Below are 44,708 nucleotides of genomic sequence, written 5' to 3'. Positions count from 1 at the left end.
CCCCCGGGGGGGGGGGGGCGGCCCCGCCCGGGGTGTCGGGGGCCTTCCTTTGGGCCCGCCCGGCCCGGCTTCGCCGGGGCCTGGTCGGTCCGCTTCGCTCCCCTCTCGGGGCCGCTCCGCTTCGCTCCGACGGCCCCCGGTGGCTGAGCCCTGCTCATAGGTGTGAGCTGGGCTCTTGGCTGAGGTGGAGTAGGGCTGGCTAGGAGGACGGGGTGGCCCGGGGTGGTTGGGTTGACTGCCCGTCGGGGCCGGGCCGGAACGGCGGCCCCGACGATCCCTGGACCGGCCGGTCGTCCCACGCACTGCTCCGCCGGGTCTGCCCGGGCCACCCATCCCAACATGTATCAACTGTCGACCGTCAGGTGATCCCGCCGCAAAGCCCCTCCCCATCCGGCCGGAAAATCGGCAGACCGATCCGGGAAACCCAGGATGGGGCGGTATCAGAAGCCTGGCGCAAGCATATCCCGCCGCAGCCTCCGTGCTCACCCGGCGCCGGGCAGAAATTCCACTTGAATCCAGCTAAAGGGACTGGATTCGCAGAATATAAACGCGTTCGTCACGCGGGACAATCATGTACCAGAAAATACCGTCTTCGATGTCGGCGGACTTCATTCCCTCGCCGGGCCCCTGGTACGTGGTGCCGTCCAGGTAGAGCGCTGCGGCGGCGCGGACGATCTCGTCGGCCTTCTTCTCGACCTGGGCTACGAAGGCGAGGGGTGCCCCTTCGGCGACGGTGTCTTCGTCGGGGTTGTACTCCCAGTCCCAGGTCACCCGCGCACCGCCTCGGCAGCGGCGCCCACGATGGCGCCGGCGAGCGCGGCCTGCCGCCGACGCTCTTCCCGGCTCTCGGCGTGATGGGCCAGGTACTCGGCGCGGTGCAGCTCGGCAAGCGTCTCTGGGTGGCGCGCGATCTCGACGTCCACAGCCCACTTCACCGTGAAGCGCAGCAGGGGTTTGAGGCTCTGGTGCTCGACCGCTTCGGTCATGGCGCGGGCCTGGTCGGCGGTCATCTCGGTCAGCCGGTGCGGAAGGAGGGCCGCGACGGCCTCGTACAGGGCCAGGGGCGTCTGGGCGGGCCTGGGGATCAGCTCGGGGCCGTGGATCGGCTGAGCGCTCATCGGTGCCTCCTTCTCGGTACCTAGGACACCGTACGGCAGCGCCCTGTCACCGCTGTCGCTGTCGCTGTGTCTGACCAGGCTCGTCCCCACCTCCAATCCGGCAGACGGTGTAGCACGGCACCGGCGGGCATCCGGCGCAGCCATACGAAGGGAGTGGTGTGCGAGTGCGGTACCTGGGCCCGTCGTCGGCCTGCAGGATCACGCTCGTCGGCTGTTCTGTGTAGGTTGCGCGCATGGTCATGTACGGGGAGCCGGGAGCGGTCTCGTGGGTGGAGTCTGGGGGAGGGCCGCTCGTCGTGGTCCCGGAAGCCGTGCTGGGGGCGTGGTCGGGATCGGCCGGGGACGACTATGACAGGGCCTGTGCTGTTGAGGGCTTCATCGGCCTGATCGAGGTTGGGTCGGCCCAAGCCCTGGTGTTGGGGGACGAGCCGGCCTCGACGGCGTATCTGTCGGTGCAGAACGTGTTCGTGCGCTGGTCCGCGGCGGAGTCCGAGGAGGCCATGCTCGGCAGCGTGGACACAGCGATGCGTGCCGCGTTGTGGGAGAGCGAGCTGCTCTGGCAAGTGCCAGGGCCGGTCGTGCTCTTCGACTCGGTCTGGACGGGTGCCGAGTGCCACCATCAAGATCACGTACGGGTGGCTTTGGAGGCTGGGCCATATGTCGTGCGCGCTGCCTATGTCGAACCCGACCCCGAGACCTGGCTCACCCTGGTCCAGCTGCGCCCCCTTCAGGCATGATGCGGCAGCCCATTCAGCCAGGAGACGATCAGGCAGCGCTCGAGAAGACTGCACCCATGAGTGAGGAGAGGGGCGGTCTCGTGGACGCCGTGATGCCGGGCCTGACGGCCGTTCGGAGTGCCTCCGGTGTCTCGCTGCGGGGGCATCAGGAGGAGGCGCTGGAGGCCATCGTGCGAGGCCTGACGCCCCGTCCTGGCAGGCCGGTGCCGCCGGGTGGTCTGCGGGTCACGGTGCAGATGGCCACCGGCTCCGGGAAGTCGTTCGTCGGGGCGGCGGCGGGCCAGAAGCTGGCGCCGCACGGCACTGTCCTGGTGGTGGTGCCGACGCTGGACCTGCTGGTGCAGATGATCGGCTCGTGGCGTGCCGCCGGCCGGTCCGGGGAGATGTACGCCATCTGCTCGTTGGTCGACTCCGAGCTGCCGGCCGGGGTGAGGGCGACGACCAGTGCGTTGATGATCGGCATGTGGCTGGACCAGGCGGCCGCCCGGCGGCGGCCGGTGACGCTGTTCGCCACGTACGCCTCGGTCGGGGCCGTGGCGGATGCCTATGCCTACTGGGCCGAGCAGCGGGGTGAGGTGCTGGCGCCGCTGGCCCTGATGTGCTGCGACGAGGCCCACCGGTCCTCGGGCAGCGTCGAGAAGAGCTGGACAATCGTCCACGAGCAGGCCGAGATCCCCGCCGAGCGCCGGCTCTACATGACCGCCACCCCGCGAATCTGGGCACCGCCGAGCGCGGCCATGAGGCGGCGTGAGGACGCCCGCCAGCCGCTCCCGGAGGAGCTCGCGGTGTCCATGGACGACCAGCGGATCTACGGGCCGCAGGTGTTCACTCTGGGCCTCGCGGAGGCCATCGACCGCAAGCTCCTCGCGCCGTTCGAGGTCGTGGTCCTGGAACTGCGCGAGCCGCGTGCCGACCGCACCGGGGCCGAGCGGCAGGGCGTGCCGTTCGGCCCCGGTGTCGGCGAGGCCGAGGACGGGAGCGGGGACGAGGTGCCGGCCGCGCACCTCGCCGCGATCCAGGCCGGCCTGATCAAGACCGTCGTCGAGCGGGACCTGCAGCGGTGCATCACCTTCCACAACCGCACCCTGGAGGCCCGCTACTTCTCCGAGACGCTGAACCAGACCGTCGAGAAACTGCACCTCGACAACCCGCAGAAATACCCGGACGAAATGTGGGCGCAGTGGCTTTCCGGTGAGCACGACGTGGATTTCCGCAAGGACGTCATTCGCGACTTCGGGCGGGGCGAGGAGGACGATGGCCTCAGGCACCGGATCGTGTCCCAGTGCCGTATTCTCGGCGAGGGCGTGGACATTCCGAATGCAGACTCGGTGGTACTAAACGGCCGGGTCAGCATGGTGGATATCGTCCAGGCCATCGGCCGGGCCCTGCGAATCCAGCCCGGCGAGGGCAAGACGGCAAGCCTTATCGTGCCAATTTTCCTGGCGCACGGAGAGGAACCCGGGGACATTCTGGAGTCGGACAGCTACGGACCCTTGGTCCGTATTTTGTCTGCTCTGAGGTCTCACGACGAGCGCGTGGTGGAGGCCCTGGCGGTGCCTCAGCAGTCCGGCCGGCGCACGAAGGGGCGCAGCGCTGAGGCTGTCATTTTGCCTGGTGAGGGTGGGTCAGGTGAGGGTTGGTCGGGTGCGTTCACGTTGCCGGTGCGGTTCCGGACGCCGGTGGACGAGAATGTGCTGGCGCTGTTCATCGCGTCCCGGGTGTTGAAGGGTGAGAATCAGTACTGGCGGGAGGGTATTAACCACGCCAGGCGCTGGTTCCAGGAGACGGGTGGCCTTGACGTTCCTTATTCAGAATTGGTGGGGAAGGAGGGGAATTTCCCGCTTGGCAAGTGGGTGTCGGACAGGAGGTCGGAGCATGCTGCGGGTGAATTGGCGCGTCATCGGGTGGAGATGCTGGATGCGCTGGGGATGATCTGGTCGGTGTCGGATGCGCGGTTCGAGGCCGGCCTGGCCTGGGCGCGGGTCTGGGCGAAGGAGCACGGTGGCAGCTTGGCGGCGCCGGCGCGGGCGTCTGTCGGCGGGTACGCGATCGGCACCTGGTTGTCAGAACTGCGGGCAGCGGCACAGGTGCCCGCGGGCGAGCCGGGGGCGTTGGCGCCGGAGCGGCGCCGCGCGTTGGAGGAGATCGACCCGTGGTGGTGCCCCACCTGGCCGATCGTCTGGCAGCGCGCCTACGCGGTGGCGCGGATGTGGTGGCTGGAGTCCGACGGCCGCGTGGACTGGGCGCAGCTGCCGGAGGAGACGGTGTTCGAGGGCGAGCAGCTCGGCCGCTGGGTCGTGGCGCAGCGGGCCGGCTTTCCCGGGCTGGAGCAGGATCAGCAGGACCTGCTGGCGGCGATCGACATTGAGGCCGATGCCGAGCTGGTGGCGGCGAAGGCCGCGGCGGAGGCGAAGCCGAAGGTGTCCCGCGCGGACCGCTTCGCCCAGGGTCTGGCGGCGCTGGCCGCGTTCGTCGAGCGGGAGGGCCACGCGAAGGTGCCCCGCCCGCACCGCGAGCCGCTCGAGGTCGTGGTGGCCGGCCCCGGCGGCGAGGAAAGCGTCGAGGTCGTGCACATCGGGCTCGGCGCGTTCATGAACAACACGAAGGCCAGGCGGGCGAAGCTGAGCGCGGGGCAGCTCGCGCAGCTCGCTGAGCACGGCGTGGAGTGGGCATGAGCAGCCCCGGGATGGGCCCGGTGGGAGTGCACTGCGGGGACGTCGACTGCCACGGCGGGCACCTCCTCCCGGAGCCCTGGGACGCCACCCAGCGGCGAGCCGTACGTCGCGACCCCTGCATCGACAAGGGCATGCCCCGGGTCGACCGGCGGCTGGTGTTCCGGCGGTCCGATCCCGACGAGCGTGCCGGGGACGCGTACAGCGACGACTACCTCGGCCCGCCGCTCGACTGGTAGGCCCGGCGTCCCAGCCCGGCCAGCCGGTCGGCGATAGGCTGGCGCAGCCCTGAGAAAGCACCGGAAGCCGCCGCCCAACGCACGGGTGGCGGCTTCTCGGGTGTGGGGCATGGCCCGTGCCCGCGCGGGCCCGGCGTTCGTCAGTCGATAGTGCGGGGCCGCCGGTCCTTCACCACCGGCGGCCCCTGGCGACCCACAATCCTGCTCCACCTCGACGCTACGCGTCGACCACACGCGTGGCGACCCGGCCCCACTGGCCGGGAGCGCGGGGCGGCCGACCGCCCCGGGCGGTGCTGCCATGACCATCCGGCCCGTGGGGGGTGTACGGGCCGGACGGTGTGGAGCAGGTGCGCCGCGCACCCTGGTCGGGGCGCACGCCAGGCCTAACGACACGGGCCCCGCGGGGGCACGCGCGTCATGCCTGGATGGTGAATGCGGGTTCGTAGCCAGGGTTGAGATCCTCGTACACCACGGTCTGGCGCAGCCGGTTCCATCGGTGGCCGAGGAGCAGTGCGAGGCCTCGTGGAGCGGCGAGGAAGAGGTGGAGGCGCCGCACGGGGCGGGCTTGGCGGCGCAGGTGGTCGCGGATTCCGACGGCGAGGGCGTTGGCGGCCGAGCCGTCGGGGACGGACTTGTCCTTGGCGTCGCCGCCGGGCGGGTTGTAGACGAGGAGCTTGGAGACGGGCAGGTTCTGGTCGCGCAGGTAGTCCAGTACGTCCTCGGTCGGGTCGGTGGCGATGGCGATGGCCACCGCAAGCTCGTCGCCCTGGTTGACCTGGTGCTCCGCTACGTCGGGGACCAGGGCGGTGTCGTACGGGTCAGTGGTGGACCACAGCTGGGGGCCCTGGATGATGGCGAGGTCGGTGCCGGTGACCATGCGGAAGGTGGTGCCGACCAGGAAGGCCGGGGCAAGGCGGAAGCTGCCGGTGACCGAGATGGCGGTACTGCCGACGGGGAGCCGTCCGGGCGCGGCCTCGATGTCGGCCTGGAGCTGCGCCCAGGTGTTTGGGGTGATCGGGTGGCGCTTGTCGAAGTCGGAGTCGCCGTCGAAGCGGTCGACCCAGTCGAGGGTGTGGTCGGCGTCGGGGGCCAGCGGGTCGGGCTTGAGCGTGGCGATCGACAGCACGGCCCTAGCGGGGCCGGCCTTCAGACCGAGGTCGGCGACGGCGGATTCGACCATCTCCAGGGTGAGCTCACGTCGGCCCTCGCGGACCATCTTGGCGACCCAGTTGGCCCCCTCTTCGACGGCCCGCTGGTCGTGGCGAAGTCCGGTGACGGCCATCAGCAGTCCGAGGTGCTCCTGGTAGCGGACCATGTCCTGGGCCAGGTCGAAGCGCAGCGTCGACAGCAGCTCGAGGAGCTCGGCCTCGGTCAGGCCGACGGCATCGGCCCAGCGGGCCCGGGCCAGGCCGAGCTTCGAGCGGGGTCCGCCGGTGGCTGCCTTGGGCATCAGGAGTCCGGTGCGGGCGTCGCGTACGGGCACCAGCTCGTCGGACGGGTCCGGGGCGCGGTTGGTGGCGAGGACCAGGTCGGCGCTGTCGCCGTCGGCGGTCAGCTGCCGCCACGCGAGGGCGATCTTCTTGAGGACCGACTTGCCGCCGTCCTTGCTGGGCTTGGTGAGGTACTCCTCGTTGACCGGGGTAGAGCTGTCTACGGTGTACTTGAGCTGCTTGTAGGTGCTCGGCGGAGTGCCGCGCAGCAGGACGACGTCGTCGACGTTGCCAACGCCCTCGTATTCCACGCCGACCGCCTGGACCGGGTTGGGCACGCGGGCGGCGTTCTCCCGCAGGAGAGTCACGCAGGCCTCCCACACGGCGAGGTACTGGTAGTAGTCGCCGGTGGTCCTCACGCTGGTGGCGCTGGGGGCAGGCAGCGGCTCCATCGGTCAGCTCTCCTCGGTGAACACGGGAGTGGGCCGCAGCACCTCGGCGAGGGCGAGGAGGTCCTCGTCGTTCACCGGGCGGTCGGGGAAAGCGTTGAGGACGGCGGTCGGGACCAGCCGCTGGGTGAGGTCGGAGAAGGTGAAGCCGGGCCTGTCCGCTGTCGGGCCGGTGAGGGCCACGATCTTGCCGATGGTGCCGGCGCCGATGCCGAGCCCGTCGAGCGCCTGGGTGAGGACCGCGTGCCGCTGCTGGTCGTCGGGCCGGGCGAAGGTGAAGGTGGCGGCGGCGCGGCGCATCAGCGCGGGGTCGAGGGCGCCGAGCCGGTTGGTGCACAGCACGACGATGACCGGGACGTGGGCTCCGGCGAGGCTGTCGATGCCGGCGAGGAAGGCGTCGACGCCGGCCCGGTCCTCGTGGTGCATCTGCTGGGCCTCGCGGGACTGGACCAGGGCGTCGGCCTCGTCGACGACGAGGATCTGAACGGACCGCACGCCGCGGGGGCCGGTCGCGCGGGCGCCGACGGCCTGGATGTGGGCGAAGGCGCCGCCGATCAGCGAGGTCATCTCGCCGACCATGCCGCTGCCGCGGGTGGCCAGCTTGAGCCGGTACAGGTTGACGGGCAGGTCGAGGTAGTCGGCGAGGTCGCAGCCGAAGGACTCGGCGAGGGCGGACTTGCCGGAGCCGACGTCGCCGGCGAAGACGAACAGCGGCGCGCGGTCGGCGAACAGGGTGAGCGCGGCGACGTCACCGCCGTGGTGGGTGGCGGCCCACTGCTGAAGTCGGCGCGGGTCGGCGAGGAGGGCGGCCTCCTTGCGCAGACGCACCTTCGTGTCCTCCAGGCCTACCAGGCGGCGGTAGCGGTCGTACCGGGTGAGCTCGGGCAGTTCGATGACGGGGTGGAACAGGTCGTCCTGGGTGGTCACGTGGTGTCCCTTCTGCAGGTGGCGCTGGACTAAGACGCGACGTAGACGCCGCGGGCGACGCCGGCGCCGTTGCGGGCGTAGCCGTGCCCGGCCGTGCTGATGCCCGCGAGGGCGCTCGGTTCTTCGCCGGTCGTCCGCGAGAACGGCAGGGCGCCCTTGACCTTGTCCTTCTCGCTGCTGGTCAGCAGCAGGAACTTGTTGCTGTAGGTCAGGAAGCTGTGGAAGCCGTAGCTGGCGAGGTCGGCGGAGTCCGGGAGGTTTCCTGCGCGGGCGTCGGTGAGCTGGCCGCCGAGGGTGGCCGTGTATCGCAGGCGCAGCTTCCAGCTGTTGGTGGCGGAGTCGCGGAAGCCGTAGTCGACGGTGCCGAGGTACCCGTCGCGCAGGAGCAGGGCGACCTCCTCGACGTAGTTCTCGATGGTGTCGAGGGAGGGCTTGCCGAAGTAGTTGTGCAGGATGCGCAGGTCCGCGCCGATCTTCCCGCCGACGTAGCGGGCGTCGGTGATCGTGAAGGAGGCGGATCTGGTGTACGAGCCGGTCATGGTCACGCTCCCGGGAAAGCGGGGCCGAACAGCTCGCGCCAGCAGTCGAGGGCCGCGCCCTTCGAGTGCGCGTAGGCGGCCTCGCCGAGGATGTCGAGCGCGCTCTTCGCGTGGCTCACCAGTCGCTGACGGTCAGCCTCCTCGTAGATGCCGACGATGTTGTTCTCTGGGTTGACCGGATCCCAGATCTGGATGGGGCGCGTGGAGGCGGCCACCTCGGTGGCCTTGTAGTAGTCGGTGAACACGATCGGGGTCTTCAGCCCGGTGCGGGTGATGTAGGCGAGCACCTGCTCGATCGCGCGCGGGTAGTCGTTGACCTGGAGCTTCTCGCCGTTCCAGCCGTTGTCCCACAGGTGGGCGACCAGGAGCTCAATCAGGAAGCTCTTGCAGCGCAGGTCCGGGTCGGCGTTCTTGCTCTCGCGGATCCACGCCTTCAGCAGGCGGATCAGCTCGCGGTAGCCGTCGCCAGCCGTGTCCCTGCGCTTCTTCATGAACTGCAGGTGCTGGGTGACGGAGGTGAGCACCTGGGTACCGTCGCGGGTGACCAGGTAGCCCTTGTCGTCCGGCTCGCCGGTGTAGAGCACCGGCACCACGTCGATCTTCAGGCCGCTGCCCCGCATGGTGATGCCCACCGCGTGGTTCGAGATCACGAAGTCGTCCGCGACCTTCGTCTTGCCGTAGACCTCGATGCAGCGCTCCCGCAGCCAGGTCAGCATGGTCGAGACGTCGATGTCGGTGCTGGTGGTGCGCAGGTAGGCGGCGACGTCCGCGTCGGAGCCCTCGCTCTTGCGGCGGCGGATGGCCGTGTGCTTGGCGGTACTGCCGGACGCCCGGAGCTTCACCAGGTCGAAGTCCGGATGGTCCTTGATGTAGCCCTCCAGCCGCTCCCGCAGGTGGTTGACCTGCCGGCGGCGCTCCTTCGCATCCTCCTTCGGCACGTTTACCTTGTTCTGCGCGAAGGCCTTGAGGACGTCGTGGTCGACGTACCGCTCGGCTGCCATGCTCATCCACCCTTCGCCACCCAAACGGCCCAATCGGGTCGTAAGACATGAATACCAGCCACCACTGACAAACCTGGCGCGAGTTGACGGCAGCACAGTCGTTCGACTAGGCCGACGACACGGCCCACCTCCAGCTGTATGAGACGAGGTCCCTTGCGGATGTCCGGACAGGGTCCGGGCTACTGCAAGAGGCCTCGATCGGTGTGCGCCAGGGGCGCCACTGGAGGGGCCCACAGGTGCGGTGTTGAGACCATCGCGGGCAGTGTCAGCGCGTTCAGGCGGCGTCCTGAAATTTGGTCGGGCCGAAGATGCTGTCGAAGGGATGAGCATGCTGCGTGCTGATGAGGTAGTAGGAGCCAGTGGGATGGTCATTCCCACGGCTGCTGTAGTGGGCGATCTCCGCAGGAGTCAGCACCCGAAGATCACCGAAGACGTAGTACAGCGGGACAGGGGCATGAAGGCCGGTGAACTGGAGGCCGGCGTGGACGCTCTTGCACGAAATGGCGTAGCGGTCAGAGGTTGTGCTGGGAAGCCGCGCCTTGGCATCGATGCAGGCGATTCGGCTGCCGTGGGCGGCGATCATGTCGGGGAGTTGACGCAGGGGCGAGTTAGTACGGCGGAGCGCGTCCTGGATGGCAGTGGGGTAGGTGCCCTGGCCGAAGGGGTGCGCAGTCCACCCTCGGCGCTGGAGTTCTTGGATGACGTAGTACTCGTGTTGATCACCAATGGCTTTACGCGTGTTCCAGTCCGTCATGCGGCTCTCCCTTCCACTTCGGCAGGTGCTCGTAGTACGGAGTCTCCTACTTGCGTACCACCAAGGTAGCGTCTAGCTTGGCCTCATGTCGTCATACGTAGACCCACGCTTTCGTCCTACGCTGTGGCCGGGGACCGTTGTCCCGACGCCGGCACTGCAGCCGTTCAAGAAGGTCGAGATCAGCGGAGACTGGCTCGTCTGGGACCTGGCACCCACGCACGGACAGCCCGAGGTCGAGTTGCCGGAGGACTTCTACCTGCGGGAACTGATGACGGTGTCTGCGGACGACTTGGAGGAAGTCGGGGCGCTCTACTGCTCCTACGGGATGCTGTTCGACCTGAGTGGCGACGAACTGGATGTGAGCGACCTCCGCGAGGAAGATCAGGAGGACTACAGGGAGCTGCTTCGACAGGCTCCCCCCGGCGGGTTCCCAGGCGGGGTACACCACGACGTCGTACGCATGCACCTGGAAACCGCCCAAGACGCCGTCCGAACGTGGGTCGCCTGCCAGCACGAGAACGGCCTGGAGGAACTCGTTGCCCCTGAGGTCACAGACGAGCTGCTGGCTGCGTTGCAAGCACTGAACAGCCACAAGCAAGAACTCTGGCCATCCTCTCTGGACCATCTCAGGAAGCTGCTTATCGAGGAGCAGATCCTCAGGTTGCGGTCCGCTCTCCAGCAGGCACTGGGCCGCTTCAGCGTGGGCCTGGGCGGGTTGGCCGACCGCCACCCCACCGTCTACTCCGTGGCGTTCCTGCAGCTCTACAACCACCTCGCCGAGGGCGCCTTCGTACGCCAGTGCGCCAACGAGAACTGCGGGCGCAACTTCGTGCGCCAGCGCGGCCGGGCCGAATACGGGCAGCACCGCACCAGTGGGGTCAAGTACTGCTCCCGAGAATGTGCCCGAGCACAAGCCCAACGCGATCTTCGCCGTAGACGCCGCCAGGCCAGTCAGTCCTCCTCCGATTAGAGTCCTGGGAGAGCGGTGGCCCAACCACGAGGACAGCCGCCGCGCCGTCCTCACCGCCACCGAAGACCCCGACGCAACCATCCGCGGCACCGCCCTCGGCGTGCTGGCCGTGAGGTTCACAGACATGGCATGCCCCCTGGTGTGCGCACACTCCCATCCTGACCAGCCGGTGGAGACACGGACACACGTGGCCAAACTGCTCGCGCTGTTGTGGCAGGACGAGCCTGAGAGCATCGGCATCCTGACCGGGATGACGGAGCACGACGAGGACGAGGTACAGAACGTCTCGAAGCAGGCCCTGGTCCTGATGATGCAACGGTTCAGGTCGGCCGCATCCAATCAGGGGTAGCCCCAGCCCCGTGCTATCCACTCGCTCCCACCGCCCTTTTCTTTCCGCGTGGAACACGCCTCCCGACGGCGCGCCTGGCACGAGAATTGGAGCCCAACAGATCGCCGAACGCGGCGCCGTCCTCGGCCCAGCGGCGCAGCCGGTCGCGGTCGATCCAGTGGATGCCGTGCATGTCGCCCCAGGTGGCGGCGTCGCGGGGTGAGGCCGCCGTTGGTGACGACAACGGCGACATCGGCGTGGTGGACGGGGCCGGCGGTGCCTTTGACCTGGTACATGACCTGGGCGCCGACCTTGCCGGCGACCTTGGTGTGCTTGCACTGCACGACGATCCGACCGTGCACGGGATGGTGGGCGATGACGTCGGCGGCCTGGTCGCACTGGCGGCCAACCTGCCGGGCCGAGGCGCAGCCGTCGCGCAGTAGCAGGTCGCGGGCGGCGAACTCGAACTGGCGGTCCGTCATGGCGTCGATCGCCGCCAAGGTCAGTCGCAGGCGGGAGGCCCGCTCCGCCTCCGCCCGGTGCCGCGCGGCTGACCGGTGCAGCCGGTGGGCTCCGGCTGCGGCGGCCAGCACCGCGGCGGCTACCAGCAGCGGCCACGCCACCGCGAGTACGCGGCCCACCGCACGCAAGGCTTCGGAGAGCAGGATGAGGGCGACCGCGGCGACGACGCCGGCGGCGATCCGGTCCGCCGTGGTGCGCGGTGCGAACTGGCGCCAGCCCCGTCGCCGCCGCGGCATCAGTGGCCGGCCTGCGCGGGTGCCGTTGCGGGCGCCGTCGGCCCGGGCTCCGGTACCGTCCCGCCGCCGGTCTGCTGTATCAGCAGCAGGACCGCCCCGGCCGCCAGCACCACCCACAGCCCCGGCTTCGCCGCCTTCGGCACCGGGTTGTTCCGCCAGTGGCCCCGCACGTAGTGCCGCCCCGCCATGACCCCTCCTCGTCGGCCGCCTGCGCGGAGTGGGACCTGTCGCGGGTGCTGTCCTTCCACCACATGGTCGCCGAGGCCCGGGCGCTGAGCACCGGCCTGCCGGACGTGGCGCGGGTGCTGTGGGAGCAGGACCCGGCGCTGATCGGCACGACGTGGCTGGAGGCCGAGCACACGCCGGCCGAGCGGCGGGCTGTGCTGGGCACGTTCGCCTCGCTGGTCGGTGGCGACGGTTGGAGGCTGCTGGGTACGTCCTCGCCTCGGTCGAGGTCTTGAGCGAGGGCGTGGACACCTTCGACTGCGACGCGGTGTTCTTCGCCGACGTGCGCGGCTCGATGGTCGACCTGGTCCAGGCCGTCGGCCGGGCGCTGCGGATGAAGCCCGGCAGCGGCAAGGTCGCCACCATCGTGGTGCCCGTCTTGCTGGGAGCTGGCGAGAACGGCGACCAGCTGCTCACCTCCCGGGCCTACGACGGGCTGAGCAAACTGCTCATGGCGCTCCGATCCCACGACGCGGCCGCCGTCGAGCGCCTGGCCATGCCGCAGTCCGAGACCCGGCCCCCGAGGGGGCCCCGGCAGCTGGGGAGCCGGAGGAGTTCCGCTCCGCCAGCGGCCAGGAGCAGCTGCTGCAGTTCTCCACCCAGCGGGATCCGGCGGTGATCGCGGCGTTCGTGCGCACCCGGGTGCTGGAGCCTGAGCGGGCAGAGTTCCGGCGTGGTCTGGAGGAGCTGCTCGCCTACCGGGAGAAGTTCGGGGACGTGAAGGTGCCGTACGCCTACCGGGCGCCGTCCGGGCACCGCCTGGGGGTGTGGGTGGCCGACCAGCGCCGCTACAAGGCCGCCGACGTCCTCGACCCGGAGCGCGTCAAGGAGCTGGACGAGCTGGGCATGGTCTGGTCGGCGTTCGACACCGCCTTCACCGACAACCTGACCGCGGTCGCCGGGTACGCCGCCGACCACGGCCACGCCTGCCCGCCCAACGAGGCGGTGTGGGGCGGGCGGCCGGTCGGGACCATCATGAAGAACCTGCGCACCGCCCAGCGGCGCACCGAGGCCCTCCAGCGCCGGGCTGAGGCTGGCGAGACCGGCTTGGACTGGACGGGGGCGCTGACCGCCGACCGCAAGGCCGCGCTGGACGCCATCGACCCGGTGTGGTGCCCGGCCTGGTCGGTGGAGTGGCAGCGGTGCTTCGCCCTGGCCTGGCGGCACATCAAGGACGGCGGCACGCTGGCTGGGGCCGAGCCGGGCAGCGTCGTCGTCCAGGGCGAGGACCTCGCCGGGTGGGGCCGTGCCCAGCAGATCGGCTGGGACAAGCTCAGCCCCGCCCAGCAATGGGCACTCGAACACGTCCTCGGACTCGAACCGCAGCCCCCCGAACAGAAACCGGCCGGGAAGGTAAGCCACGCGGAGAAAGAGGCCCGGAACCTCGCCGCCGCCGCCCAGTACCGGGCACGCGAAGGACACCTGAACGTCCCCCGCAAACACAAAGAACCCCTGGAACTCGCCGACGGCACCATCGTGCAGATCAGCCTCGGACTCTTCATCGCCAACAGCCGCAGCAGGCGCGGCGAAATCCCCACCGACCGCGCCGCACGGCTCACCGAGCTGGGCATGCGCTGGGAGTAGCAGGGGTGCCGGACACCGGCCAGGGCGGCCAGCCACCGAGCCTGTCGCCCCGCCGGGCCCCTCTCCCCCGCCCTCCCCCTCCTGGCCGGTGGCGCCGCGAAGCGGGGCCGCCGGGCCCCCGCGCAGCGGACAACCACCACGCCGTCGGCGCGCAGCATCAGGTTGCCGGGATCTCGTCTCCGCTCCCTGCTCTGCGCGCCTGTTCCTCTCCGGCTCTTCCTCTGCTCTTCGTTCGGTACGGCTCCAGCGCATGGGCTTGTTCCGGCACCGCGGCTGCCGGGAGAAGTAGTCGGCTTCAGTCGGTCTATGGACAAACGGGCTCTGAGCTGCGGAAAGGCCCTCTCCAGCGGTATGGGTTGACGCAATCGGGAGTAGCAACCCCGAGAAGCAACCGCGAGTAGCAATGCCCAGTGGCAACCGGCAGAAGCAACCTGCAGAAGCAAGCGGCGTGGAGGCCGGCCGGCAGGGTCATCCGCATGTGACTTTGCGCGATAGATGGCCACTTTGCAGGTTAAATGGCCAGGGTTTTCCGACTGCTTGGACAGGCTTCTCACGCTTGTGGCCAAGGTCTCGCCTTCGGAATGAGCAGCGTGACGTCGGGTGGCGGCGGGAGTTAGTCAGGACGAATCCGCCCGCTGTCCTTCCCGCCAGGAGCATCCGCCGTGTTGCGTCGTCTCGCTGTCATCACCGCCATCGCCGCCCTGTTCACCGGCTCCACCGGCGTCCCCGCGGTCGCCGACACGGAGGACCGGCTGACCGTCACAGTCGCTGGGTACCTGGGAGCAGACGGGACGTACCTGCTCGAATGCCATCCGGCTCGCGGCTCGCACCCCCGGCCGCTGCAGGCATGCGATCGGCTCGACGCAGCGACCACCTGGGGGCAGGACCCGTTCGCGCCGGCGCCGACGGGCGAGATGTGCTCGATGATCTCCGGCGGCCCAGCCACCGCGCACATCACCGGATTCTGGGCCGGGCGGCCGGTCAACGCCACCTACGACCGCAGCAATGGCTGTGAGATCTCCCGCTGGGACAACCTCGTGCCGGTGCTCCCCTCGGTCAGGTGAGCATCCCCTAGCGGCGCCGTGACGCTCCCTCCCTCGACGCCCAGCCGTCGACCGGAGGGATTCCACCCCGGTCAGCATGACCGCCCCCTTGGCCAAGTAGCGCGAAAACGTTGGCCATCTACGGCGCTCAGTCACACCGCAGGTGTCGCGGGGGCGCGCTGCTTGTTGACGCTTCGGGGAGCACTCGTGCTGCGCCAGTGCGGAGCTTGTCACCGGTGTGAGGAACAGTCACAAGGCGAGCGCGGTAGGGGAGATCTCTCTCCTCGTCTCGGTTGCGGCATGGGGGAGAGATCTCCCCCATGAGCGGTCGGTCGGCACCTCTCCTGGGAGTCGCTCTTCTTGGGGGGAGATCTGTCCCCTCAAGTTCCATTGCAAGATAAATATTTTTTATGTAGATTAGTCATGCAAGGGAGATGACACCCCGAAGGAGCCTTGATGCCCCCCACCGCGATCACCACCAGCGCGAACCGCGAGCTGTCGGTCGAGATCATCGACGACGCCCAGGGTCGCTCCACCTACGAGGTCTCGCTCCTCACCCGCGACAGCACGTTGACGAAGATGGGGTCGTTCGTGATCCACCCCGACCCCAGGACCGAGCCCAAGGTCGGCCGCGTCTACGTCCAGTTCGGCAAGGGCGACATGGCGCAGCGCGAGCTGCGGGTGGACGTGCCGACGATCGGTCCCGACGGACCGTTCCTCGTGGGCGAGGCCATCTTCGACCCGTCCGGTATGACCCCGGGTGACGGCCTGTGGCTTCGCTCGACGGTGTCCGCCCACCCGACGCACGCACCGCTCGTGCTTCCGTCGAAGAGCACGGCTTCGCGTGCCGGGGACATCGTGGAGGCCTTGGTGAAGCACTGGCTCCAGCGCGAGGACTACACGGCCCTTGCGAGTATGTTCGGTGCGTTCCGTGCGCCGGACCGTCTGGCGGCAGTGCAGGCGAAGATCGGGGTTCTGGAGGCGGAGATCAAGGCCCGGCAGCTGGCGCTGGAGGACTTGATGGCGAGCCAGATGATCTACGAGACCGAGCTGGCGATGGCGAGCGAGCAGGAGTAGGCCTTCACCGCGATGAGGAAGGTGACTTCCGGGGCCGCCTGGCTCGTCAGTCTCCGGCCCTGTGGAATCTTTTCGGCCCGGACGGTCACACCGGCCGTCACCGAACCATCTATGGCTGTACGTGATCGACGCCGCACGTACATCCACCCGATTCGTCCCGGGCCACCGGGGATCCGAGCGGGGTGCAGGCATGAGCGTGCCCGCACCCCGCTCTGCGACTTCGCACGCCGTGAGGCAGGCCGGACTCGTCGCTCTGCCCGGCGGTGTCCCGCTGGGAGACACCCCGGCCGACCCGCTGCAGCTGGGGCGCGCCATGCGCCGCCGGCTGTCGGCGGCTGTGCATGCCCTGGTCGACGCCGGCGCCGGACTCTCGGACGCGGCACAGTTGCTGCGGATCGTCGTCGCAGCCAAGGCCCATCACCGCGCCGGCTGCATCGCGCGGGTCCGCGTGCCCGAACTGGCTCGGTGGATGGGGGTGGGGAACTCCACCGTCGACAAGGCGCTGGCCGAGCTGCGGCGTGCGGGCGCGCTGAACACCGTGGAGCGGCGCGCGGCCTCCGGCGCGGTGACCGGGCTGGACTGCGCTGTGCCGGGTATGCGCGCGGCCGCTGCCGCAGGTGCAGACCCCTTGGCCCTGACCCGTGCGGAGCTGGCCACGCTGCTGCGCTTGGTGGAGAGGCTGTTCGGCCCGGGCTGGGAGCACCAGGACGGTACGCGGACCGCGCCGGGGCTGCTCGCATCCCGGATCGGCCGCGGCGCGGCGACCGACCGGCTCGCGCTTGTGCTGCTGGTGCTGGAGGCGCGCGCGGACGGTCGGGTCCGGCTGTGCGGCGGGGCGGTTAACACGCATGTCGGCCGTCCCGCGGCGACTGTCGCGCGCCTGATCGGCGGAGGCATCCACGCGGGCGCGCGGGTTCTGGCGCGCCTTCAGCGTGCGGGGTTGCTGGAGCTGGTCCGCAAAGCCATGGTGTCCGGGTTGGCCGCGCGCGGCGAGATCCGGATACCGGCGGTAGCTGCGGCTCACCGCGCCACGAGCAGCACGGGAGCGCGCCGGCCTGCGATTGCAGACCCCGTGCTTGCGGCAGTCAGGGACCAGGCTCCTGCCGCCGTCGGGAAGTCCCAGGTCGCGGCGGCCCCCGAAGTTCGCGTCCTGGAAGCGGCAGAGCCGGACGGTACGGCGGACCTGCACGCCCCTCACACCCCGGTGGCTACCGCAGGAGTAGAAGGTGAAGGTTCAGGGGTGGTCTCCGGCGAAGCCGCGTTGGGGCCGGCCACCGTTGCCGGTGGTGCGCGCGGGCGCGCGAGGGCGGGCTCCGTAGTCGCGCGCCTGACCCCCCGGAGCGCGGCCGAGGTAGGCGCGCTGCGCGCGGAGGGACAAACTCCTTCCAGCTCACCCGACACCGAGGAGGAGCGGCGCGCGGCCGGCGCGCGGCATGGTGCCTGGCGGCAGGAGTCCGCGCGGAGCCGGGTACGCGCGGCGCTGGCGCCGGTGGCGTTCGTCCTGGACGCGATGACGCCGGGCCAGCGCGCGGTCGCGGTGCGGGCCGCCGAGGTCGTGCTGCGCACCGTGCCGCCGGACTCTCTCGCGGCGCAGCTCGCTGCGCGGGTCGGCCCGATGAGCATGGCCGGTCCGATGGACGACCGCGGAGTGATCCGCAGCCCCCTGGCCTGGCTGCTGTCGCAGCTTCCGTCGGTCACGCTGTGTGGCCGCTGCGGGATCCGCCGGACCGCGGGGGCCCCGTCGGCGCGTAGCGCCGTGTGCGACCAGTGCGTGCACGCGGCCTGTGTCCCGGACCGCGGGGCGCGGATCTGCCCGGTCTGCGGACGCCTGGGGCGTGGGTTCGATGACGGCGGGCAGTGCGGCCGGTGCGAGCACCGCCAGGTGCTGGAGCGGGCGGGCGACCTGGCGGCTGAGGCAGCCGAAGCTGTCCAGGTGAACCGGCCGGGCGCCGGCGCGGTGGCCCGCCGAGCCGTCCTGGATGCTGCCCGGACGGCAGCCGCCGAGGCTGAGCGCCGGGGCGCTGACGCGCTGCTGCAGGAGCTCGCAGCTCGCCTGGCCGCGCAGAACACAGCCGCGGAGTGGGCCGCCGGCTGCGGCGATCGGGGCCACGCGGGCCGGGACGCGCCGCGCGTGGAGGGACCGGAAGGCTGGCGCTGTGCCGGCGCGCGGTGTGCGCGCCGCAGTACCGCGCGCCGTCCGGACTCGGGGCTGTGCTCTTCCTGCGGCCGCGCGCGCGAGCACCGTGAGGCCCGCGCCGCGCGCGCCGCGCGCGTGGCCGCGGTCGTCGGCTGAGCCTTCGGTACCGCGCGTTCAGACCGGGAAGACGGGCCGCGCGGGGAGCTATGGACAGCCCACGCGGCCGCATGCAGTGCCCGTCTGAGTGCTCGGGCCTTGGTTCGGGCCCGGGCGCAGGGCGAGCGTCGACCGAACGAGCTGGCCGCGGCCGGGTGTGGACAGGCCTTGCGCCCGGTACCTGACCTATGGACAACCCCTGCCGCCTGGTCGCGTTTCCCCTGGACAAAGGCGATTGTCCAGGGGAAACGCTGCCGCCTTCCCGATGGACGGGCAGAGCGTCAGCGCCGCCCCCGGATCGGGTTCTCCAGACCGTTGCCTCGTTCTGGGGCAGGCGTCCGGTGACCGGTTCGGGCCGGCGCTCCGCCGATCTGCCGCTCTGCTTTCGTGGTCCGGCCCCAGCCCTGAGCCCGGCTTCGGGGCCCCTGTTGGACGCCGGGCGCTGTCCATTCAGGTGCCCGGCGGCCAGCGCCGCGCGGCACCGCAGGGCTTTCGCGCGCGGGGTCCGCGCGGACGCCTCTTCCCTTTCGAGCCGGGTGCGGCGCGCGCCGCTGCGGCTGTCCATGGCCCCGCGCCACGCGCTGTCGATACCCGGGCGCGCGGCCCGCGGCGATGGACAAGGACGCGGCCGCGCGGCGCGCGGGCACGGCCGGGCGAGTGGATCTCGCGCGCGAATCCCCTGGACAAGGCACCGTCCGCGCGGCTGTCCAGACGGCTGGCAAGGGGGGTCTCGACACCTTGGCGTCATCACCCCGATCGACGCGAAGGGACGGACCCGGACATGGCACACCGCCTGACCTCCGCCGGCACTGAGTCCGGCCCCTACGACTCCACTGACATGCGGATGCACCACGCTTGGCTGCAGATGTGCGAGGACCCCCGGGCCGAGGCGGTCGTCGCCGGCTGGGCCGCCGAGATGGAGCTCTTCTCCGACTGCACCGGCACCGGCGACGTCCTGCAGCTGCTGAACGAGCTCTACCGGGTCGGCAACTGGACGGGCCACGACGCGCTCCTCACCGCGCTGCTCGAGCGCGTGCCCCGCGGCGGCTACGACGGCGAGGTCGCCTGGCTCGTCACCGTCCGTGCTCTGCTGCCGAAGGCGGCGCGGATGGCGCGCAGCCAGACGCGGCCGAGCATCGACTTCGAGGAGGCGTTCTCCGTCGTCGTCGGCGCCCTCTTCGAGGTGGTGCGCACATACCCGCTGGAGCGGTGCCCGCGGAACATCTACGCCGGCCTCGCCCTGCGCACCCTCACCCTGACCCGCCAGACCCTCGGCCACCTCCTCGACGGCGCGCCCCTTCCCCCGGACGAGGTCGCCGAGATCGTCGACAGCCGACCGGCCGGCCACGAGCTGGAGCCCGAGGAGCGCTTCGAGCGCCTCAGCCTGCTCATGGACGCCACCGAGCTGCAGCTGCTCAGCGAGGACGACCACGAGCACATCCGCAGCCACACCGCGCGGGCCGAACTGCTGCACCTGGTCGTCTGGGCGGTGCGCACCGGCGTCCTGCGGCCTGACGAGGCGCAGCTGCTCGCCGGCTACTACGTCGACGCCGACAGCCGTGACGGCCGGACCCCGCGCTCCATGGGCTCCGACGGCGACCGCGTGCGTAAGGCCCGCTCCCGCGCCGTGAGCCGGCTGCGCGCCGCGGACCACGACGCCTACTGGCTGGCCGCGTGACGCCCCGCCACGCCCACCGTCCTTCGCCTGCCCAGACCGGCTCCGCGAACCCGTCCACCGAGAGGCATCACGTGATCCCCCATCAGACCGAACAGGCGCAGGCCGAGGCCGTCGACACGGACGCGCGTACCGTCGTCGAGGCCAAGCGCCTGGTTCGCCGGCTTGCCACCGTGCTGGTCACCAGCCCCTTCGACGAGCGTGCACACACCGAGCTCCTGGACTTCCTCACCACCGGGGCCGCGGAAGCCCGCGCCGCGTGGGGACGCCTCAACGCGCTCTCCGACCAGGAGCTCACCGCCAAGGCCCGCGGCGCGGTCCTCGGCGCGGCCGCCCGGGGCCGGAAGTGAAGCGCGGCCGCGGCCGCGCGCGCCGCAAGGACATCAAGCGCGCCGCCGCCCTGCGGGACCTCGAGCTCCTCGACCAGGTCGACGAGGAGCCGGACGACGAGCCGGCCGGGTGGCAGACCAGCACGGCCACGATGGCCGGCGCGGCGCGCCTGGCCCGGATCGGCGTGTGGGCGGCGCTGCTCGCCGGCCCGCTGCTCGGCGGGGCCGCGCTGCTCGGCGGCTCCACCCCGGACGCCGCCGCACGGCCCGCCCCCAGCGCCTCCAGCACGGCGGCGTCGGGCACCGGACCGGCCGGCTTCGCGCAGCTGTACGTCCAGGCCTACCTCGCCGCGGGCAACGGCACCGAGAACAGCGTGGCGCCGTACTACTCCGGCACCCTCTCGCTGAACAACCCGCCCGGGGCCCGCACCGCCGCCACCACGGTGGTCATGGCGAGCACCCAGGTCTCGCCCGGCTACTGGTCGGTGACGGTCGCGGCCGACATTGTCGCCCACCCGCGGGGCGGATCCGCGACCGACACCGGGCTGCACTACTTCCAGGTCGGCATCGAGGCGACCGGCCCGGAGGCGGCCGGCGGTGCGCAGCAGGGCGCCGGCCCGGTCGGCTACACCGCGACCTCGCTGCCCGCGGAGATCGCCGCCCCCAGCTCGCTGCGGCCCGGCGTCCTGGTCTACGGGGCGTCCACTCTCGGCAGCACCGACCCGGCGCAGGCCACCGTCAGCGGCTTCCTGGCCGCCTACCTGACCGGCACGGGCCAGCTCGGCCCGTACACCGCGCCGGGTGTGGTCATGAACCCGGTCAGCCCGGCGCCGTACTCCTCGCTCACCATCGCCGGGATCAGCGACGACAACCCGGGCGGCGCCGGCGGCAGCACCGCGGTGCCCGCCGACGGCTCGCTGCGCCGCGTCCTGGCCCAGGTCAAGGCCACCTCCAACGCCGGGACCTTCTCGCTGAACTACGCGCTCACCCTGCGCGCCCGCGCCGGCCGCTGGGAGGTCTACCGCCTCGATCCGGCCCCGCACCTGGCCCCCGGCAGTGCCGGCTCGATGCCGAGCCCGGCCGTCGGCACCACCCAGACCCCCGTCGCCGTGCCCGCGGCGACGGCCTCCACCGCAACCCCGTAAGAGGAGTTCTGCACGATGCCCGCATCCACGCACCCGGTCACCGGCCAGGTCTACCTCGCCGGCGACATCATCACCTGGGGCAACACCAAGATCGCCCAGCTGAACACGCTCGCGCTGACCGCCGCCGTCCTGATGGCGATCATCGCCGTGCTGATGGCCTGGTGGAAGACCCGTTCCTTCGTCGCCACCCTGGTCGCCCTCGTGCTGGCCGGCCTGGTCATCTGGGCCATCAACAACATGACCACCATCCAGAACAAGGTCGGCACCGAGGTCACCGCATCCCGCGCCCCCGCGGCAGTGGCGCCAGTGGTGCCTGGTCCTGAGCGCCACGGGCGGGCCGCGGCGTGAGCAGCACCGGCGACGACGTCCTGATCGGCCGCTCCTACACCCGGGCGCGGCGCAGCCCGCTCGTGATCGGGAAGCTGCCCGGCGCGGGCCGGCTGCCGGGCGGGCCGTACACGATCACGCAGATCGTGACGATGGTTCTGGTCTTCGTCGTGCTGATCATCACCAAGGCCGTCTGGGCGCACTTCGGTCCCGGCAACGTGCTGGTCATGATCGCCGTTCCGTGGGGCCTGGCGTTCGCGCTGCGGTACGCCCGGATGGACGGCCGGGACCCGGCCCGGGCGCTGCTGGGGGTCTTCACCTACGCGTCGACCCCACGGGCCGGGCGGCTGGCCGGCCGGCCGGTGCGGCTGCGGCGCCCGACGCTGCTCGACACCCGGATCACGGTCACCCCGCAGGTTCCGGCAGCGGCTGGCCAGCCGCTGCCGGCCCCGCGCCCCGCGGCGCGGCCCGCAGCTGCGCCGCGCGCCCAGCAGGGCGCCCGGCCGCGGCGGATCGCCCCGGCCGGGCCCCGCCCCGCTCCTGCGGATCCCAGGCCGGTGACCGCCGCCCGCCCGAGCGCCACCGGTTCCCGTTCGGGGGCCCGGACCCCGGCCGCGCGTACCGCGCTGCAGGCCCTTCTCGCCGAGCTCGGCGAGGACTGACCCCTTCCTTCTTCATCACTCGCTCCTCGGAGGACGACATGCGTCTGCCCGTTCGCCACATCAGCGGCAACCTCATCTGGACCACGAGCGCGTCGGTGTGGGGCGTGTGGCGCGTCGAGTCCGACAACTACGCGCACGCCTCCCGCCAGACCAAGCGCGAGCGCCTCGACCAGCTCGAGGCGCTCTTCAAGGCCCTGCGCGGCGAGGTGCTGCTGCTGAGCCTGTGCCCGCAGGTTGACGCCGCGTCCGTGGTGGACCGGATGACCTCCGGCGTGGACCTGGACAAGTCCCCCGAGCTGGTCGAGCTCAGCTGGAAGGTGCTCCGCCAACTGGAGGAGCTCAAGCTGACCGGCCGGGTCGACTTCCTCGCCATGCCGTTGTCCCACGCAGACTTCAAGGAGAGCCTGCGCGCCGTCACCGCCTCGGCCACCTCGGAGGTGATGAGCTCGCTGGGGCTGCTCCCGCCGGCCGTCTCGGCCAACGAGGTCTCCCGCCGCATGACCCAGGCACGGCGCCTGGCGGCGACCTGGCCCTCCGGGGTCCGGCTGCGGCCGGCCAGCGAGGCCGAGATCCTGTGGATCTACGCACACAGCGCGCGGCGCGGGCTGGAGGAGCCGCTGCTGCCGGAAGACGGCGCGCCGCGCGGCATCCGCGGCCGCGGCCGCACGGTGGCCGCACACACCCAGGTCCTCCTGGACGAGGGCGGCCGCGGGCAGCTGTCCTCGAAGGCGCCCACCAACCCCCTCACGCACAAGTACCTGCGGGCCGAGACCAAGTACGGCAGCAGCTACCAGGCGTTCTGCGTCATGTCGGAGATGCCGGACTCCTTCGTCTTCCCCGGCTCCGAGTACCTGTCCGCGCTGGACGAGTTCTCCTTCCCCGTCGACTGGTGCGTGCGGCTGAACATCGAATCCGGCGCCAAGGCGGAGCCGCGCTCTAGGCGCCGCGCGAATGAGCTGGCCCACCAGTACACCGAGTACGACGGCGACGTCGCCGGCGTGCCCGCGCACCTGGACAAGGACACCGCGTCCCTGGACGAGTACCGCTCCCGTCTCACCTCCTCCTCCACCGAGGTCGAGATCCGGGCGTCGGTGGCCATGTGCGTCTGGGGCGACTCGCCCGCCGACCTGAACGAGCAGATGGCCGCCCTGCGCAACCACTTCGGCGGCTCCGACTACACCCTGGAGCGCCCGGCCGGCGACCAGGTCAACCTGTTCCACGCGATGCTGCCCGGCGCCCGCGTGCCGCGGGTGATGAACGACTACGCGCAGATCCTGCTCGCGAAGGACTTCGCGATGGGCATGCCGTTCTCCGGGCAGGGCCTGGGCGACGACGCCGGCTCCCTGTTCGGCCTGCAGCTGTCCGGCGGCGGCGTGCGCCCCGTCCTGCTGGACTTCTCCCACGGGCCCAGGGTCAACGTCGCCGCGAACGCCGCGTTCATCGGCGAGCTCGGCTCGGGCAAGTCGGTGGGCCTGAAGTCCGCGCTGTACTCGATCCTGTCGACCGGTCACCGGCTCGCCCGCGCCTCCAGCCGCGGCCGCGGCCTGGTCATCGACCGCACCCCGCAGCGCGAATGGGTCCGCTTCGTCGAGGCCTGCCCCGGCACCACCCAGGTCATCGACGTCGACGAGAACGCCGGCCTGTCCCTGGACCCCCTGCGGGTCTTCACCGGCCCGCGCGCCGCCCGCTACGCCGAGAGCTTCCTGACCCCGCTGCTCGACATCGCCTCCATGTCGGTGGAGGGCGTCACCCTCGCCGAGGCCATCGAGGCGACCAACAGCAGCACCACCCGCAGCATGCACGGCCTGATCGACACCCTCGTCGAACGGGCCCGCACCGTGGACCCCGACGAGCCCAACGACGACGCCGTGCGCGCCGCCGCCAGCGAACTGGTGCGCAAGCTCCGCTCCCTGGCGAAGAAGGACCTCGGCCGGGTCATCTTCGACCCCGACCTTCCCGTCGTACGGGTCTCCGACGCCGACTCGATCGTCTTCGCCGTCTCCAGCCTCAAGCTGCCCACCAAGGAGGAACTCGACGAGCACCGCCTCTCACGCCTCGAGGTCGAGAAGAAGTTCGGATGGCGCCTGATGTACCTGGTCGCTGCCCTGTGCAGGGAGATCGCGTTCCTGTCCGAGGACGAGTTCACCGGCGTCTTCTTCGACGAGTGCTGGTGGCTCTCCTCCAGCCCCGAGGGCCTGGACCTGATGCTCGAGATCGTCCGCGACGGCCGCAAGCACAACGCCGGCCTGTTCGCCGCCAGCCACGACCCCTACGACATCGGCCCCGACAACGAGCAGGGCGAGAAGATCCGCGGCCTGATCACCCACGTCCTCGTCTTCCGCCAGCGCTCCCGTCAGCTCGCTGCCCGGGCACTGGAGTTCCTCGGCCTGGACGGCACCGATCCCACCATGCTCAAGATCGTCACCGAGAACCTGTCGCCGGTGAACGTCTCCGACCACGAGCGGGCGATCCGCGCCGGCGAGTGCCTCTACCGCGACCTCAAGCGCCGCATCGGCGGCATGAAGGTGCTGATCCCGGCCGACGAGCAGGCTGCCGACGCGATCCACACCACCCCCGGTGAGCTCACCGGCGCCAAGGGCCGCTCATGAGCCGCCCCACCATCGCCCGTACGGGCGCGCCCCGCGCCGGGCGCAGCGGTGGCATCGGTCGGCGCATCGTGTTCGTCGCGATCGTCCTCGGTCTGTTGATCACGCTGTTCACGTCGATCGCCTGGGCCGACCCGCCGGTTCCGAGCCCGACGCCGGGCCCGGGCCCCTCCGCGCCCGGCTCCACTCCGAGCACCATTCCCACCCCGACGCCTCAGCCCACCCCGACCGCCGCCAACCCCACTGCCGTCCCCTCCACCAACCCGACGCCCTCGCCCGGGGCGACCGGCGCGGCCAACGGCCCCGGCCCCGAGAAGGACCTGGCAGCCCCTCCGGGCAGCAGCGGGATCCTGGCGCCGTTCAACGTCCCGGACGAGTACGGGGCTCCCATGCAGGTCTACAACGTCAACGTCGACACCGGTGACTGGGACGACTTCGACCTGAAGATCTGGGGCTTCCTCACCTCGCTGTTCTTCACGATCGCCAAGTGGCTCATCGGCTTCGTGTGCTGGTTGGTGACCTGGGCTCTGGACTTCGGTCTCGCGAAGATCATGGTCACCCCCGTGGCCGACATCTCCGGGACCATCCGCGACCAGGTCATCAACCGGCTGGGACTTCCCGGGCTCTTCCTGACCTTCGCAGCACTGTTCGCCGGCTGGCACATCCTGTTCCGGCAGCGCAGCCGCGGCTTCGCGGAGGCCGGCATCTCACTGGTCGTCGCCGCGATAGCCACCACCGTCCTGCTCGCACCCGCCCAGGTCCTGCTGGGCACCGACAACGCACCCGCCGCCCAGGGCTCCGACATGCTGCTCAGCAACGACGGCGTGGTGGGCAAGGCCAAGGACCTGTCGCTGCAGGTGTCGAACCTGGTCCTCTCCCAGAATCCGGGCACGTCCTCCGCCGACCCACACTCGGTTGCGTCGCCGATCACCAACGGACTCGTCAGCGCGTTCGTGGTCATGCCCACCGAGCTGATGACCTACGGGAAGATCTTCACCGGCGACTGCGCCAAGTCCTATTCCACCTACAGCATCGTCCTCTACAACGCGTCGAACCTGCCGTCCGGCCAGGTGCTGGAGACGCGGTACATGAACCAGATCAACGACGCGACGAACAAGTTCAAGGACACCTGCAAGACCAAGGACTTCAACCCCAGCGCGCAGAAGGCCTCCGCCGACACCACGTTCAGCGCCCTGTTCGTCGTCCTCGCCGCGACCATCTGCGTCATCCTGATCACCATCGTCGCCGGCGGGTTCCTGGTCGCCCAGGGCTGGGTGGCGTTCGAAGCCATCCGCGCCCCCTGGGCGCTGACGGCCGGCATCCTGCCCGGCGGAGGCCGCGCCACACTGTGGCGGTGGGTGTCCGCCCTCATCAAAGCCGTTCTCGCCGTCGTCCTCAGCGTCCTGTTCCTGGCGATCTTCATCCTGATGATCCTCGCCCTGCTGAAGTCCGACACCGGCAGCGTCCTCGCGGTGAAGTTCCTGTCGATCGACCTCGTCGCCGTGGCCGGCCTGGCCGGCCACAAGAAGATCAAGGAGACCGCCCGGCAGGTCGCCGTCGGCATCAACCGCAAGCTCGCCAACGCCAAGGTCGGCGGCGTGGGCCGCTCCGCCTTCGCCACCCCCGGCCGCTACGCGGAGACCGCCCCCTCGCTCAAGCAGATCTGGGGCGAAGGCCGGGCGGAGGCCCGCAAGGTCACCCAGCCGCTCGCCAAGGTCGGACGCACCGCCAAGGACCTGTGGGTCGGCCCTCAGCCCGGACGCCGAGGTGCAGCAGCCAAGGGCGGGCGCCTGGGCAAGGCCGTGCGCGCCGCCGCCACCGTGGCCACCGCAGTCGGCAGCGGCGGAACCGCCACGGCAGCCAAGGCCGCAGCGCAGCAGGCCTCGAAGAAGGCGCTCACCAAGCGCCTCGCCGCCCGGATGTCGAACACCCGCGGCGGCCGTGCGACGCTCGCCGCCGGCAAGGCGGCGGCCGGCACCACGAAGTTCGCCGCCAAGTACGGCTTGCTCGCCTCCCCTGCGGGCTGGCCGGTCGGCATCCCGCGCGGCGCAGCGGCCACCAAGCGTGGAACGGCGGCCGCTGGCCGCAAGGCCAGTGCGGCGATGGTCCGCGTGGAGACCCGGCTCGGCGGCGCGGTCAAGAAGCAGTGGGGCGAGGCCAAGGCCTTCGGCAAGGAGTACGCGGACAACTCCAGGACCGCCGGCCGTGCGGTGCGCCGCGGTGCGAAGTTCGTGGCGAACTCCGTGTGGGACTCCTCCAGCAACCAGGCTTCCCCTCCGGCGACGCCGAAGAAGCCGACGCCCGGCCCGACCCAGCCGCCGGCCGCACCCACCGCCCCTGCCCCGGCCGCCGCTGCAACGACCCCGGCCTCCCCCGGCACGCCGCCCGCAGCCCCACCACGGCCACGGCGCCGAGCCACCCGACCGGCGGGACCGACGGGCGGAGCCCGTCCGTGACGGGCAAGCAGAAAGCACTGGCCGCCGGGGCCGTGCTCACTCCCTGCGTCGGACTCTTCCTGCTGCTGGTCCTCATCGTCGCGGTCCTGAACGGCAGCATGTCGGCCCAGGCGGGTCAGGCCGCGCAGCCGGGCGTCGTCTCCAGCGTGGCCGGGATCCCTCCGGTGCTGCTGAGCGCGTACAACAAGGCGGTCGCCAACCTCCCGAAGCTGCGCCCGAACTGCACCGGCATGACCTGGTCGCTGCTCGCCGCCATCGGCGAGGTCGAGTCCACCCAGGCCTCCGGCAGCTCCATCGCGCCGAACGGGGACATCAGCCCGCCGATCTACGGCCCCCTGCTGGACGGCTCGGGCGTCGGCGGCAACACCACGCCCATGTACAACACCACCGACGCGGAGAAGCAGCTGGCCGGCGGCAGCACCTACGCACGGGCCGTCGGCCCGATGCAGTTCATGCCGGCCACCTGGATCAGCGACGGGCAGGACGGCAACAGCGACGGCGCCGCCAACCCGCAGAACGTCTTCGACGCTGCCCTGACCACCGCGACGTACCTGTGCGGGACCGGGAGCGCCGACCTGAGCAGGCCGGAGCAGCTCAGGGCCGCGATCCTGCGCTACAACCACAGCCAGGCCTACGTGGACGAGGTCCTGAAGTGGAAGACCACCTACGACCAGATGGGACAGACCGCCGGCAATGCCCCGGCGCCCGGCGGCACCGCCCGCGGACAGGCCGTGGTCGCCGCCGCGCAGCGGGAGATGGCGCAGAACATCCCCTACTCCTGGGGCGGCGGCGGCACCGCAGGCCCGAGCATCGGCTTCTGCGACGGCAAGAACGGCTACCTCAACGGCGTCTGCCAGGCATCGCACACCGTCGGCTTCGACTGCTCCGGCCTGTCCCAGTACGCGTACGGCCAGGTCGGCGTCTCCATCGACCGCACCGCTCAGGAGCAGTACGACGGCGCTCCCACGAAGATCCCGCTGTCGGCCGGCTTGGCCACCCTGCAGCCCGGCGACCTCGTGTTCTTCAGCCTCAACCCGGGCAGCGGCCAGGGCATTTACCACGTCGGCATCTACGTCGGCGGCGGCCAGATGATCAACGCTGCCCACACCGGGACGAGCGTCCGCCAGGAGCCGGTCTGGATGAACAGCTACACCGGTGGCGGCCGCTACTGACGTCGGCCCGCGCCCAGCCTCCGCCCGTCGACCGAGGAGCGAAAATCATGACCAACCGCCCGGCTCCCCGCAGCGCCCGCTTTCCGTTCATCGCCTCGGCCTCGCTGCTCGCCCTCGCGGCCACTTTGCTGCTCCTCCCCAGCGGGCAGACCCAGGGCCGGGCTGCGCTGCCCGTCGCGCCGTCCATGCAACCCGCCGCCGGCCCGGGCGCCCAGAGCGTCCCAGTTGTGCAGGCGTCCCGCGCGACCTCGTCCACACCCGCGGCACGCAGCGCCTCGCCCAGCGCTCCCCGGACCGCGCCTGCCGACCTGCTCGCTGGCGACATGCCCGACGGCTACCTGCAGCAAGTCCTCGAGCAGACCCAGCCGGCCGATCTCCCCGCGGCGCAGGAGAAGCAGCTCGTCGCCATGGCCGACCAGGTCCTCCTCGCCGACCTCACCGGCCAGGGCCGTTCCGCCTTCCCCGCCTACTTCGGCGGCCGAGCCGCCACGGCCACCTGGTCGCACGTCCGCGTCCAGGCCGGCATCGCCCGCCGTCACACCGGCAGCAACAGCCAGATCGACGCCCACCTGGTGTACGCCGGCACCGACCCGGGCGGGCGGGCACAGGAGCGCCAGACGATCACCATCATGCTTGCCCAGGCCTCCGGCGGCAGCAACTGGCAGCCGGTCAGCGCGCCGTAGCAGCGGCTCGTGGGCCTAGTACTGCAGTACTAGGATGCGACCTGCTGCGGCTTGCAGCTGCAGCCGTCGGCGACGCAGTGGCAGCGAAGGTCGGGCGTCCCGCCTTCGGTGTACAAGCCGCCCAGGCACGCGTGGTGCGCGCCGAGCTGGCACTCCGCGGTGACGTACCGGCCGCCGAGCCCGAGGTCGAAGTCGACGACCAGGTCGACGGTCTCCCGGTGCGGCGGCCGGATCCCGGCCTGGACATGCCGGACGTCGGGGCACATGATCTGCTGCGACCCAGTCATGACTTCCCCCTGTGGCGGGCGCAGGCGACGACGGCCCAGCCGAGCATCCCGCCGGATTCGGCAGCCTCGCTGTAGACGTGACCGTCAGGGAGGAGCGGGCCGGCGTGCGGGCCGCTGTGCCAGCAGGCCCGCTCGTGCAGTTGGTCATCGTTGAGGCCGTCCGAGGACGGGACCTCGGCGCGAGGGCGTGTCGTCAGAGGAGCGGCAAGAGCTTGTTGCCAGCCTCAGCTACCACTCGCATGACTCGTCACATCGGCGAGGGCGGCGGCTGCCGACTTGATCTCAGCGACGCCCTTGCCGACCGCCGCCGTGTCGCCGTCACTGAAACCGCCGTTGCAGTCCATGTAACCCTGGTGAAGGGTGGTGAGGGCAGAACCCCAGGAGCTCTGCGCCTGCGGGTCAGGTACCGGCGCATACGCCTGCGCTCGGCTGACGTCCGCGGTGAGTTGTAGGCAGTCCGTGTTGACCATGTCGCTGTCGTGGCTGTCGTCGTCCGTGGACACGTTGTTGATGTCACTGGTCAGCATGGCGATCAGGTCCTTACCGCCGCTCTGATACCAGGACCTCACGGAGGCTCCCGAGGTCTGCGCCGCACTTGGGGCTGCCGCAGGGGAAGACTGCGAGATGGTGGGACTGCTCGGCGCTGCGGTCGGCTGCTTGGCCGGAGCGGCTGATGAAGTGTTGCCAGAGGAGCAGCCTGCGAGGGCGAGTCCGGCGAAAATGATTGCGGCGGCGGTGTGGCGGCGCATCGGGAGGGCTTCCTTAGCTGGATGGCGCGGACTCTCAGCCTGGCAGTTTCAGCTTCCCAGCCGCCAGGTCGTGACCCTCCCGTTACGGCTTGAACGCACTCGCTGCCATCGATGGGCACGCGGCCGTTCACATGAGTCAGAAGGCTGTCGACCTGACACCTCGGGAGTTTTCGCATCGAGGTAGTTCCCCTTGCCCCCGTCTCCGGGTAACGAACCGGCCCTCCCAGCCGGTAACACGTCGCGTACTGACAGCATGTGGCGCAGCATTCCACCCGGCACGAAGGAACCCCTGTGCGACCCGCAACCCTCATCGTGGCAGCCGCCCTCCTCACCGCGACCGCCTGCAGCAGTTCGTCCTCGCCCGCGGCGGCGCCCGCCGGCCCCGGCACCGCCCCGGCCAGTGCCGCCGCCACGACCGACGCCCCGAAGACTGCACCGGCCAAGGACGCCACCGCCGTCCTCGCCACCCTCGTCGCAGCCGTGAAGACCGCCAAGCAGGGCACCGTCGTCACCGAAGCCACCGACGGCAACCACCTGCTCGGCCGGCCCGGCCAGTACACGTCCAAAGTCACGTTCACGGACTCGCGCGTCAAGGCTGACGACGTCATGAGCAACGACCCGACGGACGTTGGCTTCGGCGGCTCGGTCGAGGTGTTCGCCAACGCCGAGGATGCGAAGAGGCGCGCCGACTACATCCAGGCGATCGTGAAGAGCCTCCCGGCGATGATGGAGTACGACTACGCGCACGGCCCGGTCGTGGTGCGCGTATCGAAGCTCCTCACCCCGTCGCAGGCCGCCGAGTTCGACAAGGCCGCCGCCGCGTTCGGCTGATCCTGGTCACGCGTGTGCCCCGCCGCGAACAGCACGGCGGGGCATAGGCGTTTCAGCGAGCAGCTCGGTTGAGCCGCTCGTCGGCCCCGGGATCAAGCCAGTCCGAGCCGTCTAACGGGTCGGACTGGGGTGCCGGGCGGACGGCCGTGTAGGTCTTGCCGTCTGCCCCAACACAGGCGAGGAAAAGTCCTCACCTGTAGCTGCGAGGTCGTTCCGCACCGTCTTCTGGTCGATTCCAGTTGCCGCAGCGCTTGCGCCGTCCGTAGCCCGTGGCTCCGCGCCATCCTCAACAACCTCATGCAGCACATGCGCGCCGGTCTCTTTTAGCCGACTGACAGAGGGCACCGATGCCGCTGTTTGAGACCGCTGCAATCGAACAGAGCCAGGCAGGCGTGCCTCCCGAAGTGGTGAACAACGGAGCCGCCCAGAGCCGGCCGTTGACCACGTTCGCGGGCTCACTGCCGAAGGTTCTTCGACCAGTCACCCCGAAAGCGATATGCACGGCCGTCACCGGCCTGCTTCAGCCCGCCCGGAACGACGTCATCATGGTACGGGTACTGTTCGGTCACCGCCGCCAACAGGAACGCCAGGAAGCCGCCCTCGAACAGGTCCCACTCCCGCATCGAGTGGAACTTGGCGGCGACCGGCCATCGGTCCGGGTCCGGGCCCTGCATCAGCCAGAAGAAATGGTCGGAGTTGTAGTTGTTGCCCCACTTCAGCACTCCGCCCTCGGCCGGGAACAGCGGATACGGGCACTCCTCGTAGTCCCCGTCCCGGTAGACCTCGGCCAGCCAGGCGCAGTATCCGTAGGGGTCCGTCGTGTTGTATAGGAATCCCTCGAAGCCGGGCGGCTGCCCGGTCTTGGGACTGGGTCCTGCCGATGGTGTGTAGATGTGCAGTTCGTTGCTGATGCTGACCGACCCGTACTGGTTGGCGAACGCCCGGTAGTCCGCGGGCAGCTGGAAGCCGAGGGCCTCGGGCGCGAGCTCCCAGGGGACCGGGACCACGCCGTCCGCAGGCGGGGGCCCGATCACTGTGCCGAGCCGGTCCAGCATCTCCTCGATGTCCACGTCCGCTCCTGTCAGCCGCCCCTGCCGCCGGAGGCTATCCGTACTACGCGGCCACGGCTCGTCAGCACTTCTGAAAGTTCTTCGTCGTCACGGTCACACCGGCTTCCCCGCCGCCATCTATGGAGAGGCGACAGGCCAGCTCCGCCCCGCGCACCGGCGCCGGGCCTTCGGAAGAGGACATCCGCATGACCGTCGTCGACGTGATCGACTCCATTCTCGGTGCCGCCTCGCACACCCCTCAGCTCGCGCAGTCCGCCGGGACGGCCGTGGCGGCCAATCTCCCCGGCATCGTCCTGGTCACCGTGCCGGTGCTGCTCCTGCTCGCTGCCGGGCAGATGCTGCTGGCCCGCCGCGCGCTCGCCGACCGGGCCGGCGTGGAGTTCCTGCCTCGACCCGGCTTCGACCCGGGAGAGGAGGACATACTGCGCTTCGTCCACCAGCTCGCCCGCGCGCAGGCGAGCGCCTCCCGCTGGCATCTGACACCCCGCAGGGCCACCGCGGTGCGAGTCCGCCTGACCTCGAGCGGCGGGCCGCCCTCCTACCGGGTGGAGGCTCGAAGCCGCACTCTGGCCCTGATCAGCCGTCACGCTTACGTCGGCTGCGAGCTGCGTGACCCAGAGCGGGAGCTGACCGCCGCCTCGGGCGTCACCATCACCTTCGAGGGCCCGGCAGACCTCGAGACGACCGGGGTGGCCGCCTGATGAGCAGCAGCCGGTCCAACGTCATCTCCCTGGCCAAGCGCCGCAGCCCTAAGGACGAGTCCCCCACCAGGCTTGGCGTGATACCCGCCGACGCACCGGAGGAGGCCGGCGTAGGTCCTCGCCCGGAGTTCGTCGCCCGCGCCGAGCTCACCCTGGCCATGCCCGACCACCTCGGACTGCGGCGGGTTCCCCTGCGGCCCGATCCCCTGCAGGGCATCACCGCGGCGCTGAGCTCGGTGAACCAGGAGGACGGGGAGCGGGCGGATGTCGTGCTCGACCTGGTCCCCGTCACCGCCGAGCAGCTCAACCGCCGGCGCAAGCAGCTGCTCCGTTCTGGCCGCCGCGGCCGCGGCGCCGAGCCGATCCTGCCCGGCATGCCGCACGGCGGCCGCGGGTCGCTCGACCTCGGCGGCGTGATGGCGCAGGTGGCGCGAGAGGTGAAGCAGTCCGGCTCCTCCGCCGGCGGGCGCGGCGGTGCCGGCGTCTCCAGTGAGGGCTTGTCGGTGCGTGCCGACATGACCGCGGTGCTGGGCAAGTACATGCCGCACGAGCCGAAGGAACCGGTCTTCGCGTTCCAGCTGCTGGTGCGGGCCTCGTCCCGGGTCGAGGGCCGGGAGCGGATGCTTCTGGACGAGATCATCACGGCGCTGGAGGTCTGGAGCGGCGACAACCAGTGGAAGGAGGTCGGCCTCAACCTCCTCGTGCACCGGGTGGGGGCCGACTCGGTGCTGTACCGGCACCAGTTCGACCGGCGGTTCGCCACCGGGGAGTTCTCCCCCCGCGGCCGTCGGCGCTGGGTCAACGGCTCGGAGATCGCCGGACTCCTCAAGCCGCCCACGGTCCACAACGCGCACGCCAAGCTACCGGACGCGAGCGTCCCGCTGCCGCCTGGGGACCTGGTCGAGTACACCGGCCAGCGGGACCTGCTGCCGCTGGGCTTCGCCACCGGGGCCGACGGCCGGGAGTTCCTGGTCGGCGTGCCGCTGCGGTGGGTGCTGTTCGGCCTGTTCCTGGGCAAGTCCGGCTACGGCAAGACGGAGATGTCCCTGATCCAGGCGATCGCGCTCGCGCACAGCGGCCAGGGAGTGATGTTCCTCGACCCGCACGGCGACGGCTGGGGCAAGGCGAAGCGGTTCCTGTCCCACGAAGGGCTGTACGAGCGGCTGTGGGAGATCGACCTGTCGATCACCGACCCGGAGGCGATGGTCGCGTCCTGGAACCCGCTGTCGATGCAGGGCCGGCGGGCGAAAGACATCCCGAAGGTGGTCGGAGCGATCGTCGACTCCTTCTCCTCCGCGCTGAACTGGGGGGACAGCAGCGGCCGCGCGAAGACGATCCTGACCCGCTCGGTGCAGTCCCTCGCCTACCTGTCGTACAGGTTCGCCGAGGCCGGCCACCCGGAGCTCGCGCCGACGGTCTTCCAGATCCAGACGATCCTCATGGACGAGGACTGGCGCAAGCTCGTCGTCTCCTACCTGCCGCCCCGCCTCCAGGCCTTCTGGCGCAACAGCTTCCCCAAATACCCCGGCGAGGCCGCGCCGGTGGTCACGAACATCATCGAGCGTCTGGACAGCAGCGATGCGCTGAAGGCGTTCCTCGGCTCGCCGGAGTCGACGTACGACATCCGGCGGGCGATGGACGAGGGGAAGATCGTGTTCATCTGCCCGGAGGGCAGCAGCGACACCGACCGGATCATCTCGTGCTTGTTGATCTACGACCTGTTCCGGGCCGGCCTGTCGCGCCGCAACATCCACCCCTCGCAGCGCCGGGCGTTCTGGACGTTCATCGACGAGCTCACCGCGGTGGACGGCGCCTCCAAGGGCCACCTGGCCGCGATCACCGAGCAGCTGCGCAAGTACATGGTCAAGCTGCTGGCGATGACGCAGATGATGCAGCGTCTGACCCCGACCACCCGGGCCGGCCTGCTGCAGAACCTGTCGATCCTGTCGACCACCGCGGCCGACGTCGAGGAGGCCGCGCTGGTCACCAAACGGTGGGGCGGGGCGGTCGACCCGAACACCGTGGTCAAGCTGCAGCCCTACCACTACGTGATGTCCGTCAACCGGGGCAGCGGCATGTCCGACCCGTTCCGGGTGCGGGGCGCCAGCGTCGAGGAGGCGTACGCCCTCTACGACAACCCCGACGGCGCCGGGCGTCTGCAGGAGGCGCTGAACACCAACCTGAAGCGGCGCCCCGTCGGGCAGATCCTCGCCGAGCTGGAGACCCTCGACGAGCGGATCTTCGACGGCGTCAACCAGTACCTGATCCCGGTCAGGGTCTCCGCGCGGGTGGCCGCAGCCGGCGACATCGAGTCCGAGCCCACCGACCGGCCGCGCCGGCAGCCTCCCGGCCGAACCGGGGGCGCGCCCGGCAGCGCGATCGCGACCGCGGCCGTCGACCCCGAGCAGGCGCAGTACGACCGCCCCGACGACGCCGACGAGGCATGGAGCACTGATCTGGGATGAACGCCGCCACCCTGCACCGCCCCGCAACGATGACTCGCCTCGCCCAGCAGGCCATGACCGTGCTGTACCAGCACCGGCTGATGTCCACCCAGCAGCTGCACCGCCTCCTCCAGCCCCAGGCGCAGCGGCCCGTCTATCTGCTGGACCAGCTCAAGCGTCTGGAGGGCGCCGGGCTGGTCGAGCGGGTGCGCGCGCTGCACCGCAACCCCCGCCATGCCCGGTTCCTGTGGTTCCTGACCGAGGACGGCTACCTGCACATGGACGGCTCGCAGGAGAGCGTCACCCGCCAGCACCGCACCACCACCGCCACCGCGACCGGGCCCCGCCAGGCGCACACCCTGGCGGTGAACGAGGTCGGCATCGCGATGGTGGAGCACGCGCGGAACGCGGGCCACGAGTGCGGGCCGCTGGACTGGATGCCGGAGGTCGCTCACCGGATGCGGGACGGCCAGCGGCGCTTCGAGGACGACCACGTCATCTCCGACGCCGTCCTGGACTACACGCACGTCGCCGGCGACGGCCGGCGCACGCTGCTGCGGGCCTTCGTCGAGCTGGACCGCTGCACGATGACCGTCACCCGGCTCGCGGACAAGGTCGCCGCGTACGGGCGGTACTACGACTACATCCCGCAGGAGCACGACCGTGTCCGCCGCCGCCCGGCCGGGAGCCGGCCCGCCTGGCAGAGCACCTACTCCCGTTTCCCGCGGCTGCTGATCGTGCTGGACCATCCGTCCCAGCGCGTCCTGGGTTCCCGCACCAACGACCTCGGCGCGCTGACCGGCGCCAACCCCGGCCTGTCGGCGCTGGCGGCGCAGCTGTCCGTCGGCGTGACCACGCTGGCCAAGCTCCGGGAGCAGGGGCCGTTCGCCCCGATCTTCAAGCCGCTGCTGCGCAACCAGCCGCCCACCGACATGTTCCTGCGTCCGCAGGCCGAGAGCTGAGCACCAGCACCACCCGTACAAGGAGGGCAGCACCGTGACGACGACCAGCGATCTCAGCCCCGACCTCGCGCCCGCCTCCGCCGGCGTCAGCATGATCCACCTGGCGGAGATCCTCCAGCGCCACACCCGCCTGGCGCAGCGGCGGTTCGTGATGCTGCCGTTGCGCGGGCCGGGCAGCGCCTACACCGAGCCTCAGGGCCGGCAGCCGGGCGATGCGACCGCGCCGGTCGAGCTCGCCGACCTGATCTCCTCCATCAGCGAGGTCGGGCTCCTGGAGCCGGTGCTCGTCGAGGAGACGCCGAGCGCCGGCGGCGGCGCGCCGGCCATGCGGCTGGTCTCCGGGGAGCGCCGGCTGCGCGCCATGCGCTGGGGCGCCCTGCACCTCGAGGAGAACCCGCACTTCGCGGCCATCCCCGCCATCGTGTGCCCCGGCCCGCTGTCGGACGAGGAGCGCAGCACCTGGCGGTTCGTGGAGAACTTCGCCCGGGAGGACCTCAAGCCGGCCGAGCAGGCCGTCGCGCTGATGTACCAGCGCTGTGCGGTCCTGGTCGGCAAGCTGCTGCGCGCCGGGAAGCCCGTGCCGCGTGAGGTCTACGAGATCACCGACGCGGTCGAGCGGTTCCAGGCCCTGGAGAAGATCCGCAGCGGGGATCGAAGCTGCGCGGCTCCGTGGAGCGAGGTGCTCACCCGGCTCGGCCTGCAGCTGAGCGAGCGCAAGGCGATGGAGCTCGTGCGCGCCTTCCGCGAGTTGCCGCGGGACCTGAGCGAGGAGATGGACGAAGCGGGTGTCCGGCTCAACACGCGGATCCGCTACGCCCGGCTGCAGCGCGGCCGCGCGGACGCCGCGGCCGGGATCTGGGCCTCCCTCAAGAACACCGGCCGGCTCCACCTGCTGCCGAGCGCCGTCGACATCAGCCTGGCCGAGCCGGACCTCGACAACGTCGATGCCATCGTCGACGCCGCCGGCGCGCGGTTCGACAACGCCAACGCCGGCCGGCGGGCGAAGCTCAGCCGTATCCCCGCCGGCGAGGAAGCGAACGGGCAACACGGCGACAAGGCGGAAGACCTCGAGCCGGCCGACAGCGCGACCACGCAGTCCTCCTCGCGCGCCGCCGATGCGCCGGCCGCTGCGCCCGGGCCGGACGGTGAACCGTCCGGAGTCCAGACCTCGGGCACGCCGACGGAGCAGCGGCCGCTGGTCGACCAGGCCGTCGTCCGCGCCACGCTCGACTCGCTGCGCTCGCTGCTCGCCGACCTGCGCACCGGCCACGACCTCGGCCGCTACGACCAGGGGTCGCTGCGCCTGGCGCTGCGCGAACTCGAACCGTTCCTGGCCGCCGACACCACCGCACCCGCTTCCCAGGAGGTAGCAGCCTGATGCCCGGCATCTCCCTGCCCATGCCCACCGTCGGAGTTCCGCTGCCCGGCCGCGGCTGCGACTGCACCCGCTGCGCGTTCTGGATGGGCCCGGACGGCCGCGGCGGGCCGGCCACCGTCGAGCCGCTGTGCTCGGGCAGCAACGCCGACTGCAGCTACTGCGGCTGCGCGGCCACCGAGGCCGGCGCCCCTGCGGGTGCCTGCGGCAGCTGCCCGATCCGCTGCGGCTCCCGGACCGACATCGCCGCCTGGATGCACGACGTCGGCGGCACCCTCGCCTTCGACGACCTGAGCGTCGAGGGCGAGCTCCCGCGGCTGCCCTCGTTCATCCCCATGACCGACGGCAGCTCCATCACCGCGCTGGACGCCAGCCTGCGCTGGCCCGCGTACGGCGTCGGCCTGCGAAGGGTCTTCAGCCCCGACACCCACACCATCTACCCGCGCTTCGCCGGCAAGGACGCGCGCCAGGTCCTCGGGCTCGGCGAGCAGCAGAAGGCGGTGCTGGTCGGCTACGGCGAGGATCCGCTGGTGGAGGCGTTCTGGTCCTATCGGCGCCGTGACGGCCTGGTCGAGGAGCTCGCCTCGCAGAACTGGGACGTGATCCTGTCGCCGAACTACTCGATCTACGGCAACTGGCCGCGGGTCGAGCACCTGCTGAACATGCGCCGGTGCCTCATGATCGCGCAGGAGTTCCACGAGGCCGGCGCCGTGGCGGTGCCGAACGTGTACTGGTACCGGCTGGAGGACCTGGAGCGCTACCGCTCCTGGTTCGACGACGTCCCCGCTCCCGGCATCGCCGTGAACCTGCAGACCGTTCGCGAGAACAGCAACTGGGATTCCTGGGCGCTGCCGGGCCTGTACTGGCTGGCGGAGAACCTTCCCGAGGACCTGCCGGTGCTGCTCACCGGCCTGTCCCGAGCCGACCGCATCGCCCAGGCCGTCGCGCTGTTCGGCGACCGGCTGACCCTGATCAGCCAGAACCCCCACCAGTACGCGCTGCACGGCGCGGTGATGACGGCGAACGGGCGTGAGGACATCCACGCGCGGCCCGGCGATGCCTTCGCCGTGACCGTCCGGTACATGTCCTCGCTCCTGCCGCGACGGTGACTCGAGAAAACGTCCCGGTCGCGGTCACACCGCGTCCTTGGCCGCCATCTATGGAGGGGCGAAGAGGAAAGGAGTCCCGATGTCACAGCCCCACTCTGCGCCCGCGGCCACCGGCCCGGCCCCCGGCGAGAGCACCGACCAGTGGCGCCTGGCCGTGCTGTCGGTCTGGCACCCGGCCCTCGGCGCGCCCCTGGACCCGGTGGCGGTCGTCGGCCTGGACCTGCGCCCCGGCGCCCAAGCCCCGGTGCACCTCGCGTGGGTGCCGCTGGCCTTCGAGGCCGCCGACCCGTGGCGCGAGCTGCTGGCCGGCGGCGTCACCGCGGAACTGCTGGATCATTGGGCCGGGCAGCACACCACGGTGGCCGTCGACTTCGTCGACGTGCCCGAGGGCGCCGTCGACCTCGCTCACGCCGCCGGGCTCGTCCTCGACGAGCTCCTCGCCGAGGTGCTGCCGAACCTCCCCGAGCGAGGGGAGGGCTGATGGGCACCAACTCCAAGGCCAGCCACCAGAGCTACACCGTCGCCCCGGCCGGCGCAGACGGCTCGGACGACAACGCCCAGCCCGGAAGCGGTGAAGCCGTCAGCGAGGAGTACGTGCAGGCGGCCGCCAACTTCGTCCTGGCCACGGAACTCGCCCAGCTCATCGGCGTCGGCGGGGTCCAGGACCACGAGGTCCTCCTGGACGTCCCCGACGACCCGGTCGAGAAGTTCGACCAGTTCGCCGAGCAGATCAAAGCCGCCCGCGAGGCGGTGGAGGCCATGAAGGCCGCCGGCGCCTCGGACGAGGAGATCGCCGAGAAGCTCAAGGAGATCAAGGCGGCCTCCCTGGCGTACCTCGCCGCGCTCCCGGCTGAGGAGCTTGGGCAGATCGCCGCGGCAAAGGGCTTCGAGCACCCGGCGCTCGTCGGCCTGTCCGGCAAGGGGCAGCACCCGCTGGTGCACTGGCTCGATCCGGCCTACGACCCGGACATCAAGTCCAAGGCCGCGATCCAGGCCGCCGCCCACAAGCGCTACCAGCAGCTGCTGGCCGGCGAGACCTACGGCGGGCTGACGCTGGCGGATGTCCACCAGCTCGAGGGCACACCGATGCCGTATTCGGGCGGCGGCTGGCAGGCGACGCCGGAGCAGGTCCAGCAGGCCCAGGCCGCGTTCGCCGCGGCCATGGCCGGGTTGCCGGCCAAGCCCGTCGACGTGAACGGCGAGCAGCTGGCGGCGCTGTTGAAGGCCGAGCGGCACCTGGCCGGCGCCGAGTGCCCCGAGATGGGCGACGAGCTGCAGGCGGCGAAGGCCAAGGCCCACCAGGACGTCGACGCCTACCTGGACAAGGCCTGGGTGAAGGCCCACAACACCCAGCTCGCGGCCAAGGACGCGATCGACGCCGGACTGATCACCGAGCAGGAAGCCGGCCTGGTGACCGGGCACCAGCTGGTCAAGCTGATCCGTCCGAACACCGACGCCGCCACGCTCGACCTGGTCAAGGAGGGCATCGCGAAGCGGCAGGCTCAGCTCGGCGCCCTCGACACCGCGATGAGCGGCCACCTTCAGATCGGCAAGGACACCACCGGTGCGCTCACGCTCGCCCCTCTGGGGAAGGGGACGCCGGAGCAGCACGGGGAGGCGGTCAAGACCGCGGCCGAGTGGGCAGCCAGCACCGGCAAGCTGTACGACGCGCAGATGACGGTCAAGGCCTGGGCAGGCCACATGGCGCTGCCGCCGGCCGATCTGACAGCGCAGCATCCCGGGCTGGACAAGGACAACTTCGTCAACCCGTACAAGGAGACGGAGGCGTTCAACGCGTGGGCGAAGCAGCAGAAGCTCGCCCACCTGCGTGAAGTCGCCGAGGAACTCGGCATGACCGCGGCCGGCAAGGCCTCCCGGGCGCACGTGCAGAAGTTCATCACCGGCCACCTCCACCCCGGCTTGGACCCGTCGCAGGTCAACTTCGCCGCAGAGCAAGCGGAGAAGAAGAAGGCTGCCAAGGCCGCGCAGGCCGCGGCGGCTCCGCCCGCGCCGACGGCTCCTGCAGCCCCTTCCGTCGCCGCGCCCGCAACCTCGCCAACGGGCACGGGGCCCACGCTCACCGGCGCCCCGACCAAGCCTGTCCCGAAGCCCGTCGGCCCCAAGCCGGCAACCCCCGCAGCGCCCAAAGGTGCGTTCGCGGCGAAGAACAAGGCGCTGGTCGCGGCGCTGCAGATGGCCGGCGCCAACGCCTCCGATCTGCCCAAGCGCGTCGAGTCCACGCAGGTCGAGGCGATGTCGTTCGGGCCGGCGCAGTCTGCGGCGCTCGGCGGCGCGCACAGCAAGACCCTGCACCAGGGCCCGGACGGGGGGATGTGGCTGTTCAAGCCGGACAAGCAGGCCGGCGGTGCCCGCGCGGCCGCGGAGGCAGCGGCCTCCCATGCTCTGGACCTGGGCGGCGTCCCCTCGGTGCCGGTCTACCAGAAGACGATCGGCGGCCAGCCCGGCTGCATCCAGCCGATGGTCAAGGGCGCAAAGACGCTCGGTGGCAGTCCGTCCTCCTGGACGCAGGGCCAGGTGGACTCCATCGTGCGCTACCACGTCGGCGCCTGGCTGGTCGGCGACCACGACGGCCACGCCCAAAACATGCTCGAGACGCCCTCGGGCGGCCTGGTCAACATCGACCGCGGTCAGGCCTTCAAGTTCTTCGGCCAGGACAAGCTCGACCTCGGCTACGCCCCGAACAGCGGGTACGGCTCCGTCCCGGTCCAGCAGCAGCTGTACTCGGCGTTCATGGGCGGCAGCCTGGCCGCAGGGGTGAAGGTGAACCCGGCCGTCGCCCACCCGGTCATCAAGTCCTTCGAGGCGATCCCGGACGCGCAGTGGAGGGCCGTGCTCCACGACACCGCCCACCAGGGCGCGAAGGCGGGTCTGCACTGGGTTCCGAAGATGCGGGCCCGCGCCGCCAAGCAGCACGGCATCCCCTCAGCTCAGGTGACGCACACGCAGATCGCCGAGGCGTTCCTGGACCACGCCTGCGAACGCAAGGCGACGCTGCGCGGCGACTTCGCCGACTTCTTCACCAAGCAGCTGAAGCTGTCCTCCGCCGCCGCCCTCAAGCACGGGAGCTGACCTCGATGGGAACGAACTCCAAGTCCACGCACCAGTCGTACACGGTCGCCCCGTCTACTGCGGCAACCCTGGACCCGCCGGCACCTGCGGCCGTGGCCGAGCAGCCCGGCCCGGCCGAGGCGGCCCAGCTGATCGCGGACCTGTTCAACGCGCCGTTCGGAGGCGAGGCCGGCGCCGCGATGCCGCAGCCGATGGCCGGCTTCGAGATGCCCGCGGCGCCCGCCGAGCCGCCGGCAGCGACCGGCGGCGGGACGGCACGGACCACGGACGAGCCACCGGCGCCCGGCGAAGACGCCTGGGATCCGGTCGAGCCACCGCCGGCGGCCGTGCCGGACGGGCTGGAGGGCGCCGAGGGGCCGGGAGCCGCCGGAGGGGAGATGCCCGCCAGGCGAGAGCCCAAGAAAGAGGAGGAACCAGAGGAACCAGTTGAGGAGGAGGATCCGGCCGAACAACCGCTCACGCCGGTGCCGGAGGCCCCGACCAAGGGACTGGCGATCGGTGAGCCGGTCCTGGTCGGCGGCGCCGACTTCCTCAACTCAGCAGCCACCCTGGTCTCCTACGACTCCGCCGACGGCACCCCCCGCGAGGTGCTGCTCGCCCACGTGAACGAGGAAGCCGAGGAGAAGCTCCTGGACGCGCTCGCGCTGTCCGAGGAGAAGCTCGTTCCGGTGCAGGTCACCAAGGAGGTCACCGGCCGGCTGGAGCTCGACGAGCAGGCCAACCTGCACGAGCTCGTCGCCCAGGCGGCGAAGTCGGTGAACCATAAGCTGAAGAACGGCATGGACGTCCCGCAGTCCACCCACGACAAGATCACGGTTGCTGTCAACGCCGTCGCCACGGCCGCCCAGGGCGCCACCGCCGACGAGGCGGTCATGACCGGTTACTACCTGGAGCAGCTGGAGACGATCGCCGAGAAGGCGAAGCCCGGGCTGGGCGATCAGACCTACGCCGACGGCGGGAAGATCCCCATGGTGACCCCCTACCTGCACACCGGCCTGGCCACCGTCACCGAGATGGTGCCCGCACCGGCCGAAGACCCCAAGCCGGGACAGCTCTCGGCGAAGCTCCGCGACGCCAGCCGGATCAACGCCTCCCTGGACCCGGCCACCGGCGAGGCCTCCTGGAACGGGGAGTCCCGCACCAAGGCGACGGGCAAGGAGTACCTCATCGACATGGGCGACGGCTGGAGCGCGGTGTACCGGCCCTACGGCCTCAACCAGCCCGGGAAGACCGAGTTCAGCATGCGCGGCCAGCTCGAGGTCCACGCCCCCGCCGGGGCCGGCCACGGGCCCGAGCTCGTCTCCCGGCTCGAGCAGCTCCACCTCGCGAACAAGCCGATGACGGCCAGCGAAGGCGAGTGGACGTACCTCGCCAACAACATCAAGGCACAAGGCCTGGCATCGAACCCACAGGTCAAGGAGGCGATGGAGGTCGCGAGAGGGCTGGAGGACCTTCAGGTCCAGGAGCTCTTCCACACGCACGCGCACGAGGCCGTCGGCATGGACGAGGCCGGCCTGTCGGCGTTCGCGAAGAAGCTCCAGCTGCAGGCCGCCCACGACGTCCTGCCCAAGCGCGTCGCCGTGGTCCGCGACGCCGTGGGCCAGGCCGCCGGCTTCGCCGACGGAGCCGCGCTGAGCGCGAGTCCCGGCTACCAGCCGACCCCGACCAAGTCGGGTGGGTGGCTGACATGGAGCCGCTTCGACGTCACCGGCAACCCCGAGGCCTTCACCAGCGCCTGGCGGGGGCGCAGCCTCGTGCACGGCATGGGCGGCGGAGACGTCACCACCCTGTTCGCGACGGGAGTGCTCGCCTCCACCGAGCGCCGCGCCGTCATGGGCACGAGCAAGGGCGTCGGCATGAGCGAGAGCCAGGACAAGTTCTCCGGCGGCGCCAACAGCGTCTTCCTGCGCGTCAAGGACAAGCCGACCGGAGGCGGCATCGGCCACGGTGTCCGTCTGGTCTGGGACGACCCGGCGGTGCTGATGAAGCGCAGCGACTACTACGCCTACAACGGCGACCACTTCGGCACGCTGCACACCGCCAACGGGAAGAGCACCTCCGGGCAGACCAGCGACCCGATGAAGATCGCGAAGTTCAGCTCCGGCTCCAACGAGGTGATGTTCAGGGACGGCATCGACCTGCTCGGCTCGGAGGCGCCCAGTCGTGTCCTGTGCGGCAGCGCGGACACCCGCGACAAGCTCCTGAAGTTCTTCGCCGACAAGAAAATCACCCACCTCGGCGGCAAGCCCGTCACCGACGTCGTCGGCATCTGACCCCCCACCCACGGAAGGGACAACACCATGAACACCTGGACCAACCAGCTCACCGCCCTGCTCGAAGGCGCCCACACCGCCACCGGCGATCCACTCGACGCTGGCGCCCAGATCGTCGTCACCAACCCGGACGGCACCGAGGCCTTCCGGGCCGCGCTCGCCCGTCACTGGCGCCAGGACGAGGACGACGCCAACCTGCTGTGGATCCGGCCAGTCGTGGGCGGGGGGCCGTCCCCCGACCCGGAGTTCGGCTACGTCTTCAATCTCAGCCTGGCCCGGCGACGCGCCCTGCACTGGCACACCGCCGACGTCGACGACCGCGGCCGCGTCGTCCTGCGTCTGGCCGCCTCCGGGGGCGGCAAAGGCCAGACCGCCCGAATCGAGCCGGCCAGCGGAGCGGAACTAGAGGAGCTGGCGCGCTGGGACACCTTCGTCGACCTGCTCTCCCCGCAGGAGGAGCACGCCCTGGCGGAGCTGGCCGAGGACAGCTGGAGCGGACGCTTCGCTTGACATCCTCCCCGTCCTGAAGGACTCCGTTGGGAAATCCGCAAAGCGGTGATGGCGGATGGTTCCGGCTGCCAGGATCGGGCTTGTTGTCGGTCAAGGGGGTCGGGTGTC

At 70.9% G+C, this 44,708-nt stretch carries 42 protein-coding genes; 30 read left to right on the top strand and 12 right to left on the bottom strand.

Going from position 1 to position 44,708, the window contains the following annotated elements; genetic code table 11:
* Window positions 1-519 precede the first annotated feature (519 nt).
* Together AB0P35_RS33465 and AB0P35_RS33460 are read right to left on the bottom strand one after the other, a co-directional pair.
* Complete coding sequence (locus AB0P35_RS33465; RefSeq protein WP_363518428.1) at window positions 520-771, bottom strand: hypothetical protein; 252 nt, start codon at window positions 769-771, stop codon at window positions 520-522.
* A complete protein-coding gene (locus tag AB0P35_RS33460; protein ID WP_363518426.1) occupies window positions 768-1,118 on the bottom strand; it encodes a hypothetical protein in 351 nt (116 codons plus the stop codon). Before AB0P35_RS33460 ends, AB0P35_RS33465 begins: the two co-directional genes overlap by 4 nt.
* A 233-nt stretch (window positions 1,119-1,351) precedes the next feature.
* Between AB0P35_RS33460 and AB0P35_RS33455 the strand changes: the two genes are divergently transcribed.
* The 3 genes from AB0P35_RS33455 (at window position 1,352) to AB0P35_RS33445 (ending at window position 4,766) form a co-directional block, all read left to right on the top strand.
* Window positions 1,352-1,855, top strand: coding sequence for an Imm21 family immunity protein (locus AB0P35_RS33455; protein ID WP_363518424.1), 504 nt, complete (start codon window positions 1,352-1,354; stop codon window positions 1,853-1,855).
* Between the two features lie 80 nt (window positions 1,856-1,935).
* Window positions 1,936-4,530, top strand: a complete 2,595-nt coding sequence (locus AB0P35_RS33450) for a Helicase associated domain protein (protein ID WP_363518422.1) — start codon at window positions 1,936-1,938, stop codon at window positions 4,528-4,530.
* A complete protein-coding gene (locus AB0P35_RS33445) occupies window positions 4,527-4,766 on the top strand; it encodes a hypothetical protein (protein ID WP_363518420.1) in 240 nt (79 codons plus the stop codon). The genes AB0P35_RS33450 and AB0P35_RS33445 overlap by 4 nt, the downstream gene beginning before the upstream one ends.
* Before the next feature lie 415 nt (window positions 4,767-5,181).
* On the opposite strand, the gene AB0P35_RS33440 is transcribed toward AB0P35_RS33445, so the two are convergent.
* The 5 genes from AB0P35_RS33440 to AB0P35_RS33420 form a co-directional block, all read right to left on the bottom strand.
* Entirely contained in the window at window positions 5,182-6,648 is a 1,467-nt protein-coding gene (locus tag AB0P35_RS33440; RefSeq protein WP_363518418.1) for an SAVED domain-containing protein, read from the bottom strand.
* Window positions 6,649-6,651: 3 nt separating this feature from the next.
* Window positions 6,652-7,572 (bottom strand): ATP-binding protein, encoded by a 921-nt coding sequence (locus tag AB0P35_RS33435; RefSeq protein WP_363518416.1) that lies wholly within the window; start codon window positions 7,570-7,572, stop codon window positions 6,652-6,654.
* 29 nt (window positions 7,573-7,601) lie between these two features.
* Window positions 7,602-8,111, bottom strand: coding sequence for a hypothetical protein (locus AB0P35_RS33430; protein WP_363518414.1), 510 nt, complete (start codon window positions 8,109-8,111; stop codon window positions 7,602-7,604).
* 2 nt (window positions 8,112-8,113) lie between these two features.
* Window positions 8,114-9,112, bottom strand: a complete 999-nt coding sequence (locus tag AB0P35_RS33425; RefSeq protein WP_363518412.1) for a CBASS oligonucleotide cyclase — start codon at window positions 9,110-9,112, stop codon at window positions 8,114-8,116.
* A 274-nt stretch (window positions 9,113-9,386) separates the two neighbouring features.
* Window positions 9,387-9,866, bottom strand: coding sequence for a hypothetical protein (locus AB0P35_RS33420; RefSeq protein ID WP_363518410.1), 480 nt, complete (start codon window positions 9,864-9,866; stop codon window positions 9,387-9,389).
* Window positions 9,867-9,951: 85 nt separating this feature from the next.
* On the opposite strand from AB0P35_RS33420, the gene AB0P35_RS33415 reads away from it, so the two are divergent.
* Both AB0P35_RS33415 and AB0P35_RS33410 read left to right on the top strand, forming a co-directional pair.
* The gene (locus AB0P35_RS33415; RefSeq protein WP_363518408.1) at window positions 9,952-10,836 is read left to right on the top strand and encodes a hypothetical protein; all 885 of its coding nucleotides are present in this window, start codon (window positions 9,952-9,954) and stop codon (window positions 10,834-10,836) included.
* On the top strand, window positions 10,766-11,185 hold the full coding sequence (locus tag AB0P35_RS33410; RefSeq protein ID WP_363518433.1) for a hypothetical protein: 420 nt from the start codon (window positions 10,766-10,768) through the stop codon (window positions 11,183-11,185). The genes AB0P35_RS33415 and AB0P35_RS33410 overlap by 71 nt, the downstream gene beginning before the upstream one ends.
* Here AB0P35_RS33410 and AB0P35_RS33405 read toward each other — a convergent pair.
* Together AB0P35_RS33405 and AB0P35_RS33400 are read right to left on the bottom strand one after the other, a co-directional pair.
* A complete protein-coding gene (locus AB0P35_RS33405) occupies window positions 11,176-11,646 on the bottom strand; it encodes a restriction endonuclease (RefSeq protein ID WP_363518430.1) in 471 nt (156 codons plus the stop codon). The genes AB0P35_RS33410 and AB0P35_RS33405 overlap by 10 nt on opposite strands.
* 275 nt (window positions 11,647-11,921) lie before the next feature.
* Entirely contained in the window at window positions 11,922-12,110 is a 189-nt protein-coding gene (locus tag AB0P35_RS33400; RefSeq protein WP_363518406.1) for a hypothetical protein, read from the bottom strand.
* Window positions 12,111-12,155: 45 nt separating this feature from the next.
* On the opposite strand from AB0P35_RS33400, the gene AB0P35_RS33395 reads away from it, so the two are divergent.
* From AB0P35_RS33395 to AB0P35_RS33325, 15 genes are all read left to right on the top strand, one after another.
* Window positions 12,156-12,383 (top strand): hypothetical protein, encoded by a 228-nt coding sequence (locus AB0P35_RS33395; protein ID WP_363518404.1) that lies wholly within the window; start codon window positions 12,156-12,158, stop codon window positions 12,381-12,383.
* Entirely contained in the window at window positions 12,341-12,766 is a 426-nt protein-coding gene (locus tag AB0P35_RS33390; RefSeq protein ID WP_363518402.1) for a helicase-related protein, read from the top strand. The genes AB0P35_RS33395 and AB0P35_RS33390 overlap by 43 nt, the downstream gene beginning before the upstream one ends.
* Window positions 12,763-13,731, top strand: a complete 969-nt coding sequence (locus AB0P35_RS33385; RefSeq protein ID WP_363518400.1) for a helicase associated domain-containing protein — start codon at window positions 12,763-12,765, stop codon at window positions 13,729-13,731. The genes AB0P35_RS33390 and AB0P35_RS33385 overlap by 4 nt, the downstream gene beginning before the upstream one ends.
* Window positions 13,732-14,393: 662 nt before the next feature.
* The gene (locus AB0P35_RS33380; RefSeq protein WP_363518398.1) at window positions 14,394-14,795 is read left to right on the top strand and encodes an SSI family serine proteinase inhibitor; all 402 of its coding nucleotides are present in this window, start codon (window positions 14,394-14,396) and stop codon (window positions 14,793-14,795) included.
* A gap of 435 nt (window positions 14,796-15,230) precedes the next feature.
* On the top strand, window positions 15,231-15,851 hold the full coding sequence (locus tag AB0P35_RS33375) for a hypothetical protein (protein WP_363518396.1): 621 nt from the start codon (window positions 15,231-15,233) through the stop codon (window positions 15,849-15,851).
* A 190-nt stretch (window positions 15,852-16,041) separates the two neighbouring features.
* Window positions 16,042-18,144 (top strand): hypothetical protein, encoded by a 2,103-nt coding sequence (locus tag AB0P35_RS33370; RefSeq protein ID WP_363518394.1) that lies wholly within the window; start codon window positions 16,042-16,044, stop codon window positions 18,142-18,144.
* Between the two features lie 781 nt (window positions 18,145-18,925).
* Entirely contained in the window at window positions 18,926-19,822 is an 897-nt protein-coding gene (locus tag AB0P35_RS33365; RefSeq protein ID WP_363518392.1) for a hypothetical protein, read from the top strand.
* A 71-nt stretch (window positions 19,823-19,893) separates the two neighbouring features.
* Window positions 19,894-20,169: a hypothetical protein gene (locus tag AB0P35_RS33360; protein ID WP_363518390.1), complete on the top strand. Its 276-nt coding sequence runs from the start codon at window positions 19,894-19,896 to the stop codon at window positions 20,167-20,169.
* Window positions 20,166-21,293 carry a conjugal transfer protein gene (locus AB0P35_RS33355; protein WP_363518388.1) on the top strand — a complete coding sequence of 376 codons (1,128 nt, stop codon included), beginning with the start codon at window positions 20,166-20,168 and terminating at the stop codon, window positions 21,291-21,293. The genes AB0P35_RS33360 and AB0P35_RS33355 overlap by 4 nt, the downstream gene beginning before the upstream one ends.
* Before the next feature lie 15 nt (window positions 21,294-21,308).
* Window positions 21,309-21,641 (top strand): hypothetical protein, encoded by a 333-nt coding sequence (locus AB0P35_RS33350; protein ID WP_363518386.1) that lies wholly within the window; start codon window positions 21,309-21,311, stop codon window positions 21,639-21,641.
* Complete coding sequence (locus AB0P35_RS33345; protein ID WP_363518384.1) at window positions 21,638-22,282, top strand: hypothetical protein; 645 nt, start codon at window positions 21,638-21,640, stop codon at window positions 22,280-22,282. Before AB0P35_RS33350 ends, AB0P35_RS33345 begins: the two co-directional genes overlap by 4 nt.
* Before the next feature lie 38 nt (window positions 22,283-22,320).
* Window positions 22,321-24,891, top strand: coding sequence for an ATP-binding protein (locus tag AB0P35_RS33340; RefSeq protein WP_363518382.1), 2,571 nt, complete (start codon window positions 22,321-22,323; stop codon window positions 24,889-24,891).
* Window positions 24,888-27,344 (top strand): hypothetical protein, encoded by a 2,457-nt coding sequence (locus tag AB0P35_RS33335; protein ID WP_363518380.1) that lies wholly within the window; start codon window positions 24,888-24,890, stop codon window positions 27,342-27,344. Before AB0P35_RS33340 ends, AB0P35_RS33335 begins: the two co-directional genes overlap by 4 nt.
* Complete coding sequence (locus tag AB0P35_RS33330; protein ID WP_363518378.1) at window positions 27,341-28,516, top strand: bifunctional lytic transglycosylase/C40 family peptidase; 1,176 nt, start codon at window positions 27,341-27,343, stop codon at window positions 28,514-28,516. Before AB0P35_RS33335 ends, AB0P35_RS33330 begins: the two co-directional genes overlap by 4 nt.
* A gap of 47 nt (window positions 28,517-28,563) precedes the next feature.
* Window positions 28,564-29,199: a hypothetical protein gene (locus tag AB0P35_RS33325; protein ID WP_363518376.1), complete on the top strand. Its 636-nt coding sequence runs from the start codon at window positions 28,564-28,566 to the stop codon at window positions 29,197-29,199.
* A gap of 29 nt (window positions 29,200-29,228) precedes the next feature.
* Here the strand turns inward: AB0P35_RS33325 and AB0P35_RS33320 are convergent, their stop codons facing one another.
* Both AB0P35_RS33320 and AB0P35_RS33315 read right to left on the bottom strand, forming a co-directional pair.
* Window positions 29,229-29,486, bottom strand: coding sequence for a hypothetical protein (locus AB0P35_RS33320; protein WP_363518374.1), 258 nt, complete (start codon window positions 29,484-29,486; stop codon window positions 29,229-29,231).
* A gap of 224 nt (window positions 29,487-29,710) precedes the next feature.
* Complete coding sequence (locus AB0P35_RS33315; RefSeq protein ID WP_363518372.1) at window positions 29,711-30,013, bottom strand: hypothetical protein; 303 nt, start codon at window positions 30,011-30,013, stop codon at window positions 29,711-29,713.
* A gap of 513 nt (window positions 30,014-30,526) precedes the next feature.
* Here AB0P35_RS33315 and AB0P35_RS33310 point away from each other — a divergent pair.
* Window positions 30,527-31,066, top strand: coding sequence for a hypothetical protein (locus AB0P35_RS33310; protein WP_363518370.1), 540 nt, complete (start codon window positions 30,527-30,529; stop codon window positions 31,064-31,066).
* A 455-nt stretch (window positions 31,067-31,521) separates the two neighbouring features.
* Here AB0P35_RS33310 and AB0P35_RS33305 read toward each other — a convergent pair whose 3' ends face one another.
* Window positions 31,522-32,136, bottom strand: a complete 615-nt coding sequence (locus tag AB0P35_RS33305; RefSeq protein WP_363518368.1) for a hypothetical protein — start codon at window positions 32,134-32,136, stop codon at window positions 31,522-31,524.
* Window positions 32,137-32,321: 185 nt separating this feature from the next.
* Here AB0P35_RS33305 and AB0P35_RS33300 point away from each other — a divergent pair, with 185 nt between their 5' ends.
* The 9 genes from AB0P35_RS33300 to AB0P35_RS33260 all read left to right on the top strand — a co-directional run bounded on the left by AB0P35_RS33300 (window position 32,322) and on the right by AB0P35_RS33260 (window position 44,600).
* On the top strand, window positions 32,322-32,837 hold the full coding sequence (locus tag AB0P35_RS33300; protein WP_363518366.1) for a hypothetical protein: 516 nt from the start codon (window positions 32,322-32,324) through the stop codon (window positions 32,835-32,837).
* Window positions 32,837-35,302: an ATP/GTP-binding protein gene (locus AB0P35_RS33295; protein WP_363518364.1), complete on the top strand. Its 2,466-nt coding sequence runs from the start codon at window positions 32,837-32,839 to the stop codon at window positions 35,300-35,302. The genes AB0P35_RS33300 and AB0P35_RS33295 overlap by 1 nt, the downstream gene beginning before the upstream one ends.
* Window positions 35,299-36,243 carry a replication-relaxation family protein gene (locus tag AB0P35_RS33290; protein WP_363518362.1) on the top strand — a complete coding sequence of 315 codons (945 nt, stop codon included), beginning with the start codon at window positions 35,299-35,301 and terminating at the stop codon, window positions 36,241-36,243. The genes AB0P35_RS33295 and AB0P35_RS33290 overlap by 4 nt, the downstream gene beginning before the upstream one ends.
* 34 nt (window positions 36,244-36,277) lie before the next feature.
* Window positions 36,278-37,621 carry a ParB/RepB/Spo0J family partition protein gene (locus tag AB0P35_RS33285; protein WP_363518360.1) on the top strand — a complete coding sequence of 448 codons (1,344 nt, stop codon included), beginning with the start codon at window positions 36,278-36,280 and terminating at the stop codon, window positions 37,619-37,621.
* Window positions 37,621-38,727 (top strand): DUF4417 domain-containing protein, encoded by a 1,107-nt coding sequence (locus AB0P35_RS33280; RefSeq protein WP_363518358.1) that lies wholly within the window; start codon window positions 37,621-37,623, stop codon window positions 38,725-38,727. The genes AB0P35_RS33285 and AB0P35_RS33280 overlap by 1 nt, the downstream gene beginning before the upstream one ends.
* A gap of 79 nt (window positions 38,728-38,806) precedes the next feature.
* Window positions 38,807-39,208: a hypothetical protein gene (locus tag AB0P35_RS33275; protein WP_363518356.1), complete on the top strand. Its 402-nt coding sequence runs from the start codon at window positions 38,807-38,809 to the stop codon at window positions 39,206-39,208.
* The gene (locus AB0P35_RS33270; protein ID WP_363518354.1) at window positions 39,208-41,817 is read left to right on the top strand and encodes a hypothetical protein; all 2,610 of its coding nucleotides are present in this window, start codon (window positions 39,208-39,210) and stop codon (window positions 41,815-41,817) included. The genes AB0P35_RS33275 and AB0P35_RS33270 overlap by 1 nt, the downstream gene beginning before the upstream one ends.
* 5 nt (window positions 41,818-41,822) lie before the next feature.
* Window positions 41,823-44,090: a hypothetical protein gene (locus AB0P35_RS33265; protein ID WP_363518352.1), complete on the top strand. Its 2,268-nt coding sequence runs from the start codon at window positions 41,823-41,825 to the stop codon at window positions 44,088-44,090.
* Window positions 44,091-44,117: 27 nt separating this feature from the next.
* Window positions 44,118-44,600, top strand: coding sequence for a hypothetical protein (locus AB0P35_RS33260; RefSeq protein WP_363518350.1), 483 nt, complete (start codon window positions 44,118-44,120; stop codon window positions 44,598-44,600).
* The last annotated feature ends 108 nt before the right edge of the window (window positions 44,601-44,708 follow it).

Source organism: Kitasatospora sp. NPDC085879, assembly GCF_040686255.1.
In the GTDB taxonomy this organism is placed as follows: Bacteria; Actinomycetota; Actinomycetes; order Streptomycetales; family Streptomycetaceae; genus Kitasatospora.
The sequence above is the reverse complement of the archived record's forward strand: the minus strand, read 5'-3'. Positions and strand labels throughout refer to the sequence as shown.

Coding starts and splice junctions, on each gene's coding strand:
- AB0P35_RS33460 (WP_363518426.1), bottom strand. CDS start 1,118: ATGAGCGCTCAGCCGATCCACGGCCCCGAGCTGATCCCCAGGCCCGCC.
- AB0P35_RS33455 (WP_363518424.1), top strand. CDS start 1,352: ATGGTCATGTACGGGGAGCCGGGAGCGGTCTCGTGGGTGGAGTCTGGG.
- AB0P35_RS33445 (WP_363518420.1), top strand. CDS start 4,527: ATGAGCAGCCCCGGGATGGGCCCGGTGGGAGTGCACTGCGGGGACGTC.
- AB0P35_RS33440 (WP_363518418.1), bottom strand. CDS start 6,648: ATGGAGCCGCTGCCTGCCCCCAGCGCCACCAGCGTGAGGACCACCGGC.
- AB0P35_RS33430 (WP_363518414.1), bottom strand. CDS start 8,111: ATGACCGGCTCGTACACCAGATCCGCCTCCTTCACGATCACCGACGCC.
- AB0P35_RS33425 (WP_363518412.1), bottom strand. CDS start 9,112: ATGGCAGCCGAGCGGTACGTCGACCACGACGTCCTCAAGGCCTTCGCG.
- AB0P35_RS33420 (WP_363518410.1), bottom strand. CDS start 9,866: ATGACGGACTGGAACACGCGTAAAGCCATTGGTGATCAACACGAGTAC.
- AB0P35_RS33415 (WP_363518408.1), top strand. CDS start 9,952: ATGTCGTCATACGTAGACCCACGCTTTCGTCCTACGCTGTGGCCGGGG.
- AB0P35_RS33405 (WP_363518430.1), bottom strand. CDS start 11,646: ATGACGGACCGCCAGTTCGAGTTCGCCGCCCGCGACCTGCTACTGCGC.
- AB0P35_RS33400 (WP_363518406.1), bottom strand. CDS start 12,110: ATGGCGGGGCGGCACTACGTGCGGGGCCACTGGCGGAACAACCCGGTG.
- AB0P35_RS33375 (WP_363518396.1), top strand. CDS start 15,231: ATGCCCCCCACCGCGATCACCACCAGCGCGAACCGCGAGCTGTCGGTC.
- AB0P35_RS33370 (WP_363518394.1), top strand. CDS start 16,042: ATGAGCGTGCCCGCACCCCGCTCTGCGACTTCGCACGCCGTGAGGCAG.
- AB0P35_RS33365 (WP_363518392.1), top strand. CDS start 18,926: ATGGCACACCGCCTGACCTCCGCCGGCACTGAGTCCGGCCCCTACGAC.
- AB0P35_RS33350 (WP_363518386.1), top strand. CDS start 21,309: ATGCCCGCATCCACGCACCCGGTCACCGGCCAGGTCTACCTCGCCGGC.
- AB0P35_RS33340 (WP_363518382.1), top strand. CDS start 22,321: ATGCGTCTGCCCGTTCGCCACATCAGCGGCAACCTCATCTGGACCACG.
- AB0P35_RS33335 (WP_363518380.1), top strand. CDS start 24,888: ATGAGCCGCCCCACCATCGCCCGTACGGGCGCGCCCCGCGCCGGGCGC.
- AB0P35_RS33325 (WP_363518376.1), top strand. CDS start 28,564: ATGACCAACCGCCCGGCTCCCCGCAGCGCCCGCTTTCCGTTCATCGCC.
- AB0P35_RS33320 (WP_363518374.1), bottom strand. CDS start 29,486: ATGACTGGGTCGCAGCAGATCATGTGCCCCGACGTCCGGCATGTCCAG.
- AB0P35_RS33315 (WP_363518372.1), bottom strand. CDS start 30,013: ATGCTGACCAGTGACATCAACAACGTGTCCACGGACGACGACAGCCAC.
- AB0P35_RS33300 (WP_363518366.1), top strand. CDS start 32,322: ATGACCGTCGTCGACGTGATCGACTCCATTCTCGGTGCCGCCTCGCAC.
- AB0P35_RS33295 (WP_363518364.1), top strand. CDS start 32,837: ATGAGCAGCAGCCGGTCCAACGTCATCTCCCTGGCCAAGCGCCGCAGC.
- AB0P35_RS33290 (WP_363518362.1), top strand. CDS start 35,299: ATGAACGCCGCCACCCTGCACCGCCCCGCAACGATGACTCGCCTCGCC.
- AB0P35_RS33280 (WP_363518358.1), top strand. CDS start 37,621: ATGCCCGGCATCTCCCTGCCCATGCCCACCGTCGGAGTTCCGCTGCCC.
- AB0P35_RS33275 (WP_363518356.1), top strand. CDS start 38,807: ATGTCACAGCCCCACTCTGCGCCCGCGGCCACCGGCCCGGCCCCCGGC.
- AB0P35_RS33270 (WP_363518354.1), top strand. CDS start 39,208: ATGGGCACCAACTCCAAGGCCAGCCACCAGAGCTACACCGTCGCCCCG.
- AB0P35_RS33265 (WP_363518352.1), top strand. CDS start 41,823: ATGGGAACGAACTCCAAGTCCACGCACCAGTCGTACACGGTCGCCCCG.
- AB0P35_RS33260 (WP_363518350.1), top strand. CDS start 44,118: ATGAACACCTGGACCAACCAGCTCACCGCCCTGCTCGAAGGCGCCCAC.